We start from the raw sequence: 55,111 nt of genomic DNA, 5'->3' as shown, positions 1-55,111 counted from the left end.
GGCCCGCGAACAGGTAGCGGTTGCGGTAGCGCTGGTCGAAGATCAGCCAAGCGGGCAGGTTTTCCGCTGGACCGTCGCCCTGTCCGTATTCTCCGCCGTACATGCGATGTACGGCATCGACATAGGGCAATGATTCATTCATGAACCGTTGGCCGCGGTCGTTGACGATGAGGCTGCCGGGCAGATTCCGTTCAGCCAGGCAGAACCACGGTTGACGAGGTAACGGGATCGCTGGTCCCCACCAGGAGTCGTTCATGAATCCGGTCGCCGCGCCCACAGTGGCACCGGCAGCGATACCGTCGCCGGTGTTGGCGGCGGCGCCGACGGTCCACTCCGAGCCGATGGGTGCGCGCTGATGTAGTTGGCGGAGAGCAGAATTGCGTTCGAAGCCGCCACACGCCAAGATCACCCCGGCTCGCGCGGTGATGCGGTGTTCACGGCCGCCACGGCGCACGATCGCACCGGTGACTCGGTCATCGGTGCGGATCAACTCGAGAAGTGGGGTGTCGAGCAGCAGCGGGACCCCGGCGTCGAGCATCCCTGTCCGCAACATGGCGCTCAACGCCTGGCCGCGAGCGAGTAGGTGACGGCCTCGGACGCGAGCGGTGAGCCAGCGGGCGGCGATTCGGATCGCGTGCCAGGGCGCACGGGGATTGCGCAACCCGAGATGGATCTGACGGAAGTCGGCCTGGGTGAGCACGAAATTGCGGGGGGCCTTGGAGTAATCGGGTTCGAGGGTGGCCAACTCCGCACCAAGCCCTCGGGCGTCGAAGGGGGAAGGTTCGATGGAACGCCCGTGGCTGCGACCACCTTCGGCCTCGGGGTAGTAGTCGCTGTAACCAGGCACCCACCGCATCCGCAGCGGGCTGTGGGCAGTGAGGAAGTCGAATACCTGCGGCCCGTGGTCGATATAGGTGTCGATCTTGTCCTTGTCGACTGCTGGGCCGATGATGTCGGTCAGATAGGTGCGCGCGGCCTCGAGGTCGTCATCAGGCGCTTCCTGGCGCAGCACGGTATTGCCCGGAATCCAGACGCCACCTCCGGACCTGGCGGTGGATCCGCCCCAATGGGTGGCCTTTTCGACGACGAGTACCGAAAGCCCGTGGTGGGCAGCGGTGATCGCGGCGGTCATCCCGGCGGCGCCGGAGCCGACCACCAGTACGTCGACGGTGTCGGTATCGCTGTGTTCTGGGTGCATGACCGGTGGATTCCTATCTGTGAAATACATTGGGAGCCAAGGAGATCAAGCCTCGGCGCTACGCCATCGAGGGCCATGAACTGCGGCCAGCGCGGATTCCATACACATCGGCAGCGACGTCGCCGGGTCTTGTGCGTCGCGTAGCCATTGCAGGAGACCGAACTCCGCGGCCGCGAGCATCAGATGCACCAACAGTCCCGGCGTGGGATCGGCCTCGGGATCGCGTGACATCCGGTTGGCGACGAGTTCGACCAACCGGACCCGATGATCGGGCGGGATCAACGTGACCCGCTCCAGCAGGTGCGGTGCTGTCGTGAACGCCGCTCGCCACTGCTCGAGCTCCTCGACCGCCATGGACGTCGAACGCGCCAGGATCGCCCCAGCCAACGCGATATCGGCCGGCTCGTCTCCGGGCCGGGCCTCTAACAGGCCGGCGATACCGGCACCTCCTTCCCGCACCGGTTCGAGCAGCAGATCCTCCTTGCTCCGCACATGCCGGAAATACGTACTCGGCGAAACCCCCGCCTCTGTCGCGATCTGCTCGGTGGTCACCGCCTCGAACCCCGACCGTGCGAACAACCCGTAGGCCGCCCGCTGAATGTCGTCGCGAACCCGACGACGTTGCCGATCGCGCAATGACACCGCCCACCACCCTTCGAGAACCGTGCGACGAACTATCCACCGCATCACTGGTGAAAGTATCACTCGACATGACAGTCACTGTCAATATGGTTCTTAGTGTCAATAAGTTGGTCACGAATACGCCCTAGCGAGCGTCGGGTTCGAGTGACCGGCCCATGGCCGCGTTCTCCCACTGGGCGGAAACACCAGGTCGATGCCCGTCGGCGGCTGCCTACGGTCGGCGGATGGAAGCCACGAAGGTCTACGTGATCGACACCGTAGTGACGAAGCCGGGCCGCGCCAGAGAATTCGTCGACGCCTATCTGCGCGACTACGCGCCGGGCGCGCGAGAACGCGGCATGGTGCTGGAGCGGATCGTGGTGAGTCCGCCGGTGTGGTTCCCGGACGAGTCGAACACGGTCATCGCGAGTTGGGTGCTCGAGGGTGCTCAGGGCTGGTGGGCGATGACCTGGCAGGGGCGTCCCGACGAGTCGGTGCGGCAGTGGTGGGCCACGGCGGCGGACCTGATCGTCGAACGGACTCGCGCCACCGGTGCGCTCGCCGCCGATGTCGACAGGCTCGGCGATGTTTGAGGTGACGCGGCTGGTGCATCTCTCGCCCGACGTCGACCCCTGCGCACGTGACCGGTTGATGACCGGGCTGCGTGGAATCGCCGCTCCGGTGGCGCGCCGCGTGTTGGTCCAACCCACGTTGCCGGGAGTCCGCAACGGCGGTGATGTGCTGGTGCACCTGCGCTTCGACGAGTCCGCCGACTGGACGGGGACCACTGCCGAGGTGGACGCGTTGCTGAGCGAGACCCCGGTGGCCCACGTCGACGGCGTCGAATATCAGGGCGGCACAACGGGTATCGCCGAACCGGACGCCACCGGATCGGTGTACCGGGTCCTGCTGCTACGCGTCGCGCCGGGCACACCGCGCGCGACGATCGAGCGCTTCGAAGCGGACCTACTGCGGATGCCCCGCTACCTAGCGAGCATCCGGTCCTGGCAGTTGAGCCGGGTCGCGCGCGGTACCGGATCCTCGCCGTGGACGCATGTCTGGGAACAGGAGTTCACCGACCTGGACGGCCTCACCGGCCCCTATCTGATGCATCCCGTCCACTGGGCGTACGTCGACCGATGGTTCGATCCCGAATGCCCCGAAGTGATTGTCCGCGACCGTATCTGCCACAGCTTCTGCGTGAACAGTCCGGCCTGACCCCTCGCGCCGGTCGCCGCCCGCATCCGGGCCGGCGACTCGGCGAGGTGGTGGCTCAGGCTGTGCGCGGACCACGCTGATCCGCGTACGGACGCGCCGCCGGGCCCACCCCGAGCGGGCGGGGATGCTGCTGCAATGTCGGATGAACTCGCACCCGGCCGTCGTCGACATGGCGCCAGATATTGAGCGCGGTCGTGCGCACCGGCGCGCTGAGACGGTGATCGAACAGCATCCGATCCAGCGGCCCGCACACCGACACCGCCGCCACGGCGGCCTCGCCGAGATCGCCGATGGGCGCCGCGATACAGCCGAAGCCCGGCAGCGATTCCTCGCGTTCGACGGCGATTCCGTGCGCGCGCACCTTGTCCAGTTCGGTGTCGAGCTGGGCCTTGGTGGTGATCGAGTAGCGTGTGCGCGCGCCGGCCTGGCCTGCGAGGGCGTCGGCGACGCGGCGCTCGTCGGAGTAGGCCAGGATCGCTTTGCCGACCGCGGTGCAGGCGGCGGGACGCCTGCCGCCGACGCGGGTGGGTACCACCGCCGACAGCTCGCCGCCGACTTTGTCGAGGTAGACGACGTCAGGACCGTCCAGCACGGCCAGGTGTACGACGAACCCGGTGACCCGGTGCAGCTCGTGCAGGAACGGCATCGCCGCGCGGTGCAGCCGGTCCTGATGCACCGCCAGCGAGCCGAGCTCCATCAGCCGGATGCCGAGCTCGTAGTCGCGCCCTTCACGACGTAGCCAGCGCAGCTGCACCAGCCGATCGAGCATGCGATGCGCCGAGGATCGAGGTAGGCCGGTGCGCCGGACGATCTGGGCGAGGGTGAGCCTGCCCGGGCCGTCGAAGGCGTCGAGCAGCAGGGACGCGCGATCGAGGATCGCGCTCGGGGTGGTGGCCTCGGCCTGGATGACCATGAGCTCTCCATTCGGATCTACGAGCTGATGCCCACTCGCATATTTCGATTAGGCATATACCTATTCATACCATCCGTTGTGGTCGTTGTCACATGATTGGGCAGGTCCATATCAAGACGACGGCCCCCGGTCCGAGCGATGAGCTCGGGCCGGGGGCCGTCGTGGGGCGGGCGCGGGGTCTACATGGCCGCGAGCGGCTCGCTTCCGGACCAGTCGTGGCCCCAGTAGCTGTCGGCGGTGATCTCCTCAGCGCTGTAGGAGTTCTCGTCGACCCGCATGCCTTCGGTGCCGAACTCGATGTCCCAGCCGCCGGGCGCGCGGACGTAGAACGAGACCATCTTGTCGTTGGTGTGCCTGCCCAGCGTGGACGACACCGAGAAGCCGTCCTTGGTCACCCGGTCCAGCGCCTGGCCGACGGCGTCGAGGCTGTCGACCTCCACCATGATGTGCACCAGGCCGGGCGCGCCGCCGTGCGGAGCCGGGCACAGCGCCAGGCTGTGATGACGTTCGTTGACCCCGAGGAACCGCACCCGCATCGGGCCGTACTCCGGCGGCGCCGGGATCCGGAAGGCGCCGCGCGGCAGGAACCCGAGCACGTCGGTGTAGAAGCCGAACGCGCCGTTGGGGTCCATGGTCGGCAGCACGACATGGCCGAGGCCCTGTGCGCCGGTGACGAACTTCGCGCCGAACGGCGTCACCACCGGACTGTGGTCGAGCACCGCGCCGTGGAACACCTCGAGGGTGGCGCCGGTCGGGTCCTGGAAGGTGATGACCTCCTCGACCCGGCGCGCGTCGGCCTCCTCGACCGACAGCGGTTTCACCGCGATCCCCGCCGCCGTCACGGCTTCCTGCACGCGGAGCAGGGCCGCGTGGTCGCGGACTTCCCAGCCGATGGTCACGATGGCGTCGCTGTCGCCGGGCACGATCGTGATCCGCGCCGCGCGCTCGTCCATGCGCAGATACAGCGCGTTCTCGTCGGGCCCGCTGCCCTGCGCGAAGCCGAGCACCTCGAACGCGAACTTGCGCCAGCGTTCCATGTCGGCGGTCTGGATCTTGACGTAGCCGAGGCCTTTGATGTCTGTCATTTCCGTTGTCCTTCTCGGTATTCGGGTCAGATCATCGAGCGCAGGTTGTCCGCGGGCTCGAGACCGAGGGAGCTGACGGCCGAGGCGTGATACACCGTGCTCGGCACGTGGATGGCGTGGGCGAGGCCGACGTGCGCGTCGCGCCAGTAGCGCTGCAGCGGCTTGTCGATCCGCATGGCGTTGCCGCCGGAGCGGGCGAAGATCTGGTCCACGGCGGTGACCGCGCGCCAGGCCGCGCGGACCTGGGTGCGCCGGACCGCGGCCCGCTCGGCGAAGCCGATCTCCTTGCCGGCGTCGACGGCGTCGAAGATCTTGTCGGCGTTCGCGAGGAGTTCCTGGCGCGCGGCGTTGATGTCGGCGGCGGCCTCGCCGATGGCGAACAGCACGTACGGATCGTCCTTGACCGCGGTGCCCTGTGCGCCGACCCGGTCGCGCTGGTAGTCCAGGTGCGCGGCCAGCGCGCCCTCGGCGATGCCGACCACCGCGGAGCTGATGCCCAGCGGGAACATCGTCGACCACGGCATCTTGTACAGCGTCTCGGTGACCCCGTACTCCTTCTGCGCGGTGCCGTCGATGACGTGGTCGCCGTTCATCACCCGGTAGTCGGGCACGAACGCGTCCTTGACGATGATGTCCTTGGAACCGGTGCCCTTGAGGCCCACCACATTCCAGGAGTCCTCGACGATCCGGTAGTCCTGGCGCGGCAGGATCATGTGCAGCATCGTCGGCGGCATGGCCATCTTGCCCTCGGCGTCACCGAGCATGGCGCCGAGGAAGATCCAGTCGCAGTGATCGGTGCCGGAGCTGAACTGCCAGCGGCCGTTGAAGATGTAGCCGCCGTCGACCGGACGGGCGATGCCGGTCGGCGCGTAGGGCGAGGCCATCCAGGTGTCGTGGTCGTCGGCCCACACCTCGTCCTGCACCTTCGGGTCGGCGAAGGCCAGCTGCCACGGGTGCACGCCGACGATGCCGGCGATCCAGCCACTGGCCGGGTCGAGCGCGGCGGTAGCCATCACCGTCTCGGCGAACTCGCGCGGGTGCGCCTCGTAACCGCTGTACTTCTTGGGCTGGAGCAGGCGGATCGGGCCCGCCGTCTTCAGCAGCTGGGCCGTGGCATCGGGCAGCTGCCCGAGACGCTCCGCCTCCGGTGCCTGCTCGCGCAGCTGGTCCGCGATGGCGGCGATATTGTCGAGAACTCTGGTCATCTCCGATGATGCTTTCTGTTCGTGGTGGGGTGAGGGATCAGGACATGGTGTCGATGACGGCGCCGCGGGCGATGTTGTCGGCGACCTCGGCTTCCCAGCTCGTCACCGCGCGGTCGGTATCGATCTCGAACTCGAACCGCTTGGTCATGTCCTCGGTGACGTCGTCGACGTCGACATAGAACTGCTTGTACCAACGGCGCAGCTGATACACCGGGCCGTCTTCCTCCGACAGCAGCGGATTGTCGATGGGTGCCTTGTTCTTCCAGATCTCGACGTCCTGCTCGAAGCCGTACTCGACGCCCTGCGCGAACTGCGCCGCCATCGCGTCGGCGTCCTCGTCGGACATGCCCTCCGGCTTCTTCACCATCGCGCCGTACTGCAGCACGAACGAGTTCTCGTCGACCGGGTAGTGGCAGTTGACGAGCACGGTCTCGATGGTCATGCCCTGCGCCTCGCTCCACAGCCAGTCGAGCATGTAGGACGGACCGAAATACGACGCGTCCGAGCGCAGGGTGGAATTCGGATCGTCGTAGCTGGTGCCGACCGTGATATCCATGCGCGGGGTCGAGCGCATGTACTGGGTGGCGACGTGACCCTCGAAGACGTTCTTGAAATAGCGCGGGAACGAGTAGTGCACGTAGAAGAAGTGCGCCATGTCGACGACGTTGTCGACGATCTCGCGACAGTGCGAGCCCTCGATCAGAATCGAATTCCAGGTCAGGTCGGTCCATTCCGGTGTGCCGTAGCCCTCGATCTCGGGAATGGTCACCTCGTCGGTGGGCTTGCTGCCCTGTGGGTCGTGCCAGACGTAGAGCTGGCCGTTGCGTTCGAGCGTCGGCCAGGTGCGCGTCTTGGCCAGCGGCGGGACCCGGCGCGCGTACGGAATGGCCGTGCACTTGCCGTTGCCGCCCCAGCGCCAGTCGTGGAACGGGCAGGCGATCGAGTCGCCCTTGATGGTGCCGTGGGCCAGGTTCCCGCCCATGTGGCGGCAGTAGCCGTCGAGTACGTGCAGCGCGCCGTCGGATTCGGACTGGAACACCACGAGCATGGTGCCGAAGGCCTTCACCTCGTGCGGGTTGCCGTCGCGGAACGACGAGAGCAGGCCGAGGCAGTGCCAGCCGCGCGCGAAGCGGGTGGGCGCGGCAGCAGCCTCGATCTGTCGGTAGTCGGCGGCGTCGGGTGTTCGGCCGTTCGGCGGGTTCTCCGGCATCGAAACCTCCATGTTCGGACGGAGTGGGGATGAGCTGCGCCGATGGTCGCGCTGTGCGCGGGGGTTCGGGCCGTCGCGTTCCCGGTCAGCGGACATGTTTTCGGCGCGGTCGACCCGGCGTCCCGATGAGTGGGAGCGGAACCGATCACAACGCGCGCGGCGGCCCTACCGTGACGGCATGCTCCTGGAAACCGATGCCATCCGGCTGTTCGCCGAGGCGGCGCGCTCGCACAACCCGGCCTACCGGCTCGCCGATCGGCCGGTGGTGCCGCCGACTTTCCTGCCCGCCGACGGATTCGCCTCCGGCGTGGGGGAGCGGGTCGAGACCGATCATCGGTTCTTCGGTCCGCCGCCCCGCGCGGGTGACCAGCTGACCGCGATTCGCGCGGGAGCCACCACCGACCAGCCCGCCGCCGTCGCCACGGAGTCGCTGACCCGTTACTTCGACCGCACCGGCGGTCTGGTCGCCGAATCCTGGGCGGCGGCGGAAACCTTTGCGGGCGAGCAGGTTTCACCACAGGCCGCGGCTCTGTTGGCGACCTATGCCACCGACTGGCTCGGGGCCGAGGCGATCCGCCGATTCCGCACCAGGTCGGTGCGACCTCTGCCGCCCGGTGACGTCATGTCCTGTTCAGGGCGCGTCACGCAGAGCTATGTGCAGGACGGCGAATCGCGCGTCGATGTCGCTCTGGCCGGCGCCGATGCCGCGGGCAATGTCGTCGTGCGGGCGTGGGCGACGTTCGCGGTGACCGATGACGCGACTCCGGACCCGGCCGGGCGGCCCGCAAACGGGTAGTCGACTACTCGTGAGGATGTCTCCGGCGGCGGCGACGATGGTGTTCGAACTACCGATACACCACGTCCGCCTGCTGGAAGGGGCACCCGATGACCGCCAACGTGGCTACCGCGTCGACGAACGGTAGCGCGAGCGACACGCTGCGCACCGGATACGACCCGGACTTTCTCGGGCCCAGGGTCGAGGTCCCGGAACTGGATGCCGCGGTCCGCGCCGACGCGGTTCGCCTGGACGGCTCCGACGTCATCGACTACACGCACTTCTCGTTGGCGTTGAGCACGCCGCGACGGTTCGCGTTCTGGGTGGCCTGGAACATCGACGGCGCCGCGATGCGGAAACTGCCCCGCACCGGCATCGACTTCGTCAAAGATCCGCGTATCCCGGCCGAGGTGCAGGTGGGAAACGAACTGTACCAACGGAATCGGCTCGATCGTGGACACCTGGCGCGGCGCGCGGATCTGCTGTGGGGCACCGAGACCGAAGCCGAGCAGGCCAATATCGACTCGTTCTTCTACACCAACATCACCCCGCAGATGGACGACTTCAACCAGAGCAGCCGCGCCGGTGTATGGGGGCAGCTCGAAGACGCGGTCTTCGCCGACGTCGAGATCGACGACCTCAGGGTGAGCGTCTTCGGCGGACCCGCCTTCCGCGCCGACGACCAAGTGCATCGTGGCGTGGCGTTGCCGCGGGAGTACTGGAAGGTGATCTGCTTCGTGGCGGGAAACCGGCTGCGGTGCAAGGTGTTTCTCCTGACCCAGCACCTCGACGAACTCGAAGCGCTCGCGCTCGACGAGTTCCGTGTCTTCCAGGTAGCGGTGCCCGAGATCGAACAACGAGCACGCTGCCGATTCCCCGCGGCCCTGCACATCGCCGACACGTTCGTGACCCAGGAGTCGGTCGACGGCCGTCGTCCGCTCGAGTCGACGGCCGACATCAGCTGGTAATTCGTACCGGACGCCGAGGACGGCAGGGTCAGGACGTCGCGGCCCGCTGCGCCGCGACGCGCGCCCACACCTGCGGATCGGTGCGCGGGCCGCCCGGAGTGGCTGCGCCGTATCGTTGGATCTGGGCGTCGATGTCCAGTGGCGCGGTCAGCGAGGTGCCCGGCGCGAGTGCGGCCTCGACGTGTTCGTCGGGGACCAGCCAACACACCTCGAACTCGATGCCGTCGGGGTCGCGGGCGTAGAGCGCTTTGGTCGACCCATGGTCACTGGCCCCCGTCAGCGCGTGCGCCGCCGCCAGGCGGTCCCGGACGGCTACGAGCTCGGACAAAGTGTCCACTTCCCACGCGACGTGATAGAGCCCGACCGAGCCCGTGGGCCCGGCCGCGGGTGTCCTGGCCTGGAAGAGCCCGAGGTCGTGGTCGTTGGCCGAGCCGGGGGAGCGCAGAAACGCGCCGCCGGGAAATCCTTCGGGGAGCCGCTCGAATCCGAGCACGTCCTCGTAGAACGCGATACTGCGCGGCAGATCCGCGACGAACAGCACGATGTGGTTGATTCCCCGCATCTCCGGTGGCCTCCTCGATCGAAAGTTCTCGCCTCTTGACAGTCCCACGCCGGTGGCGACGACACCACCGGATGACCGGTAAGCGGGAGACTTCCTGACCGCCGTCGCCGCCCCGCTGCGGTGGAGCGCCGCTCAGTCGGGTGTGGAGCCGGGCAGGTGCGGATCCATCCATCGCAGCATCCGGTCGACCGAATCCGCGCAGTCGCCCTCCGATCCGGACTCGGCCCACTCGATCAGCGCGGCGAAGGTGGCGGACTGATAAGCGGTCGCGATGGCCCGGCAGACGGCGGCGGGGGAGCCGGGCAGTCGGTCGGCCAGGTAGCCCGACAGCGTATCGATCCACGGCCGGTAGATCCGGGGAGCGGTCGCAGCCAGCTCGGGTTCCGAGGAGATCAGCCGCAGCCAGCCCGCGGCCAGCTCCTGGATCTGCGGATCGCGGGATACCGATTCGACGATCGCGGTCCGGACGACCACCGCGGGCGGTTCCTCGGGGGCGGCGGCGCCGAGTGCGGATTGCAAACGCTCCGTCGCGGGCGCGACGCCGATCCAGGCGATCTCGGATCGGGACGAGAAGTGCCGCAACAGGGTACGGGTGCTGATCCCCGTGGCCTCGGCGAGATCGTTCCAGCTGGTGGTGGCGAAACCGCGCTCGGCCCACAGACGCAGCGCGCCGGCCGACACGGCCCTGGTGTCCAGCACGGAGGGACGGCCGGGGCGGCGGGGCGCTGGCTGGGTCATCACGAAAGCCAAACAGTTTTGGCGAAGTGTGTCAATATCGGTGAGACTTCACCGAAAAACAGGAGAAACAGTATGGATTTCGTCAACTTGTCCGCGATCGTCACCGGTGGTGCGTCGGGTCTCGGCTTGGCGACCGTGCAGGAACTGCACGCCAAGGGCGCCAAGGTCGTCATCATCGACCTCCCCTCGTCCAACGGTGCGGCCATCGCCAAGGAACTGGGCGAGGGCGCGGCTTTCGCGGCCGCGGACGTGACCGATGAATCGGCGGTAGGCGCGGCCCTCGACGTCGCCGAATCGCTCGCGCCGCTGCGGATCGCCGTGAACTGCGCGGGCATCGGCAACGCGATCAAGACGGTCGGCAAGAAGGGCGCGTTCCCGCTCGCCGATTTCACCAAGGTGATCAACGTCAACCTCGTCGGCACGTTCAACGTGATCCGGCTGGCCGCCGAACGCATGGCGTGCACCGACCCGGTCGGTGAGGAGCGGGGCGTCATCATCAACACCGCCTCCGTCGCCGCCTACGACGGCCAGATCGGCCAGGCCGCCTACTCCGCGTCCAAGGGCGGCATCGTCGGCCTGACCCTGCCGATCGCGCGTGACCTGGCGAGCTACAAGATCCGCGTCGTCACGATCGCGCCCGGACTGTTCCGCACTCCGCTGTTCGAGACATTGCCGGAGGAGGCGCTGCAGTCCCTCGGCGCGCAGGTGCCGCACCCCTCGCGCCTGGGGCAGCCCACCGAGTTCGCCGCGCTGGCTCGCCACATCGTGGAGAACCCGATGCTCAACGGCGAGACCATCCGCCTCGACGGTGCCATCCGGATGGCGCCGCGCTGAGTCGATCTGTGCGACAACGGCATCCGGCCGGGCAGTGCGCCCGGACGGATGCCGTTGTCACTCGGCCGCCCCGGTGATATTGCGGGCCATCCCGCCGAAGATGATCGCGTGAAAGGGACTGAGGGACTTCCAATAGAGGTGCCCGGCCAGTCCGTGTGGTTCGAACAGGGCACGCTGACGGTAATGCGCGCCGCCGCCGTCGGCCGGGGTGACCGACAGCTCGAGCCAGCCTCGTCCGGGCACGCGCATCTCCGCGCGCAAGCGCAGCAACCGTCCGCGGTCGAGGTGTTCGACCCGCCACCAGTCCAGCGCCTCGCCCACGTGCAGGCGATGTGGGTCGCGCCTGCCGCGGCGGAGGCCGACGCCGCCGGACAGGCGGTCGATCCACCCGCGCAGTGCCCAGGCCAGCGGGAAGGAGTACCACCCGTGTTCGCCGCCGACGGCTTCGACGACGGCCCACAGCGTGGCCGGGTCGGCGGTCGTGTCCCGCTCGCGCACATCGCTGTAGAGCGTGCCGCCGGACCAGTCCGGATCGGTGGGCAGCGGATCGGACGGGGCATCGGCCAGGCCGGCATCCGACCATCGGGTGGGCACGTCCCGATCGCGAATGCGGTGCAGTGCCAAGCTCACCGCGCCGAGATAGGACGTGAGCCCCTCCGGTGGGTCGGGGATGTGGTCGGCGATGCGGTGCTCCGCGCAGACCACGTCGTTGACGAGCGATTCCATCAGCGGCACGGCGAGTGCGCGCGGCACCGGGGTGACCAGGTTGACCCACTGCGCCGACAGCCACGGCGTGAGTACCGGCACCGGCAGGATCACCCGCCGGGGCAGCCCCGCCGCCACGGCGTAGCCACGCATCATGCCCTCATAGGTGAGCACATCGGGCCCGCCGATATCGAAGGCGTCGTTGACGGTATCGGGGAGGTCGGCGGCGCGCACCAGATAGTGCAGGACATCGCGCACCGCGATGGGCTGGATCCGGCTGCGCACCCAGCGCGGCGTCACCATGACCGGTAGCCGTTCGGTCAGATACCGCAGCATCTCGAAACTGGCCGAGCCCGAACCGATGATCACCGCCGCCCGCAGCACCACGGCGGGCGTCGGCGCGTCCAGCAGGATCTGTCCCACCTCCGCGCGTGAGGCGAGGTGGCGCGACAACTCCTGGCCGCTGGGCGTGATGCCGCCCAGATACACCGATCTGGTCAGGCCCGCCCGCGCGGATTCGGCCGCGACCAGGCGCGCCGCCTCACGATCCACGTTCTCGAAATCGGCGCGGCCCAGGGAATGGACGAGGTAGTAGAGCACTTCCTGTCCGTCCAGCGCGGCACGGACGTCCTCGGCCCGGGTGACGTCGCCGCGCACGACCTCGACCTGTTCCCGCCACGCCGCGTCGACGAGTTTGCCCGGGTCACGGGCCAGCACCCGGACCGTGTGCCCGGCATCGAGCAGTTCCGGAACGAGTCGGCCACCCAGATATCCGGTGGCGCCGAACACTACACAGCGCATAGCGGTTCACTCCTGTCCGACGAGTCACAGCACGGGGTTCGACAAGACATCGACGGCCTCCTCCAGAGAGCTGAGCCGCCGCCCGATCACGACGTCCGTCCAGCCGGGACCGGCGGACATTACCGGACCTTGCCCCGCGACCGCGTGAAGCGCGGCGGGTGCCGCGGTCGCGGGCGTCTGCGACCACAGCACGACGACGGCGGGACGCGTCCGCCGCGACAACGATTGGGCCAGCGCGTCATCTGGCACATTCGCACCGAGAAGCAGTGCGGCCCTGCCCTTCTCGGCGAGTGCGGCACGCAGAATCTCGAGCGGTAGCACATGGTGTTCGCCCGCGGTGCAGGCGAGGACGACCTCCGGCTCTCGACCCGCATCGGTCAAGGGCGGGACACAGCGATGCAGACTGGTCGTGATCGCCCACGACAGCAGGTGTTCGACGTCGATGTAGCCGCGGCCCTGCTGCTGACGAGTCACGATGTGCTCGAAGGCGGGTCGGCACAGCTGGTTCCAGGTGGGCACGACGCCGTGATGGGTGATGTGCGCCGCCAGCAGGTCCAGCAGCCGGGAGATGTCCATGTTCTCGGCGGCGATGATCACCGGATCGACCGCGCCGAGCTCCGGCTCGGGGGCGCGCACGGTGCGCGCGGCCTGCGCGGCGCTTCCCGGAGTGGCGCCGGCCCTGACCAATTCGACCATTTTGGTGGCCACGGCCAGGTCGGCACCGGTGTAATGGCGGTGCCGACCTGGCAGATGCCCGCGCGGGCCGAGGTCGTAGCGCTGATTCCAGCTGCGCAGGGTGGCGACCGGAACTCCCAATAGGCGCGCGACGGTGCCGACGGTCAGCTCCGTCGCCGCCTGAGGGCCGTCCGGCGTGGCCGTCATGGCCGGTGAGCGCCCCGTTCGAGCACCGGCCGGGTTCTCCCGCGACGCTCGTAGACAGCGCCGACCAGACACAGCAGTCCCCACGTCGAGGTCACCGCGAGAGTCTTGCCGAGTTCGGGACGGCCCCTCAGCGCGTGGGCGAACACGGCGGTATCGGCGGCGTCCGAGCCGATCCGCACGAAGGCGGCCACGGTGCGCGCACGGGCGCCGGTCGCCGTGACCGAGGCGAGCCCGGAGAGCACATCGCGCAGCGCGACAGAGCGGGCCAACGCGCGCAGTTCGGGTTCCTCGCCGGTGCCGAGCCCGCTGGGTCGCAGCAAGATCTCGGGACGGACGGTGACCGCGACGCCGTAGGCCGCGGTCGCGACGCCGAGGATCCGGGAGGGCGTGGTCGGGTTCATCGCGCCACCACCGCATCGAGCTCGGCCGACGAGCGCCGCCGGAGGATCAGTTGCAGCGCATCCAGGTACCCGGAGCGGAAGCCGGCTTCGGAGTAGGCGAGATACAACCGCCACATTCGCTGGAAGACCTCGTCGAAACCCAGTGCGGTGACCTGGGCGTCGGCGGCGGTGAACCGGTCCTGCCACAGTCGCAGGGTGTGCGCGTAGTGCTGTCCCATCGCGCTCCGATCCACCTGTTCCAGGTCGGTGTGGCGCGAGAGCAGTTGCGCCAGTAGTTCTTCCGAGGGGAGGAAGCCGCCGGGGAAGATGTACTTCTGCACCCAGGTGTGGGTCGCGCGGCTGGCCAGCATCCGATCGTGCGGCATGGTGATGACCTGCACCGCGACGTGACCACCCGGCGCGAGCAGTCGCTCGAGCACGGTCAGGTAGTCCGCCAGGTACTCGTAGCCGACGGCTTCGATCATCTCCACCGAGATCACCGCGTCGTAGCTGCCGTCGACATCGCGGTAGTCGCGCAGTTCGATCGTCACGCGGTCGGCGAGGTGGGCCGCGGCCACGCGCTGCTGGGCCAGCACGAGCTGTTGCGCCGAGAGCGTCACGGAGCGGACGGTCGCGCCGCGCTGCGCGGCTCGGATGGCGAGTTCGCCCCAGCCGGTACCGATTTCGAGCACGGAGGTGCCCGGTCCGACGTTCGCGGCGTCGAGCAGGCGGTCGATCTTGGCGTGCTGGGCGGCGGCGAGGTCGTCCCACTCCGGGGCGGGGTCGAGCCGGTCGAACAGCGCCGACGAGTACGTCATGGTCTCGTCGAGGAACAACGCGAAGAAGTCGTTGGACAGGTCGTAGTGGTGCGCGGCATTGCTGCGGGCACCGGCGGGCGTGGCCCTGGTCCGGCTGGGTTGTCCGGGCAGGAACAGGGGACGCAGTGCTTGCAGCGGCGCCGGGACCAAGGCGCTCAGATCCGAGGCCAGCACGGTGAGGACCGCCGTCGGGTCCGGTGCCGACCAGTCGCCCGTCATGTACGCCTCGCCGAATCCGATGAGGCCGGTCGCGCCGAGCCGGGTGGCGAACGCGTCCGGATCGTGCAGGACCATCCGCGGGGCCGTCGGGTCGTCGACGCCGCCGCCGAACATCGTGCCGTCGGGCAGTTCGACCCGCAGCGCGAGCCGTTGCGCGGCCCGGCGGAACAAGGCCGCCGCCACCAGCCGACCGGCGCCGGCGCGGACCCCGCGAGGCACCTCGGCCAGGTGCGGCCATCGGTCGACGAACGCGGTGACGGGCGGCGCACCGCAGGTGGAGATGGTGGTCATGGCAGAGCCTCCTGGGAGAGATGCGGTGTGCGTGGCACGATCGGCAGACCCCGATGCCACAGGCGTAGGCCCTGCCATCGGATGCGCGCGGCGATGCGCCAGGTTTCGATCGGGTGCGCGAGAACCGCGCTGGTCACAGTGCGGCGGGTCGCGGGGCGGACGAGGCCGCGGACGGTGGCGTCGAAGGTGGACCGGCCGTCTGGTCCCTCCAGCGATATCGCCAACCGCAGCCGGGTGTCGGGAACCGGGAGACGCAGCCGGTAGCGCCCGGTCACCGGGTTGAACGGCGAGACGTAGAACTCCTTGGCGACCGACGGATTCGGCTCCGGCGAGACGAGATAGCGATGGCGTTCACCGTAGGTGTTGTGCACTTCGGCGAGCACGCACCGCAGGGCGCCGGTGTCGTCGTGGCACCAGAACACGGTGAGCGGGTTGAAGACGTAGCCGAAGATCCGCGCGTTGGCGAGCATGAGTATCTGTCCGCCACGCAGATCGATGCCCTGCTGGGTGAGATGGTCGACGACGTTGTCGCGCAGCGTGGCCGATGGATCACCGAGATGGTCGCGGGCATGGAAGCCGGCGAACGGTCGCAACGGCCAGGGCAGGCTCGGCAGTTCATCGAGGTCCACGAGCCAGCTGTAGCTGCGATACGCGAACAGGTGCCGCACCGGTTCGCGACGCGAATGGCGGATCACCGTGCGTACCAGCCGGGCTCGGGTCATCGCACCTCCTGCTTGACCGCCGGGGCGTCGGCGGGACGCGGTTGCCACACACCGCCGATGCGTTCGGCCGCGCGCAACCCCGACAGCGCGCCGTCCTCATGGAATCCCCACCCGTGGTAGGCGCCTGCGAAGGCCACGGTCTGGTCGCCGATCTCGGACAGCCGCCGTCGGGCGGCCATCGAACGCGGCGTGTACTGCGGGTGTTCGTAGGTCATCGTGGCGACGACCGTGTCCGGCGCCACCCGGTCGGCGTCGCCGAGAGTCACCAGGAACCGGCGATCGACGGTGGCGGGCAGCCGGTGCAGCCGGGTCAGGTCGTAGCTCACGAGCACCCGGTCCGGCGAGGAATCACAGTGCGGCAGTCGGTAGTTCCACGACGCGCGGGCCGCGGTGCGGCGGGGCAGCACGGACTCGTCGGTGTGCAGCACGGTGTGGTTGGTCGAATAGGTCAGGGCGGCGAGGATGTCGGATTCCGCGGTCGTCGGCCGATCCAGCATCCGCAACGCCTGACCGGGGTGGGTGGCGATCACGGCGGCGTCGAAGTGGTCCACCCGATCGGCGTCGTCGCGGACCTCGACCGAGCCCGCGGCGCGGTGCACGGCCCGCACCGGCACCGCCGTGCGCACCTCCTGCACGCCCTCGGCGACCGCTCGCACATAGGTGGCCGAGCCGCCGGTGACGGTGCGCCAGGTGGGCGAGCCGAACACGGTGAGCATGCCGTGGTGATCGAGGAAGGTGAACAGATAGCGGGCGGGGTAGCGCAGCGCGAGATCCGGCGGGCACGACCAGACCGCCGCCACCAGGGGAACCAGGAAGTGCGCGGTGAAATAGTCGGAGAAGGCGCCGGCTCGCAGGAATTCGCCCACGGTGCGCAGGTCGTCGCCGTGGTCGATGTCCAGTTCGGCGCGGGCCAGGCGGTGGAAGCGCGTGATCTCGCCGAGCATTCGCAGATAGGAGCCGCGGGTCAGGGACCGCGGCTCCGGGAAGATCCCGCGCAGCCCCTTGGCGCCGGCGTATTCGAGTCCACAGCCGTCACAGCGGATCGACATCGACATGTCCGAGTCCTGCGTGCGTACGCCCAGCTCGCCGAACAAACGCTGCAGGGTCGGGTAGGTGCGGTCGTTGTGCACGATGAAGCCGGAATCCACGCCGAGCCACTCCCCGGTGCCGTCGGCGCGGGAATTCACCCGATGGGTGTGGGCATGGCCGCCGAGGCGAGCATCCGCTTCGTAGAGCACGACTTCACAGGTGCGGGCGAGCACCCAGGCCGCGGTGAGGCCGGCGACCCCACTGCCGATCACGGCCACCCGACGTCGATCACCGGTCATCGCTTTTCGCTTCCCCGGACCGCGACCGGTAGGTCCGGCGAATCCGCGATGTGTCGTTTCCTGCTGGGCGAGGTGGGGGTCATGACGTCCTCCGGAGTTCGGTCGGCCGGCGGACTGTCCGGCTCACACTTTCGACGCTACCATTGAAACGACGCACAAACGATGCATAGCATGTCAGTCGATCGATCAGGCAGGGGCTCACGATGACCACTCACCTTCCGAGCTTCATCGACTCCGCACTCGACCGCACCGTCGTCCCCGGTTACAGCCGGATCGGCTTCCAGGTGCGAAGCCGAGGGTGGCCGCCGTTCGCGCCGCAGGCACTGCGGGGCCGGACTGCCATGGTCACCGGTGCCAACTCCGGCATCGGCAAGGCGATCGCCCTCGGACTGGCCGAACTGGGCGCCGCGGTCATCTTGGTGGTGCGCAATACCGCGCGTGGGATCTCCGCGGCCGCGGAGATCGCCGAGGCTGTTCCCGGCGCTCTCGTCCAGGTGCGGCGATGCGATGTCGCCGACCTGGCGGACGTACGGGATTTCGCTGCCGATTTCGTCGGCCGGGCCGACCAGGTGGACATACTCGTCCACAACGCGGGAGTCATGCCAACCACCCGCACCGAGAGCCGACAGGGATACGAGCTGTGTGTGGCCACGCACGTCCTGGGACCGCTGCTGCTCACCGAAATGCTCTCACCGGCACTGCAGCGCGCAGGGGACGCGCAGGTGGTCCTGATGTCCTCGGGTGGCATGTACGCCCAGGCCGTTCATCCCGACGATCTGGAGTACCGCACCGGCGACTATCGCGGCGCCACCGCTTACGCCCGCTCGAAGCGGATGCAGGTCGCGCTCACGCCGATGCTGGCCGAACGTTATTTCGGAGCGGGCATCGCGGTGCACAGCATGCATCCCGGCTGGGTGAACACTCCGGGTGTCGCCACCTCACTGCCCAGGTTTCGGGCGCTGACCGGCCCCCTGTTGCGCACGCCCGCCCAGGGGGCCGACACCGCGATCTGGCTCGCCGCCACCGACGGCTTGCCGTCCGGACTGTTCTGGCACGACCGCATGCCGCGGCCCGAGCACTACTCGCGGCGCACCATGGAGTCGGCCGCCGACCGCGATCGCCTGTGGGAGTTCTGCGCGAGTGCGACCGGCGTGACCGCGGGCAAGCCCTGATCGTAGCTCGAGGTAACGATGCGACTTCGATGCGATAAAGGGATGGGTCATGGTCGCGGAGGCCGTGCGGAGTGAGGCTCGGTTCGGCAGATGAGCGGGCGCTGCCGCGACCTTTGGGATGGGTCGAAGACGGCGGAGGGTGCCTTGATGCAGAATGTGAAGGTGAACGATAGACCTGAGACGAAGTTTGGGGTGTTGGCTGCTGTGGGACCGATAGCTGTCGCGACACCTGTCCGCGGTTAGTTCGATGTCGGCAGGAAACCGGGGCAGGGTTCACGATGGGACCTGATGAAGACCGTTTCGATGCGGTGGAGCGGCTGCGTCGGAAATGGGAAGAAGCCAAGGCCGCCGAGGACGGTTCCGGTGCGGCCGCGGGCGCTGCATCGAATGTCGTCCGGCTGCCGAGACTGCCGCGACGAGGTCGGGAGAAGGTCGACGAAGCTCGACCTCGGCCGTGGCCCGCGGAGGAAGTCGACGATCCGGCGCCGACCCGACCGGTGACCCGAGCGGAATTGCAGGGCGAGACGGGTGCGTGGCTGTTCCATGGGGCGGCGCTGTCCGCGGCGCAGGCCGACGAGAACCCCGAACACGAAGGCAATGTCATAGATTTCGGCGCGTCGCGTCGGAAGCGTACGGGGGCCGATTCTCCGCCCGGGCGTGCTCGGCCGAGGGCGATGCCGCGCAGAATCGGGACCGGCGACAATCCCGGCGGCGAGGCCGACACCGCACCGACGGACCGACCCGAGCGGTAATCGCGCGGATCAGGCGATCCCCAGGACGCTCTCGGGTGCCGGGGCGAACGTCGACTCGAAATGACGGATGAGATCGTCCGGGGTGGCGGGGGAAGCGGCGTAGCCGAGGTAGCCGTCGGGGCGCACGACATAGGCCGCGCCGGCGGCGCAGTGGTATCGCCGGGCGAAGTCGCCGTCGCTGTCGCGGATGACCGGGAGGATCGTCGGGGCGATGGTGGCCCCCGGACCCGCGACGAGGTAGATGTCGAGGTGGTCGTCGGTCAGTTTCCGGAGCAGCCCGGCGTGGCGTTCCATCTCGGTGAGAGTGGCTGTGTCGCAGGTGTTGTCGACGTACCGGAGCAGCGTGTGCCCTGGTCCGGCGAGCAGCGGGAACAGGCGGAAAGGTGACGTCACGCCGTCTCTGGTCAGCCCGGTCGCGTCGGGAGCGCGGCTGCCCGCGAGGGGAGAACGCGCGCCAGTGGGGGATTCGGTGACAATGGGGCTGTCCCGGTAGTCGATCAGCAGCTGCGCCTCGCGCAGCAGAACCCGTTCAGGATCCGATTCGTCGGCGCCGATCCCGTCGCGGGCGTGCCGGACGGTGCGGCCGACCACCTCCTCGCCGACCGGCCTGCGCTCGGCGTCGTAGCTGGCCAGCAACGACGGCGCGGCCACCTCCGCGACCGCCAGCGCCAGCTTCCACGCGAGGTTGTGGGCGTCCTGGATGCCGGTGTTCATGCCCTGGGCGCCCGTGGGCGGGTGGATGTGGGCGGCATCGCCCGCGACGAAGACCCGTCCCCGGCCGTAGGCGTCGACGATGCGATGGCTGATCCGGAAGACCGAGGACCAGCGCAGATGCGAGGCGGTCGTCGGCTCGGGTGAGAGCCGGTCGAGCACCGCCTGGATATCGGCCAGGCTGGGGCCGGGCCCGGTGCCGAGTCCGTGCTCGATCTTGTCGCTGCCGACGGAGGTGTCGATCTCGAGTTCCGGGGGAACCCGCATCGACACGCGGTAGCGGTGGTGGCCGGGCAGCGGGATGCACACCAGCACGTCGTCGGTGACGCCGTTGGTCTGGTGCATCGACCGCACGTTGTAACCGTGCGGCTGTGACCAGTCCAGCTCGACATCGCCGAGCATGTACTGCTCATCGAAGGCCGCACCCTCGAACGTCAGACCCAGCGTCTTGCGGACGGTGCTGTGCGCGCCGTCGCAGCCGACCAGATACCGGGCCCGCACCGTGTGCTCGCCCTCGGGTCCGGCGAGCACGGCATCCACACCGTCCTCGTCCTGGGTGAACCCGACGAGCCGGACCCCGCGCTCCACGCGCGTGCCCAGCGACTCGAGGTGTCGGCGCAGGATCCGCTCTGTCTCGTACTGGGGCAATCCGAGAAACCCGAAAGGGATCTCGGGCGGCAGCGTCAGATCCATTCGGTCGGCCTCGGCGCCGTTGACGTACACGATCTGACCGCGCATCAGGATCCCGGCGTCGAGGACCTCCCGCAGGACGCCCATCGCCTCGAACAGTTCCAGCGTGCGGGGTTGGATGCCCACCGCTTTCGCGTACTGCGGCGGATCGGACTGCGCGTCGACGATCCGGCACCGCACACCGTGTCGGACCACCTCCACGGCGGCCGCCGACCCCACCGGACCTGCGCCGACGATCAGAACATCGGTATCGAACATGCGACATCACCTCGCGCTGGAAGCCCCCGCCTCATGTTGGTCCGCTGATCGTACGCCTGGCGCCGACCCGCGAAATGCCTTCGACGAACGGGTCGCGAGCCCTCCTCGGACGCAGCCGATATCGGCATGTGCTGCGACGATGCACCGAGTGCCATCCAGGGGGGTACTGGTTACTGTACTCGGTGGTATGTTCGCTCGCGCGGTGCCCGCGACGATGCGGGCCAGGGAAGGGCTCGAGCATGGAACATCCGATCGAACGCCGTCGGTTCTTGCGGGCGGCCGGAGTGGGCCTGCTCGCCGCGGCGCTGGGGGAGTCGCAGGTCGGCGCGGTCCCCACCGCGCCACCGGGAGTGCGCAGTCCCCTGCTGTTCCACTCCCCGGCACTCGAGCCGTTCGTCGACGAGATGCCGCGACTGCCCGTGGTGCGGGGCGACCGGCTCGAACTCGTCGCCGAGACCACGACCCACCGGTTCCACCGTGATCTGCCGCCGTCGCCGTCACTGGGCTACAACGGCATGAGCTATCTGGGCCCGACCGTCGAGCATCCGGCGGGCACCCCGCTGCGCCTGCGTTTCGCGAACAGGATGACCACGCACCCGCTCGCCGCCGATATGGATACCAGCCTGCACGGCGTCGCCGAGAGTTTCCGCACCGCACCGCCGTCGTCGCTGCATCTACACGGCGGGGTGACGCCGCCCGACAGCGACGGGCACCCCGAGCAACTCGTCTATCCCGGCGGCGACATCGACCACGACTTCCCGCTGGCGCAGGACACCGGCCACCTCTGGTATCACGACCACGCCATGGGCATCACCCGCGTGAACGTCTACGCCGGGCTGGCCGGAATGCTGTTGCTGCGCGACGAGTTCGACACCGGCGGACCCGACAACCCACTGGGCCTGCCCGCGGGCGAGTTCGAAGTGCCGCTGGTCCTGCAGGAGAAGCTGTTCACCGCGGACGGGCGCCAATCGGTCCGGTCGACACCGGTGGTGCCCGAAGGCGGCTGGGAGGGTGGAGCCGTCGGCGACATCGGCCTGGTCAACGGCAAGATCTGGCCGTATCTGCCGGTCGCGCGTTGCCTCTACCGCTTCCGCGTGCTCAACGCGGCGTCGTTCAGCGTATGGAATCTGTTCTTCGGCAACCGGATGCGCTTCTGGGTGATCGGCACCGATCACGGCTTGCTCGACGCGCCGGTCGCCACCCACGAGCTGCGGCTGGCGCCGGGTGAGCGGGTGGATCTGCTAGTGGACTTCGCCGAGCTGGCAGCGGGCGAGACCGTCGAACTGCGCAACGACGAGGCGCCGGTATCCCAGGCCGCGATCCTCGGCGAGGTCGCGATGTCGCGGTTCTGTCAGTTCCGGGTAGAGGATCGGCCCGGCTTCGCGGGCGGCGTCCCGGAACGGTTACGCGGCGGAGCCGGACTGCCGCCGCTGCTGCCGCCGATCGAAACACCGACGGTGATCCGCGATGTCACCGTCAGCCAGCCCTACGAGCTGCGCGTGCCGCCCGCGATCATGTCGCTGAACAATCTCACCTTCAGCAGTCCCGATATCGAGATGCCGCGCCAGGGCACCGTCGAACAGTGGAACATCATCAACATCACGCCCGATCCGCACCCGATCCACCTGCACCTGGTCACCTTTCGCATTCTCGGCCGGACTCCGCTGCGCACCGTCGACTATCAGCTGGCCCATCCGCAGCCGCCCGTCGGACAGAAATGGGTGCCGTCGGCTCGAGGATTCCTGGCGGGTCCGATGGTGGCGCCGCAGCCGTGGGAAGCGGGTAACAAGGACATCGTGCGCGTCGACGGCGGCACCGTCACCAGCATCATCGTGCGGTTCCCGACCGCGGCGGAACTGGGCTTCGACCCGGACGCGCCGTTCCCGCGCCGGGTCGCGACCGAACGCGTCGGCGCGGATACCCATACCGGTCACCGCGCGCCAGACCACGCCGGTCATCAGCACGACGAACTGCGCGGATACGTGTGGCACTGTCACCTGCTCGACCACGAGGACCACGACATGATGCTGAAGTACCGCATCGTGCCGTGACGGTTCCGTACTTTCAGGTACGGAAAGAGATTCGACATAGTATGGTCGACATCGATCGCAGTCAGCGAGCGGATGTCAGATCAGGAGGCCGACAGTGGTCGATGCCGTCGAACGTCAGGTCGAGCACACCCGCTCCGGGCCGCCGGTGAAGTGCCCCAACGCCTTTCGCTATTGGGAAGCGCGCGACACCCCGCTGGTGCGTGGGCTCGAGCGCGTCTTCACGACCGTCACCAGGCAGCGGCTGTTTCCCAGCGACGAGCAGGCGAGCGCTCTGTGCGAGGATCTGTTCACCGGTGACCCGGTAGCCGAACGGTTCGTCGCCGAGGTGATGCACGGTGCGATCGGGTCGAAAGCCGGGCGCGCGATGCTGGAGACGGCGCTGGCCGAGGGCATCGATGCGGTGCCGGACGCGCCGGAATCCATGCGCGCGTTGTTCGCCGAGTTCGAGACGGTGCCCGACTGGGTGGTGCCCGAACTGGTGGAGCAGGGCGCGGCGATCTGGCGGCGCTGGGGCACCATGCTTTTCAGCTTCGCCGGTGCCGAGACGCTCGAGATGTACACCGAGGCCGCGGTCGCGACGCCACTGTCGCTCGCGGGTGGCTACGCGGGCGACAGCGCCCTGCGCCGGTTCCTGGAGACCACCCGCTTCTGGATCGACGTCTCCGCCCCTGACGCGCTGCTCACCCCGGGTTCGGCGGGTCGGGCCACTGCGCTGAAGGTGCGGGTCATGCATGTCTCGGTGCGCGCGAAGGTCGCGGGCCACCCCGAATGGGACCTCGAACGCTGGGGGCTGCCGATCAGCCAGACCTATCAGATGCTCACCCTGCTCGCGGGCAGCGTGACGCCCGGCCTCGGCCTGTGGGCGCTGGGCTATCAGACGACGCCGTCGGAAATCCGTGCGCTGCTGCACTTCCAGAAGTACATGGGCCACCTGCTCGGCGTGCGGGTGCGCTGGTATCCGGAGACGGTCCTCGACGGACTGCGGGTACTGGCGATGACCATCGTTTCGCGGTCCTACGACGCCGGACAGCACGGGACGGAACTGATCGAGTCCTATCCGGCGGCCTTCGCGCCCCGTGACGGCCACCGTGGTCTGACCCGGTGGCGCGAGAAGTACAACTACCGGATCAATTCCGTGTACTCCGCGATGTACATGGCCCCCGGCACCCGCCGTCACTACACCATGCCACCCGCGTTCCCGTGGATCCTCATCCCGATCCTGCGCTTTCCGCTGATCACCGCGATGGAGATCGTGCGCCGGATCTGCCCGCCGTTCGCGCGGGCGCACGAAAAGCTGATGCTCGCCCATCGCGAGAACTGGTATCGAGCCCAGATGCAGGGCCGCACAGCGGCGTTCGACGCCAGCGGCGCCCTGCGCCGATGAACCCACCGAAAGCAGCCATGACTACCGCAGACATCGTCGAAGTGTGGAACGGGCCGGGACGTCGCGACGGCGAACTGACACCGGTCGAGCCGCGCCACAACGGGTTACATCCCTCGCCGAGCAAGCTCGCCTTCGAACACTGGTATTTCGACGCGCACCTCGACACCGGCCACGTGGTGATCGGCTTCCTGACCAAACGTCGACCCGAGGACCTGCCGTTGGCCCGTCCGTGGGTGGAGATGATGGTCTACGCCCCCGACGGCACCCGCCGCCAGGTGTCGCGGCGCTATCCGCACTCAGCGACCTCGTTCTCGCCCGACGCCTGCGATGTGCGTGTCGGCGCCAACACCGCGCGCACCGAGTTCCGCGACGACGGCCTGCCGGTCCATCACCTGCGGATGGCCGAGGACGGTCTCGTCTTCGACCTGCGGTTCCACAACGAGGTCCCCAGCTGGATGCCCGGCAAGGGTGAAACCCGTTTCGGCAGTAAGGATTCGTTCGGCTGGATGGTCGCCGCGCCGCGTGCCGCGGTCACCGGCTCGATCGAAATCGACGGCGTGCGACACGAGGTCACCGGACGTGGGTATCACGACCACAACTGGGGCGTCGGCGACATGAAGAAGATCATCGAGCGCTGGCACTGGGGCAGGCTGTACGTCGAGGACTACTCGCTGCTGTTCGCCTCGGTCCTCACCCAGCAGCGCCGAGGCGGACACGAGATCAGCCCACTGATGCTCGCCCACCACGCCGACATCGTGCTGTCCACCGGCGAGACCGTCATCACCGAGGGGCCCGCGCGCTTCGACGCCACGGCGGGGCGGAACTACCCCGAATGGGTCGCACTGCAGGTGCCGGGAAAACTCGAACTGCGCCTGGACGTCGAGCGGGTCATCCACGCCCACGACCTGCTCGACGATCTTCCGATCGTGCGTTCGCGCCTGGTCAAACCCCTGGTACACCGACTGGTCGGGCACCCGGGCTATTTCCGATTCGAGTCGAGCTTCGACCTGACCGTGCACACCGAGAGCGGACCGCAGCGACGTAGCGGCACCACGCTGCACGAACTGGTCGCGCTGACATGAGTTCCGTGCCGTGCTCACCCGGCGCGGAACTCATTGCGGCGCACTGCGGATCAGCGGGGCGACTCGGTGCTGGTGATGAATCGGAAGAACTCGCGGCGCTGATCCTCGGTCGGCACGGGTAGGTTCTGGTTGCCGTGCACGAAGCCGATCCCGGCGAAGCACATCAGCCCGGCGCGCATCTCCGCCTGTTCCGCCGAGAATCCCAGGTCGACCAGGGTCTTCGACAGTGTGTGGAAGATCCGCTGATCCAGCGCCTTCACCGCCTCGGCCACCTTGGCGTTGGTGCGCGCCCAGTCGCGGACCGCGAGTTCCACCTGCCAGACCCGCTCTCCGGTGAGCAAGGCGCCCATCCGGGCCAAGCGTTCCTGCGTCGGCAGTTCGTCGAGGTCGGTGAACCCGCGGGCCGCGTCGTTCTGATCGGCGCACCAGAACTGCGCGGTGGTCTCGAGCAATTGGTCGATACCGTCGAAATGCCAATAGAAGCTACCTTTGGTGACGCCGAGCTCATCGCAGACCTTGGCGATGGTGATGGCGGCGACGCCGTCGCGCAGCAGCACCCCCAGTGCCGCGTCGGTCCAGTCCTCGACGCCGAGCCTGCGCGCCGCCCCCCGCGCGGCCGCCGCTTTGCGTTTGGACACCGGCGCCGTCGGCCGGGTGTTGCCTGGCTCGTCGGTCATGGTCGTCTCCTCGCCGCTGGCACCATACTTCACCGTACAGTGCAACCTACCAAAAGGTATGGTCGATCCTGCCTACATCCGCATAGCGGGAGACAGAAACGGCCCGAAGCCTTGGGCTTCGGGCCGTGTACTGGGGTTGTGTCAGTTATCGCGATACACCGCGACGACCGGTGACCAAACCGACGAGGAACAACAGGATGACCGCGCCGGCGATGCAGGTGAAGAAGCTGAACCACAGTCCGCCGCCGTTGACGTCGACGCCGAACAGTTTGAGCAGGAACCCGCCGAGCAGTCCGCCGACGACACCGACGACGATGTTGAGTAGGATCCCCTGCTGGGCATCGGTTTTCATGATCTTGCTGGCGATCCATCCGGCGAGTCCGCCGATGATGATCCATCCGAGAATTCCGAGACCGAGCATGGTCTACTCCCATCATCTGTACGTGCCGGCGAGCACCCGGTGCGGGCCCTCGCTCTCCCCGGCGGCATACCCCGGCTTCGTGCGGTCAATCAGGCCGGCGTGAAATGGTGTGTGCCGTGCTATTTCTGGATGGTGCGGGCGAGGATGCCGAGGGTGGCTCGCAGCGCCGCCTCGGGGATGATCGGGAAGATGGCCGCCTCGCGGTAGCGGGGCGCGATCTTGCTCCAGTCGTAGTACGAGGTAACGAGTGTGCCGTTGTCGTCGGCCTCGAGGCGATAGCCGTACAGGTGCTCGATCGGCGGCTTGATGGTGCCCGAGATCGTCCATTCGAGGTGGGTGTCCTGCTCGAATTCGGTGATGATCACCGTCACGTCGTATTTGCCCATCGGCAGGTCGTTGAGCGACTCACGGTCCATGTGCACGACGAACTCGTCGCCGGCGCCGGTGACAGGCTTTCCCTCCGCCGATTGCAGCATGCCCGAACTGTCGATCGCTACGTGCCCTTCGGGGGAGCACAGCAGCGTGAAGATTTCCGCGGGTGACGCGGTGATATGCCGCTGGACCTCGAACCGTTCTACCGTCATGTCCTCCACCCTCGCACACGGGGGTTCCCGAGGTGTTCACGTCACCGGCGACGATCTCCTCAAAAGGTGCGCGGCCAGGGTGGATCCGACTCCGTGCAGGACGATGCTGCCGAGAACCGTCATGACCATGACGGTCAACACCGGTTCGCCGTACTGCTCGGGCAGCAAGTTGAACGCGAGCAGCCCGAAGATGATCGAGGGGGTACCGCGCGGACCGATCCATCCCAGGAGTAGGACTTCTCGTCGGGGAACCTTCGATCCCAGGAGGGAAATCGCGACGGGCACCATGCGCGCCACCGTGAGTACGGCGACGCAGAACACGATCAATCGCCAGTCGACCTCGCCGGCGAGCGCGACGACGGCGGCGGCGCCGAAGGCGAACCACATCTGGGTGGTGAGCAGGAATCCGACGTCGTCGATCAGTTGATGGCCTTCGGCGAAATTCTCGGACTGACGGCGGAGGTGATGGAACAGGACTCCGCATAGGAACGGGGCGACGAATTCGTTGCCTCCCAGTTCGTGCACCACCGCGAACGTCAGCAGCGGGGCCGCGACGACGACCATCCGCTCGGACTGCGTGGTCATCAGTCCACGCCGTTCGGCCGCGTTGACGGTGGTTCCGAGGACGAAACCGATCGCGACGCCGACCATGATCGCCACGGCGACGGCCCATGCCGCCGAACCAAGGGCCCCGAGCACGGTTTCCGACGGCGCGGTGCCCACGGCGAGGGCCACGCCGAAGAACAGCACCGGCGCCAGGATCCCGTCTTTGTAGCCTGCTTCGATATTGAGCACATCGCGTACCCGCTCGGGCACCCGCTTGTCGCGCAGGATCGACGTGGCGGGCGAGAAATCGGTGGGCATGACCACGCAGGCGATCACCAGAAGCAGTGCCCATCCGGCGGTGGGGAACAGCCAGGAACCGAGCAGCATGGCCGCGGCGATGCTCAGCGGTAGCGCCACCACCATCATCCGGACAACGACACCGGGATGGCCGCCGAGCAGTCGGCCGCGCGCTTCGGAGGAGTCGATGAACAGCAAGACCGCGAGGATGATCTCGGCGACCTCCAGCGCGGCATGCGCGTCGAGGATTTCGGCAACGTGGTCGTACGACGCGAAACCGACGATGATCCCGGCGGCGACGACCACCATCGGCGCGGTGATGCGGTGCCGCTCGAACCACCCGGCCAGCATCGCCCACACCACGATCGCCGACGACACCGCGAGAATCACTCCGGTCACCAGGACAGCCTGCCAGAACAAAGGGCTTCCACAAGGGGCGACACCCGTCGTCGCCGGCGACTGTCGAGTTACCCCGATCACTTGCCTTCGCGGCCGGATCCCCACGATCACAGCCGCAGGATTCCTGTTTCCTGTTCTTCGTCCTGCACACCGGCTGACAGCCGGACTGTTCAGAGCTGCGATTGCACCTCGGCGGCGATGAGTTCGAGGTGGTCGAGGTCGGCGAGATCGAGGATCTGCAGATAGATCCGGCTCGCGCCGATCTCGCGGTAGCGGGCGATCTTGTCGACGACCTCGGCGGGCGAACCGGCCAGACCGTTCTCCTTCAACTCGTCGACCTCGCGGCCGATCGCGGCGGCCCGGCGCGCCACCTCGGCGTCGGTGCGCCCGACACAGGCGACCAGGGCATTGGAGTACACCAGTTCGTCGGTACGCCCGGCCGTGCGCACCGCGGCGCGCACCCGGTCGAACTGGGCGGCGCTGTCGGTGATCGAGGCGAACGGCATGTTGAACTCGGTGGCATAGCGGGCAGCCAGGCGCGGGGTGCGGACCTTGCCGTTGCCGCCGATGATCACGGGTACCGGATCCTGCACCGGCTTGGGCAGGGCGGGGGAATCGGTGAGCTGGTAGTGGACGCCGTCGAAGCTGAACGTCGCCCCCGGCTTGGTCTCCCACAGACCGGTGACGATGGCCAGCTGCTCCTCGAGCAGACCGAACCGGTTGTCCGGGAACGGAATGCCGTAGGCCGCGTGTTCGGCGGCGAACCAGCCGCTGCCGAGACCGAGTTCGACCCGTCCGCCCGACATCTGATCCACCTGGGCGATCTGGATGGCCAGCGGTCCCGGCAGTCGGAAGGTCGCGGCGGTGACCAGGGTGCCCAGCCGGATCCGCGAGGTGTCCCTGGCCAGCCCGGCCAGGGTGATCCACGCATCGGTCGGGCCGGGCAGGCCGGAGGCGTCGCCCATCGCGAGGTAGTGATCGGAACGGAAGAACGCGTCGAAGGCGAGCTCCTCGGCCGCGCGCGCCACCGACAGCAACGTGTCGTAGTCGGCGCCCTGCTGAGGCTCGGTGAAGATGCGGAGGTCCATGATCACCATCGTGCCCGATGCGTGCGGGGTCCGCCCGGGCACCGGGACGGGCCCGAAGATCCGCGCATCTCAGCTACGGAAATCGTCGAAGTCGAACCCGGGCGCGACCACGCAACTGACCAGTACTTCCGCGTCCGCGCAGGGTCGTGCGGCCTGCCAGTGGCCCGCGGGCACGAGCTGCTGGACGCGGTGCCGCTGTTCGATGTCCGGGCCGAGGATCACCCGCTCGGGTGTGCCCGGTGTGTCACCGTCGCCGCCGAGGGACAGCTCCAGCGGCCCGCCCCGGTGCCACAGCCAGAGCTCGTCGGAGCGCACCGCGTGCCAGATCGACTGTTCGTCCGGGGGCAGCAGGAACAGGATGCCGGTCGCGGCGACGCGCGGGCCCGGATAGCCCGCGGGCACGAAGGTGTGTGTGCTGCGCCAGGTTTCGCGGAACCAGCCACCTTCGGGATGCGGAAGCAGGTCCAGCGTCGCGGCGGTCGCGGGCCGGTACAGCAACTCCGTATGGCGACCCGCCGGACCGCGGCGAGCCCAGCGGATGTCACCGACGGCGGACCGGGGAACGGTGTCGCTGGTGGGGGAGACCCCGCGCGGGGTGAGCACGACAATGGGTGTGGTTGTCGGCACCAGGTCGGCGACCGCGAGCGCGGCCTCGTCGTCACCCGCCCAGCGGGTCTGCTCGTTGTCGACGTGCAGTCGGTCGCCCGCGCTCAGCCAGGCATCGAGCGTGGTGACGATTGCCGGGCCGGAATCGGTGGGCTTGCTGCCGGTGGAGGTCATAGGTGAGTCCCGTCGGATTACGTCAGGTGGACATGTCGGTCCTACCATCGGTCACGGCGACGAGCCGACGCGGTCCGGGACCTGCACGTCGCTTACGGTACGACGTGAGCCGCTGCTGTGGGCGCTCACACGAGATGCCCACAGCAGCAACATCACTCAGGCGTCGACGGAAACGGTGGCCGACCGCAGATCGGGAAGGCCGAGGTTGTCTCGCAGGGTCGTTCCGGTGTATTCCGTGCGAAGCGCCCCGGTCTTGGAGCAGTGGGATGTGTTCACGATCGGGCAGCGCTCGAACTGGTCGATCACCGTCTCGCGCAAGGTGTCGACGTAATCGGTGCCGAGATCGCGCAGACTGTGCATCGTGGCCCTGCTCGCGCTGACCGCTCGGGGCATCCTGGGAGTTCTGATCGTCGGCGGCTGGGCTGCGACACAGGTGCGATCCCTGTCCGCCCCCAGCCTCTCGACGTCCGTGCGACGTGCCAGCCAGGTAGTCGCCGGCGCCGCGGTGATCTTGGCGTTGTTAGGGCACCGCAGCCGGGCTGTGGCGTCGCGAGACCATAGTTGTCCTCGATACCACCGAACGCCTCTACGCACCTCCCGAATTCCTAAGGGAGACAAGGCTTCCATTCGTCGAGGGGCAGAGGTTCCATTATCGGTACGAGTGTTTCCGAACGCTGGAGACGCGCGGATCGCGTCGTCCTCGTGCCGGTCAAATGGTCACCAGAGAACGGCTACAGCCTCATTGTCGGATTCGACGACTCTTCGCGAATCACCTCCACCCGATACCAAGGACTCGCAAACGCCGACTACGCAAATTACGACAGATGGAAGTGTCCAGAGATCGGGCAATGACCTGGACATCGGCGTGTGCACGACTCTCACCCCAACTCACACCGCACACCGAGTCGCTGAATAGTCGGGCAGCCGCGACCACCTCATTTCACTGTATCGACACCACGACCGGTGATCGCGCCGGTGGTCTCCAGGATCGTCGTGGCGACCAGGTGTGGGTCATCGACCATCGGGACGTGACCGACGCCTGGCAGGCTCCGGTAGTGCGCGCCCGGTAGGCGTTGCCGGGCGACGGGCCCGTAGATCGCGGCAGGCAGAATCCGATCGTGTTCGGACCAGGCGAGCGTGATCGGGCAGGGGAGTGGGTCGAGCGGCGCGATTTGCTCGTCGGTGCTCAACAGGTCCGCGGTCACTGTGCACTCGAGCAGATCGCGAGCGATGTCGAGGGCGGCTGCGGGGGTGGCACGGTCGCCCCGAATTGCGATGTCGCGCAGTACTATCCGTCGGACCAGGGATGAACGCAGCCCCAGGGGCGCCAGGGGTCGTGCCAGCTTCGCGAGGGTCAGTCCGTTCGCGATCTTGGCGGTCGAATCGGAATGAGTCGTACTGCCCGAGTCCCAGAACCCGGCGGGGGACAAGGCGCAGACGGTGACAGCACGGCCGCGGCGCGCCAGTTCGATGGCCATCCAGCCGCCCAGGGAGTTGCCGGCGATGTGGACTTGGTCGAGGCCCCTGGCATCCAGGTCGCGTTCGACGTTGTCCACCAGATGGGCGCATCGCGCCGGGCGCAGCACCGCGGGCGCCCCGCCGCGATGGCCGAGCGCGGTGGGGCTGATGATCTCGTGATGTGGGGCCAGTAGCGGAACCACCTCGGTCCAGGCGCGTTCGGACATCGTGACGCCGTGCAGGAGTAGTAGTGGGGTGTTGCTGGGCATGGTCGTCCTTCGGATCGGTGAAGAGGCAGCGCTCGCGGTCAGCCGACGACCGCTGGGGTGAGGTCTCAGTATTCGGCGGTGGGCCAGGAGGCCGCGTCGGTGTTGCGTGACACCTGACGCAGCAGTGCCACGAGGGTCTGTTGCTCCTGCTCGTCGAGGCCCTCCAGCAGTCGACGGTCCCGTTCGACGCGGCTGGGCAGTTCGGCATCGACGAGTTCGCGTCCGGCCGCGGTCAGCTGGAGCAGCACCACCCGGCCGTCCCGCTCGAACGGTAGACGTTCGAGCAGTCCGATTTTCGCCAGCCGGTCAGCGTGCTTGGTAGTCGCGGCGCCGCTGGTCATGGTCCGCGAGGTCACTTCACTGGCGCGTAGTGGGCGCTCGGCGCGGGCGAGGACGCACAGAATCTCGAAGTCGCCGCGGGTGACGCCCCTCGGTGCGAGCGCCCGATCGAGCTGGTGCAGCGCCAGCGAGCTGATCCGGTTGATGCGCCCGAGCACCTCGATCGTCGAGGTGTCCATCTCGGGGTAGGTCCGGGCCCATTCGGCTCGGACGCCGTCGACGAAGTCGGGGGAGGTGTCGCCCATGCGCTCATCCTAGGCGACCGGGTTCACATTATTTTAGATATGTTTTACAAGTAAAATACATTTAGGATGGAGCCGTGCCTACCGCGACCCCCGACCTGCAGACCTCGACCGCGGCCACGTCTACCCGGCTGCGGCACTCCGGTGGCGCGCTGGCGCACTCGGTCGCCGTCTCCACGTGGCGGCGGGCACTCGAGGTGCGGGCTGCCGACGCGACCGTGGCGGTCTCGATGCGCGTCGGCGCCGCCGCCGCGCTGGTGTTCGTCGGCTGTGGTCTCCTCGATCTGCGCCAGTACGCCGGCTTCGCGGTACTCGGCGCGCTGGCGTCGGCCTTCGCTCGGCACGAGCCGATGGTTCGGGTCGTGGCCAAGGTGAGTCTCGTCGGCGGGCTGCTTGTCGCTTTCGTCGCGGGCGGAGGGTTGCTCGCGCTCGCGCACGTGCCGATCTGGGCTGAGGTCGCGCTGATGTCGGTCGGTGCCGCCGTCGCGGCGATATCGGTGTCGGCCTTCCGGATCACCGGCCCCGGCCCGGTGATTCTCGTGTTCGCGGCCACCGCGGCCGTGGGTTATGTGACCGCGATCGGCGATCTCGCCCGGGTGTGCCTGGCCGCGGCGATCGGTGCCGCGGTGGGACTGCTCGCGCAAGCGGCGCCGCTGCTGGTGCTGCCGCTCGGCCCGGCGCGACTGGCCGTGGCGCGGGCGCTCTCGGCCGCGGCCGCACTCGATCGCGACGGGTCTGTCGAACCCGCCCGCTTCGCGATCGCCCAGGCTCGGGAGAAGTTGGCGCTCAGCGGCGTTCGCGGAAATGACTCGGAGCACCACCGTGATCTGATCGCGCTGCTCGACGAGGTGGAAACCGCGGTCGACGAGTGGGCGGCGGGGGACCCGGCACGGCTGTTCGAGGTGGCTCGTCACGAGGCCGAACTGCGCAAGATCAAGCGTCGCAGCGCGATCTTCGGCAACGGCGCGACGGTCGAGGTGTCCGCGCTGCCGCGGCCGGAGGGCTTCGTGGCAACGGGTCTGTCCGGACTACGCTCGCGCATGGTTCTCGGCAACGCGGCGCGCATCGCCTTCGCCTCGGCCGGCGCGGGGTGGTTCGCCGCGGCGGCCGGTCTCGACCATCCGCTGTGGGCATCGATGGGTGCGATGGCCGCCATGCAGGGCGTCTCGTACGCGCTGACCGTGCAACGGGCGATCCAGCGTCTGCTCGGCAACGTCGGAGGCGCGATCATCGGGGCGCTGCTGATCGCGGCCGGTCTCGGGTACTGGCAGACGGTGGTCATGATCGTGGTTCTGCAGGTGACCGCCGAACTGATGGCCACCCGGAACTACGCACTCACCTCGCTCTCGGTGACACCGATGGCGTTGCTCATGGTCGGCCTCGGGGCACACCTCTCGCCCGAGATCGGCGTCAGCCGGATCGTGGACACACTGATCGGCGTCACGGCGGGTGTCGTCGTCGCGGCCGTGACCATCAGTCGCACGGATCGGCAGCACCTGCCGACATCTTTTACGTAAGCCTCGAGTGCGTGATTCATTCCACGACCGGGCGGAGGATTACCACGATGACCGTTTCAGCGAGTACCCAGGACCGAGCGAATCTCTTCGACGAACTCGACCACGCGAAGGACCAGGTACATACCAAGCCCCACAGGGGTGCGGTCCGCGCATGCCGCCGGGATGTGGGCACCGGTTGCCCACTGTCGTGGACCCGACCCGCGCGCGTTTTCCGCCGAAACTGGAACGGATCTTTGCTGAGCATGGGGCCGAGGGCGTCGTCGGACACCTCGAATGCGGCAGCCAGGCCGTCGGCGACGTAGCGGCGTCGGGTGGCTCGTCGGTGCCGCAATTCGGCTCACAGGAATTCAGACCGTGGGTTGCATAATGGCGTGGTGCATTCTGGTGATGGTCTGTTCGATCGACGCCTGTCCGACCGCGCGCGGGAAGTGATCCGCCAAGGTGCCGAGATCGCACTGAACGCGCCGGAGGAGTGGGTCGACGAGCTCTATGACGCCACGCTGCTCAAGACCAGCCTTCGCGCCATCGCCGGGGATCCGTTGCTGGCCGAGGCGGTCCGGCGCGTCAACCGTGCAAACCTGCTGCACTGGGCATCGGCCAACGTGGCCGATCCGGGGATGCCGGTGCCGATCAACCTCGGCGCCGACCAGATCGCCATCGTGCGCGACCTGGTCCGCCGTGGGTTGAACGAGGCCGCTCTACAGGCCTATCGCGTCGGTCAAGACGTCGCCTGGCGACGGTGGATGTCCATCATCTTCATCCTGACGACCGACCCGTTCGAGCTACAGGAGGTCTTCGAGGTTTCCGCCGCGTCGATCGCCGGCTTCGTCGACGGCACCATCGAGGCGATCACCGAGGTCATCGGCGATGAGCGGGACGAGCTGGCCCGCGGCTCGTATGCCGAACGGCGGGAGACGATCTCGCTCATTCTCGAAGGCGAACCGATCAATGTCGAGCGTGCTTCGATCAGGCTCGGATACCGGCTCGATACGACCCATACCGCCGCCATCGCCTGGAGTGGCATTCCCGGCGCCGAACTGGAGGAACCGCATCGGGTGACCAGGGCGCTCGCGCAGGCCGCCGGTGCGGCGACGGCACTGAGTTTGCTCGCGAGCGCGGCCACCCTGTGGGTGTGGGTGCCGGGCCCCACTCCTCCCGATATCGCGATCCTGACCGATGCGATGGACCATATCCCCGGCGTGCGTATCGCCATCGGCTCGACCGGTCGAAACGTCGCGGGTTTCCGGACGAGTCACCTCGACGCCCAGGCCGCGCACCGAATCCTCGCCCGCCCACACAGCACGCGCCGTCTGGTCACCTTCGGCGAAGTGCAACTGACCTCGCTGATCACCGAAAACGGCGCTCAGGCGGACCGTTTCATCAAGTACACCCTCGGCGAGCTGGAACATGCCGACAGCGAACTACGCGAATCGGTACTCGTCTACATCAACGAGCAATGCAACGCCACCCGCGCCGCGGCCCGCCTGTTCACCCACCGGAACACGATTCTGCGCAGGCTCGCCCGCGCGGACGAGTTACTGCCTCGTCCCTTGGCGGACAACAGCGTGCACGTCGCGGTCGCGCTGGATGCGCTGTACTGGCGGCAGAGCACGCCACAGCCGATGTGAACCCGGTACGGATTACTGCGCCGCGCCTACCGGGGTGAGGCGGTGAGTGCCGCGCAGGCCCTTGAGGGTGGCGTCCCGAGGGGGCCCTATCGTGAGATCTGTCGTGCTGCCGATGGCTTCAAGTACCGGCTCGCTGACGAGGACTTCGCCGCCCTCGGCCTGTGCGGTGACGCGCGCGGCCATGGCGACGTTGCGGCCGAACAGATCGTCACCTCGGCGGACCGAGGAACCCATGTGGATGCCGATCCGGACTCTGAAATCGGTGTGGCCGCGCGATGATTCGGCGTCCTTGGTCAGCGCCGCCTGGATGGCGAGTCCGCAGGAGACTGCCCGCTCCGGCGCGGCGAAGGCGATCATGTACCCGTCGCCTTGGTTCTTGACCACATGGCCGGCCTGGTCCTGCACGCAGCGCTCGACGAGACGGTGGTGGCGATCGAGCAGCTTGACCCAGGCGCGGTCGCCGAGTTGTTCGTTGAGTGCGGTCGACTGCTCGATGTCGGAGAACATGATCACCACGTTGCCGTCCGGTGTCAGCCGTGCCAGGTCGGGGCGCTCGACCCGTGCCCAGCCGGCGAGGTCTTCGATGGAGGTCAGCACGGCGGCCCGAAAGCCTTTGGCGCGCACCAGGTCCGCGGCCTGCCAGGCCGTCCGTACCGCCTCGCGGCCGCCTACCATCAATCGCTGCGTGGTCGTCGACCGACGCGGGGATCTGCGCTTTCGCCGACTGCGGGCAAGCAGGATCGACAGGGTTATCAAGCCGGCGGCTTCACCGGCGGCGACGAGTGCGAGCACGGTGATCACGACTGTAGTCATCGGGCGAACCTCGGCGGAGTAGCGTAGCTGGTCGAACCCTGTAGCGGCTGCGCGCCCGAGCTGGTCACGGCCAAATAGTACACACGCGTTCACTCGAATTCGAAACGGTGTGCGCGACGATTGCCAGCGGTGCGGAGCATGAGGTGGGCGCCTGCGTGGCGTGGCCGGTCGGACTCCTTCTTTCCGTCGAACCCAAGGCTTGTGCAGCTGCTTTGCCCTCAGCGCGTGAACCCGGGTGCCGGTGGATCCCGCGACTACGAGGCGTGGCGGAGGTCGCGTCCGACGCGACGCGAACTGCGGCCATCGGGTCGGTTCGATACCATCTCGGTGTACAGGTGGTGTCCGTGATCGACGACCGGTGATGCATAGTGCACAACGCGGATTCGATTCGGGTGCGAATCGCCATTGGAACGCGGGGTGTCGAGACCGCACGATGGAGCGCAAACACCGGAAAGTAGGAAATGTGCCCATGCCCGACAGCGTCCTGTCGGCCCGGATCGTGACGGTGGGAGGTCGGCCCGCGGTCGACTGTCTTCCCCCCGTGTCAACGATTTCGGGCAAGATCATGAGCCGATTCGTCGTCGACAGCGCACTACCCGCGAGAGTGCCCTTGGCGGCCCTGCGTCGCGATGTCACAGCGATGGTGAAGGCATGTCTGGAGCTGACCGCGCGGCTGTTGAACGGCGCGGATGCTTCGAAACCGTTGGACGATGTGCGTTTCGGCGTCATGGAATGGGCGCAAGAAGGTGTCCCCATCGATGCGATGCTCGAGGCAGTGCACACCGGCACTCAGATGGTGTTCGACCATCTCGTCGCACAAGCCGGGTCCGCCGGGGATCACGTGGCCGTGGCCGACGTGGCGCACGCGTTCGCCGGGCTCTCCAGCCGATTGGCTACCGCGATTTCACAGGCGTACTCGGGGGAGACACGAGCGGCCGTGGACGACGACGTCGACGCTCTGGCCGCGGCCGTGATGGCCGGGAACGCGACACCGGCCATGGCCCGTGCCTGCGGGGTGCGGCTGGCCGAGAACTACGTCGTCTTCGCCGTGGCGTTCGTGCCACACCAGGAAGAGGCGGAGCCGCACCTGGATCGCCAGATCATCTCCCAGCGAACAGTTCGCCGAGTCAGAGCCGAGGTGTCGCGCCATGGCGGTGACCACGCGTTGATGCAGATGGGAGCCGGCACCGCGACCGTGCTGATTCCGCAGGACCAGTTCGACCCCGCAGCGGCAGAACAGTTCGTCGAGCACCTCGTCACGGCGGCGCGGACGCGGGTACGTGCCACCTTCGTGTCGGTGGGAATCGGTGGCATTCGCGAAGCGGTCGAGCGCGTGCACGCGGTACTCGACATCATGCGTCGACTGCGCCGAGACGGGCTCGAGCACTTCGAGGGTCTGTCGCTGGAGTATCAGCTGTCCAGGCCGGGCGCGGCGGGGCGGCACCTTGCCGCGACGTTGGACCCACTCGACAAGTATCCGGTGCTGCTGGAGACGTTGAAGGCTTACCTCACGACCGGCTCCACGCGCCTGCGCACGGCGCATGTACTGCACGTACACCCCAACACCGTCGACTATCGGCTGAACAAGATCGCCGAGATCACCGGGTTGGACCCGCTGCACTCCGATGGGATCTGGCGCCTGCGTTCTGCCCTCGTGGCTCGCATGATCGGTGTCGGCGAGCCGGAGCCGGTCGAGCGCGGCGACCCCGATCAGGCCGCGCCCGCCGCGCAGGCTTGCTGATCACCCGCGGGTCGGTGCGCTCGGCATAGGCCAGTCCTGCGGTATTCCCAGGATGGCGCCCACATCGCGGATCGCCGCCATCACCGCGTGGATCCCGTCGAATCCCTGCGCGAAGGCTTCGGTGCGCTCATCGATACGGAACGGGCACAGGTAGGTCTGGGGGCGATCGGGATCTTGGCGGGGCCGTCCGATCGTGATCACCACCGGTCCGGCAGCCGTGTTGACGGCCCGTGCCCCCAGCTGCGAACCGAACTCTCTGGCCTTCGCCGCAGATCCTGCGGACTCGCCGATACGTAGGAGAGGAGCCTCAGGTTCTCTCGACGGGTCCGCGTCGGTCGGTCGGACTGCCGAGCCGACTCGGGCTGCCGCGTTCGGAATATCGATCAGTGCGGCGTAGATGGCGGCCAACCTGTCCGGGCCGTGGGCTCTGCGCGCTCGGGCACCTTCGACGTGGTAGGTGCACTGCCAGCGTTGCGTCGTGTGGTCCTGGTGGGGATCGGCGATCTCTACGCGCAGCTCCCGTTCGCCGGTTTTGAGGACACTGGCTATCGCTACCTCGTCGAGTGCACTGGTCACAAGATCCTCCTGATGGTCGTCGCTGTTGCGGTCGCGTGCGATGCCCACCGGAACGGGTTGGTCAACGCTCACAACGCCGACGGAGTTCGCTGTGCCCTGGTACATGGATGGGTGCGAGTCCTCAACCGGCCTCTTCGGACAGTTATCTATCTCACACAAGTGGCATGCTCGCTGGTACGGCTCACAAATGCGCCACTAGTAGCCGCTAATTAGCCATATAACTTCCTCGGTAGCCAACCGTTTTCTGCGAATATTCGGTAGGTTGACCACCGGCACAGAACAAGTTCGACAGGGGGGTCGATGGACGAGTACATGAGCAATACCCCGCGATCGCTCGACGGCGAAGGCGATGATCAGATAGGACGGATTGTCGAACGCGGCTCGGATTTAGATGTCGAGTCATATGACAGTGAGACCGCTCATCTGCGCGACGTAGTGGATCAATTGGAATACGCGGTACAGGTCTGTTCGCAGGAGCGCATTCCGCTTCCCTTCGTATTGAACGAAGTCGAAAAGGCGCTCGGTGTGGTTCTCGACGATCTCTCCGCCGACTGGCACACCGACCTCCGTCTTCATCTCGTCGATTATGTGACCGCGGCATTCGCGAAGGACCACCTACAACCACCGCTTACCTGACGACGACCTCGGCAGTCGTACCCACATGGCCGGTTCTCGGTCTCAGGCGACACCGTATCCGTCTTCCAGATACGCCGATGACCGCTGGTTACGGGCTCGAAGTGCGGCTGCCACGCGGCGAGACATGATGTCCGGCAACCGCTTTGCGATCTCGGCGTCGTCGCACCATGCCCAGCTTCGAAGTTCGTCGTCCTGAAGCGTTATCGCCGAGATCTGGTCGGCGGTCAGCACTGTGCCGTCGAAGATCATCATTACTCTGTCATCGGGATATAGGCCTGGCGGAACGCGATCCACCACCAACAGCCGCCCTGGCGAGACGTCGAGACCGAGTTCTTCGCGGACTTCACGGACAACGGCCGTATAGGGCGATTCGCCGGCCTCCACGACACCGCCCGGAATCTCCCAATAGTCCTTATAGGTCGGTTCGACGAGCAGTACCCGGTTCAACTCGTCGACGAACAACGCACCTGCGCCCATCCGTTTGCGTGGGAACCTCGCAATGTCTTCAATTCGTTCGGACTTCATGAGGCACAACACTATCCGCGCTCACTACGCAGGTTTGCTGTCGAACTCTCCGAAGGTCATAGGCAACGATTCGGGGAAGCGACGTAACCTCGGAGCCACGGTGACGATCGAAGCGAGAGTCCGCGCGAAGGGAGAAACAGATCATGGTCGTGGCAGATCAGCTTGCTGAGGTTGCCGAACGGTGTGGGGTGACGGTCGCTGTCGCCGAATCGTTGACCGCGGGCAACGTTGCCACGGCGTTGGGGGCCGCACCGGATTCCGCGGTGTGGTTTCGTGGCGGGGTCGTCGCCTATGCCGCAGAGGTCAAACGGCACGTACTCGGGGTTCCTGATGTGCCGGTGGTGTCCGAGACCGCGGCGAGAGCGATGGCCGAGGGAGTGCGATCGCTGATGGACGCGGACATCGCTGTCGCCACCACCGGTGTCGGCGGCCCTGATCCGCAGGACGGCGAGGCTGCCGGTTCGGTGTGGTTCTGTGTGGTTTCGCGCAGCGATGCGCGGGCGAGTCACCGGCAATACGACGGTGATCCGGCGGAAGTTGTCGCTCTATCGGTGCAGTACGCGATCGAGTTGCTGCTGTCGATGGCGAAAGCGGTTCACTCGCAAGACATTGACGGCGACTCGCCGTCGGGAGCTGGTACCGGGCCTGAGCTGCAGCCCTGAGACCGGCGGAAGCCTGTGGAACCCTTCGGATTTCGGTCCGTAATCCCGACGCCGAACCACACCCGCGCGAGTGTGGGTGTGGTTCGGGATGGGTCGGCTGTCAGCAGTCGCCGGTGCCCGCGTTTCCGGGAGCGCCGTTGACCAGGCCCGCGCCGCCGCTGCCCGCGGTGCCGCAAGCGCCGAGGGTGCCGTTGCCGGTCTGGGCCCCGCCGTTGCCGCCGTCTCCTCCGGCCCCGCCGGTACCGAGGATTCCGGTGCCGCCGGTGCCGCCGTGCGCGCCCGCGCCGCCGCTGTTGTTCGCGCCCGAGGCGTCGCCGCCGTTGCCTGCCTTGCCGCCCGCGCCGCCGGTATCGACGGCAAGAGCGTCGCCGCCGACGCCGCCGTTGCCGCCGGACGCCCCGTCGGTGCCCGTGGCGCCGGTCGCGCCCGCACCGCCGTTGCCGCCTTCGCCGCCTGCGTCACCGGATCCGCCGTCGGGACCACCGAGTCCGCCGTTTCCGCCGAGCCCGCCCGCACCCAGAACGCCGAGTCCACCACTACCGCCGTTGCCGCCCGCCCCGCCCACCCCGCCGCCGTAGCCGATGCCGCCGTTGCCGCCGTGACCACCCGGGCAGTTCTCGGTGCCTTGGCTGCCGTTGCCGCCACTGCCACCGGCAGGCTGCGAGGCGGTGCCGGGAGCGCCATCGGCGCCGTTCACGGTGTTGCAGGCGGCGAATGCGGGCGGTGCCACGGCGATCATGGCGCTGGTGGTCAGGACGAGACCGCCGAACAGTGCGGCGATACAGGTCCGTGCGCTGCGAGTTCTTGGCACAATAATGCTCCTCTATTGTCGAACGCTGCGGCCGATATAGCGAAATCGGCCATCGGGGGCGCGCGCATCATCGATCGGCCGATACGGTCGGAATCAAGGTGAATGCCCAGCGCGTCGCGGCGCATTCACGGGTGATCGCAGTGATCGGGCCGCCGCCAGCTGTAATCCGTTGCTGCCGAGATATTTACGAATGGCAGTTTCGGGAGGCGAATATATTCTCGCCTCTGCTGGAGAGCCGAATCGAGCCTACGCTTGTAGTGCGACGTTTACTACTACCCGCGGCACCTGGGCAATTCATGAATTCTGTTTTCGGACAAGAGGAGAAGAAAAAGACTGGTTCTTGCCTGGTGGGCTGGCTAGGGTCCGTGTGCATGAGTGGCGAAGTGATCATCGTGACCGGCCCACCCGCTGCGGGAAAGACGACTGTCGCCCGCCTTCTCGCCGATGCGGCGGGTGCTCCGACGGTGCATCTCGAGACCGACCTGTTCTACCGGTCGATCCGCACCGGATTCGTCCTGCCGTTCCTTCCGGAAGCGCACCGGCAGAACGAGGTGGTGATCGAGGCGATCGTCGTGACAGTCGCGGCCTACGCACGCGGCGGCTACGACGTCATCGTCGACGGGATTGTGGGGCCATGGTTCCTGCCGCAGTTTCGGGCGCTCGCCGACGACGGTGGGCCGGCCATTTCCTATGTGGTCCTGCGACCTGACTTGGCCACCACGGTGTCCCGCGCGAGGCAACGCGTAGGAGACGCGTTGAAGGATCTGGAAGCGATCAGCGGCTTGCACGGCGCGTTCTCCGACATCGGAGACCTCGAGCAGCACACGCTCGACACCGGGGGCCTGGATTCTGAGCAGACTGCCGACCGGGTGAGACGGGTTCTGGCCGACGGCACGCACCGGCTGGCCTGAAGCGAGATTGCTCGATCTGGAGTCGGCAACCACGCCGACATCCTCTTCGATCGACCGTCGCCCGCGCCGTCGCCCGCTTCGCGCAGTCCGATACCGATCGAGCCTGCTGTGACGGCGGCGCGGGAGGCAGCGCACTCGCTGCTTCGGTCGGCTGAGCCGAACTACGCCTGGATGACCTCGATCCCCACCATCGCGTTGAGTGAGTCGCAACTTGCCCAGGACTGGTTCTGCCCGTACTGCGCGGGGCCGTACTTCCAGTAGACGAACGGCACGGGCCACGCGACACAGGTGAGCTTCACTTGATGCCAGGTCGGCAGTTCGCAGTTGGCCATCCCGCCGGTGTTGAAGACGTTGTACACGTGGCAGTTGGCCTGCCACACCGGTACGTCGGCTTGGGCTACGCCGCCACCGACGAGCGCAGCGGCAGCAGTGGCGGTGACAACAACGGCGCCAGCAGCGAGTCTCTTCGCAGAAAGCATGTCGAACCTCCTGAAATCGATGTTGTCTGAAAGATCGCTAGTTGATCGGAAGTGTTACTCGACACATCCGCGATGGCGCCATGGTGTCCGTTGCAGAGACCTTTTCAACTGGTCATTCAATCGAATGGTCCGTCGATTTCCGACTCGGTCGAGGGAGCTGGAGGGATGTTTGCCACACGCTACTGCGAGCGCCGGGCCCAGTTCGTTTGCGAGGCCGTGCTCTCGGCCCCCGGTTCGGCGAGGGTCGCCGTACGCGTCAGGCGTGACTGCAGAATAATGGTTGCCATGTCCTCAATATTCGCTGAAGTGCCCCGCAAGCGGGTCGGCGTTGTGGTGTTCGACGGCGTCAAGATGCTGGATTTCGTCGGGCCTGCAGAGGTGTTCGTCGAAGCGAATCAAGCCGTGCCGCGCTACGAAGTAGTCCTGATCTCGGCGGATGGTCGCGATGTGCAGACCTCGATCGGGGCGCGCGTTCAGGTCGGCTGCGCCGCGGCCGATGCCGATCGGTTCGATACGGTCGTCATACCGGGCAGTGAACTGCCGCCCGAGAAGTTCGTGACATCCGAGTTGTTGGCAGCGACGCGGCACCTGATCGGGAAGACCCGGCGCGTGGCATCGATCTGTAGCGGGGCGTATGTGCTGGCAGAGCTCGGACTACTCGACGGCAGGCGCGCGACGACCCACTGGAAGTTCGCGGGCGACTTGGCGAGACGGTTCCCCGCGATCGCGGTCGAACCGGATGCGATTTTCGTCCGCGACGGCAACCTGTACAGCTCGGCGGGCGTGGCGGCTGGTATGGATCTCGCGCTCGCGCTGCTCGAGGAGGACCACGGAGCCGATCTAGCCCGCCAGGTGGCGCAGTCGCTGGTGGTGTACATGCAGCGGGCGGGCGGGCAATCGCAATTCTCGGCGTCACTGAGCGGCCCGACCCCGCGCAGCCCATTGCTGCGCGGCGTTGTCGATCTGATCTGCGCGGATCCCGCATTTCCGCATACCGTGCAGAGTCTGGCGGCCCATGCCAGGGTCAGCGTTCGGCACCTGACCCGGCTGTTCCGTACCGAACTCGAACGCTCACCCGCCGAATACGTCGCGTTCATCCGATTCGGCATGGCCAGGGACATACTGCATACCGGCTGCAGCGTGACAGAGGCGGCGATGGCCGCGGGGTACGGCAGCAGTGAAGCGTTGCGGCGCGCGTTCGTCGCACGGCTGGGCATATCGCCCAGCAAATATCAGCAACGGTTCCGATCCACCAGCTCCACCGACCTGGTCGAGGTCGCGGATACGCGGGCCGTGTCCTGATCGGAGGCTTTTGCGGCCTGTTGAGGGGGGCGCGTGACGGGTTGACCGGTGAAGACTGATTGGGGTACAGCAACCGCTTCGACGGGATCGCTCGCCCCTTCACGTAGCCCAGTATTGGAGCCCCATCCGATGTCATCGCCGACCATTGTTCTCGTGCACGGCGCCTTCGCCGATGCGTCCAGCTGGTCCCCGGTCACCGAGCGGCTACTCGCCGTCGGTCATCGGGTGCTGGCGCCGCCGATCTTCAACCGGAGCTTGTCCGCCGACGCGACCTACATCAAGTCCTTCGTCGAGCAGATCGAGGGACCGGTACTGCTCGTCGGGCACTCCTACGGCGGTGCGGTCATCACTGTCGCCGGTGTCGCCGATAATGTCGTCGGTCTGGTCTATGTCTCCGGATACGCACTAGATGAAGGCGAGAGTCTCGGCCAATTGCAGGGCGGTTTTCCGGATTCCGATCTGGCGGCCAATTTGGTTTACGCGCCCTACCCGACCGATGGTGATACACCGGGAACGGATGTGTCGGTCGACATCGACGCGTTCGGCGCGGTATTCGCCGCCGGCCTCGATACCGTGAAGGCGCAGGTGCTCGCGGTCTCCCAGCGCCCGCTCTCGGCCATCGCGTTCGGCGAAGCCGCTACCGCCGCTGCGTGGAAGACGAAGCCCGGCTGGGGAATCGTGTCCAGCGCCGACCGCACGATCAATCCGGCGGTCGAACGCTTCGGATACAAGCGGGCCGGCGTGCGTTCGGTAATCGAGATCGACGCACCGCACCTGGTGATGCAGACCCACCCCGAGCAGGTCACGAAAGTGATCACCGACGCTGTCGCCGAATTGAGCTGACCAGCACCACCGTTCACCACTACGAGAGAAGGGCGTCATCATGTCAGGCAATCCGTTGGGTATCTCGCTCGAGCAGGCAGCACAGGAGTTCGTCGATGCGACGTCGCAACCGCCGTTCCTGTACCAACTGACCCCGGAAGAGGGGCGCAAGGCGGTGGATTCGGTTCAGGATTCGCCGATCTCCAAGCCCGAGATCGACGAGGAGTGGATCACCGTCGAGGGCGGCCCGACCGGCTCGGTGCGGGTGCGGATCGTCAAGCCTCGTGGCTCGACCGAGACGTTGCCCGTCATCGTCTACACCCATGGCGCGGGCTGGGTGTTCGGTGACGCGCACACCCACGACCGGCTGGTGCGCGACCTCGCCGTCGGCGTGCACGCGGCCGTCGTGTTTCCCGAATACGACCGCTCTCCCGAGGTGCGGTATCCGGTGGCCAACGAACAGTCCTACGCCGTCGCGACATGGGTCGCCGCTCATGGCGGCGACAAGGGGCTCGACCGGTCACGCATCGCGATCGCGGGCGATTCGGTCGGCGGCAATATGGCCATCGCGCTGACCCTGATGGCCAAGGAGCGTGGCGACGTCTCCTTCGTGCAGCAGGTGCTGTTCTATCCGGTCACCGACGCCAATTTCGACACCGACTCCTACCAGGAGTTCGCGGAAGGCTATTTCCTCACCCGTGAGGGGATGAAGTGGTTCTGGGACCAGTACACCACCAGCGCGGAGGACCGAGCCCAGATCACCGCGTCGCCGTTGCGGGCGAGCACCGAACAGTTGGCCGGACTGCCGCCCGCGCTCGTGATCACCGGCGAAGCCGATGTCCTGCGCGATGAGGGCGAGGCCTTCGCCGCAAAGCTGCGCACGGCAGGCGTAGCGGTGACTCAGGTGCGCTACGGGGCGATCATCCACGATTTCGTGATGGTCAACTCTATGCACGACACTCACGCCGCAAAAGCGGCCGTGGCCCAGGCGATCGCGACCCTGCGTGCCGCGTTCGACATCGCCTAGCCGTCCTCGCAACGGACTCTGCCGAGTCGATCCCGGGTCGCGGTGACATTTGGTCGTATCATCACCGAACTGCTGTAGCGCGGCTCCGGTTCGGCAGTGATTGCGTGTGCCGGTGAATCGTTGGTCGAATCACAGGGGAACAAATGAATTCCACGCGTGGGCACGACCGACATCGGACGACTGAGGATCCCCCGTCGCGCGACACAGCCGCCGACCGCCACCAGGAAAGTCCGGTCGCGCGACGGGGCTGGGAGCCCGCGGAACCTGCGTTTCGGCGTCGGGGGCTGACCTTCGGTGGAGCAGTGGGAGCGTTGGTGCTGGTGTGGTTGTCGCTGACGCCGTCGTTGCTGCCCAGGGGGCCGCTGTTCCAAGGAATCGTCACCGGCGCCGCGGCGGTGTTCGGATACGGTCTCGGCGTCGCCGTCGCCGCGCTGCTGCGGTGGATGCTGCACCGGCAGCCGAGGCCGACGCGTCCGGCGTTGTGGTGGGGGCTGGGAGTCGTCGCCTGCCTCGGTTCCATCGCCGCCCTGGTCTGGTTCGCCGATTGGCAACGCGACCTGCGTTCGCTCATGGGAGTGAGCGGGCTTTCCTGGCATGCCTATCCGATCATCGTGGTGATCGCCGTCGTGACGTTCGCGGTGTTGATCGCGGTGGCGAGGGGGTGCTGGGCGTTGTCGCGATGGGTCGGTGGGCTCCTGGGGCGGGTGATGCCCACTCGCGTCGCCGCGGTGCTCGGCGGTGTGGTGGTCGCCGTGGTGGCTGTCCTCGCGGTCAACGGGGTGGTGGCCGACGTCGCGATGTCGCTGCTCAACGAAACGTTCAAGGCCGTCAACGAGAAGAGTGCGCCGGATACGGAAGAACCTGTTGTCGCGGAGCGTTCCGGCGGGCCCGGCTCGCTGGTGGCGTGGGACTCGCTGGGCAGGCAAGGGCAGATCTTCGTGTCCAACGGGCCGACCGCGCTCGAATTGACCGCATTCAGTGGAAGGCCGGCGCGTACGCCGATCCGTGTCTACACCGGACTGGAATCCGCCGAGACCCTCAGTGCCGAAGCAGATCTCGCGGTTGCCGAATTACGACGTGCCGGTGGATTCGAACGCTCGGTCATCGGAATAGGGACCACCACCGGAACCGGGTGGATCAACGAGTCGACTGCCTCGGCCTTGGAATATGTGGCAGGCGGTGACAGTGCGTTGGTGAGTATGCAGTATTCCTATCTGCCGAGTTGGCTGTCCTTTGTCGTCGACCAGGAACGTGCGCGCCAAGCCGGCCGCGCATTGTTCGAGGCTGTTCACGCCGAGTGGGACACGCTGCCGGTCGATCGTCGGCCGAAGCTGGTGGTCTTCGGCGAAAGCCTCGGATCCTTCGGTGGTGAAGCGGCGTTCTCCGGTATTCAGGACAAGGCGGCCCGCACCGACGGGGTCTTGTTCGTCGGCCCCACCGCCACCAACCCGGTGTGGCGCGACGCCACCGCGCGCCGCGACCCGGGTTCGCCGCAATGGCTGCCGATCTACCGCGACGGGAATACCGTGCGATTCGTCGCCGACGCACCCGATCTCGCCCGTCCCGAACCGGCGTGGGGCTCGCCCAGAGTGGTCTACCTCCAGCACGCCTCTGACCCGATCACCTGGTGGACACCGCAACTGCTGTTCCAGAAACCGGACTGGCTCGACGAGGAACGTGGTCGCGATGTCCTGCCCAGCACCCGCTGGATCCCCGTCGTGACGTTCCTGCAGGTCTCGGCGGATATGGCTGTCTCGGTCGACGTGCCCGACGGACACGGTCATACCTTCCAGGCTGTGATCGCCGATGCCTGGGCCGCGATCCTGGCACCCCCCGACTGGACCGCGACCGACACCGAGCGATTACGAGTGATCCTGCGAGGCACCGAGTGAACACCATCCGATACCGAAGAGGAGAAGGATTGCGATGAACAAATCCGCCGACAAGCCGTCCCTGCTGCGTCGCGTCTCACCGACGCAATGGGTCGCGATCGGAATGAGCATCCTTGCCATCATCTTCGTCTTCGAGAACAGAGGAAAGGTATCTGTCGAGTTCCTGTTGATCACGATCAGTTCGCCGATGTGGCTGATCCTGTTGACGATGTTCATCGTCGGCTGGGTCGCCGGAGTTCTCACCACCCGTCGCGCCCGTCAATGAGTTCTCGCGGTGCCGCTGTTGTCGGCGGTCCGGGCGCGTTCAGTCGGTCGACTCGAGCTGCTGCTTGAGGTTGCGCAGGGTGCGGTGGATGTTCTTGCGCTGGAACTGCACGAAGGTGTCGCCGCCGGTGGCGATCCGGTCGAAGACTTGAACCACCGCGTTCGGCCAGGTCTTGCGATCGTCGTGCCAGGTCTCGGTGACCCAGGTACCACCGTCGGCCGCCTCGAATCGGTACTCCCAGGTCGCGATACCCCCGCGAAGCCATGGCCGTCGCACGCCGATCGCCTCGACCCGAAACGCGAACACCTTCCCGGGCTCTGCCGCGATCACCACGCAACGGGTCACCCAGCGAGCGAAGCCCCGCTTGTTGAACCCTTCGAATTCCATTCCCACATAGGTGGACTCACGCGCCTGGGTGACCCGTGCTCCGCGGTTCTCCGGACTCCACCGACCCATCAGGGTCGGATCGCTGACTTGCTGATAAACAGACACCGGGTCGGCAGCGATGTCGATGCTGTCGAAGACGGTCGTGGTGCGACTCATGGACTCGAACCTATCCGACCGAGGAGAGAGCCGGTCCGGCCTGGCCGTGCGAGGATCGCGACGTAGCATTCCGCGCCCGACTCCGGGTGCGCCGGCGGAAACCCCGGATCACCGGGTGAGGACGTATCCGTCGTCTGGTCGGTGGTCGCGGGAGCGACGCAGATCGGCGAGGGCGAAAGTGCGTTGCACCCAGCGGTCCGCACCGTCGTAGCGAGGTGTGAAGGCAGTGCGGCCGTGGACAGTGACCCGGTTGTCGATAATGGCCATGTCGCCGGGGGTGAGCACCGTGGTGCGGGCGACAGAGTCACAGGCTCGGCCGAATTCGGCCAGCGCTGCCTCGGCGCGCGGTGTCAGCGCGGTCGTGGCGATCGTGGCCATCCGGATGTCGGGGTCGTCGACCGCGCCCGAGAGCAGCGGCTGCGGCGACCGCACGGCGTTGTCGGAGGGGAACGACGGTGGCGGTGCGGTGATGAATTCGGGTGTGAACAGCGTGTCCCGGGCCGCCGCGCTGAGTAGCGGCAGCGCTCGACGAAGGCAGGCGGTTCGCAGACCGGCGATCCGTTCGTGGTCGCCGCGCAGGCACAGCAAGAGCACGTAATCGGGCTCGTGCAGGTGGAAGGCATTTTCGTTGTGGAAGGTCAGCAATGCCGAACCGGCGTTTCCGGAGAAGGATTCCTTGCCCGGCACCGGGACGACGTCCTGCACGAGAGCGCCGGTCTTCTCGGCCAGATACGCGGCCGGGTCACCGAGCCCGCAGGCGATCATGGTGAGCACGGCAGCGGAGACGACCGCCGCTCGCTGCACCGAATCCGCTGTCGAGGGTGTGTCGGGCAGCATCGTTTCGTCGACCGGCAGGCCGTGGATCACCAGCGATCCCAGCGGTCCCGAGTATCGGCGGAATTGTCGAACGCCGCGACGCAGCCTCAGCGGCAACGCATCCCCGGAGTATCGGGCGCGCGCGACCCAGGCCGGGTCGTCCACCCGGTCCTGTTCTCTGGTGCACAGTGCGCGAGCCAGTCGATCGATCTCGGCTGTGTCAGTGGGAGTCAGCTCCAGGTCTGCGATGTCGACGGTGCCCGCGATTTCGTGCATCGACGCCCTTTCCGGTTCGGCCCCTCCGGCTGTTCAGCCATGTCGCAGAGCCGACACGGCGTTGGCGATGTAGTGGTCGCCGAACCGGATCAGCGGTGCGTACTCGGCGGCCCGCCGATGGCGCATCAACCGGAGCTCGCCGACGGCGTTGTCCGGACCGGTGGGCAATTGCGCGATGGAACGGCGCAGGCGCACCATCGAGTAGGCGAGTGTGACGTGACGTTCGCTGTCGACGAGGTCGGCCTCGAGGAGGGCGTCGCGGGCAGCGGCGAGCTCTGGATCGCGGGCAGAGAGTTCATCGTAGGAGTCCGGAACCACGGTGAGTAGGTCCTTCATCGCGCTGCGGAAGGTTTTGTAGCCGCGATGCTGCCTGCCGCTCAATGGGGTCGACACCTCCGGCGGCTGCATGCTCGGGCGAACGGCGGCCATGTAGTACTCCACGGGGATCGTGCTGGCGTGGATCATCGCGGCCGGGAAGCCGCGCACGTAAGTGGTCGCGTGTTCGAGCCGGTCCAACGCGGCGTCGGTCGCGCCGTGGCGGAGATGATGCGCGGCATCGGTCACCGCGACGGCCGCGCAGATGTTGAACAGGACGTGGACCTGATGCCCGACGAGCCACCGCGCCGTCCACTCGCTTTCCACCGAGATGTGTGCCACCGCAGCGGGAACGGAGAATCGGTCGGTCGGCCCGTCGGCCTGTGCGGCGCCGGTGAGGTCGAGCACGGCCTGCCGCATGCCCGCGACCTCCACCGCCAAGTCCGCACCGGACAGTGGGGCCCTGCACAGGTCCGCCACCCCACGATGGATGACCAGGGCGCCGTGCAGTGCCGCTTGCTGATCGGAAAGCTCCACCTCGCGGACCCGGAAGAACGACTGACTCACCGACTCCGCGGGTAGATCCTCACCGACTATCGGTGGGGCCTGCGAGGTCAGCGTGTCGACCAGCTCGCCGACAGCGGCCACCCCTTGCTGCAACGCCGACGTGCGCTCGACCGGACCGGCATGGGTCGGCACCTCCGCCAGTGCCGCTGCCGTCCGTGCCGCTGCCGTCTGAACCTCGGCGCTCAGGCTCGCGGTGGTTCCCCCGTCCCGCACTGTCCGGAACACGGCTACTGGCGGGCGCTGGATGACAACCGAGGTATCCATGTTTCGAGAATATCCGCGGTCGAACCCCTTCGGAACGCATTCGAGAAAGTGAATCCTGTTGTCTACCTAGCAATTTCGAGAACCAGGACGAGGTGTCTCCGGTGAGCTCGGTGATTACTTCATGGCGGTGTGAGCTTGGTGACCGTGCCGAGGAAACTGGTGACGTACAACGCGTTCGGGTCCCATCCGGGTCCGGATCCGAACCGTGCCGACGAGGACAAAGGCAGGCCGGCCGTGATCGCGCAGGTCTGGCCGGTGTCCACATCGACCTGCGCAATACTGCCCGCCACGTTCAGTGCCACGTAGACCTTGCCGTCCGGGCCGACGGTCAGATCATCGGCCGAGTTCAGTGGTCCGGCGCCCGGAATCACCGCCTGTCGCGGTGGGCTGTCGGGGGCGGCGTAGTCGACGGCGGCGACCACCGAGGTGGGGTCGAACGTCGTCGAGACGATGAGCCGGTGGCGTTGTCGGTCGAACGCGAGGCCGTTGGTGGAGCTCAGCGACGGTGCGTACGGTGTCGCGATGTTGTCGGGGCCGACGCGGGTCAGGGTGCCCGCGCCGATGTCCCTGCTGACGACGAAGTCGCCGTTCGGCAACTGTGCCAACCCGTTCGGCATCGTCAGGCCGGTGGCCACCGTCGTCACGGTGCCGTTGGCGAGGTGCAGCGCCCCGATAGTGCCGTCGGCGCGGCCGGTGAGTGCGGCGGTGGCGGTGTTGCCCGTCGTGAAATAGGCGGTGTCACCGACGGTCAGGATGGCGCCGGGGCCGTCGATACCGTCGACAGCGACAGATCTCGCGCCGTCAGCGCCGAGGCGTTGCAGGGACCCGACCGATCCGGTGGCGGATTGCTCGGCCAGCAGCAGGTTCCCGCGACCGTCGAACCCGAGGTTCTCGAGTACCCCGTAGCCCGCCGCGACGGTGTGGCGAGTCCATTGCGGACACGAAACCGGTTCGGCGGAAGCGGTATTCGCGACGGGAAGGACGGCGGCTGTCGCCGTGACCGCCATCGCGGCGAGTGCGCGAGACGCGGTGTGGGAGAAGGTCATCGGTTCCTCGGGGTCGAGCCGGTGGCCCGGGTAGCTCTGCCACCGACGAAGGCGGCGTTGTCGACAAGATCGGCCCCAGCCTATTGGGGTTACCGCGGGAATCGCACGGAAACGGTTCTGGTCCCGTAAGTAGGCAGCAGCGATGCCCGCCCATTCGACGACGGTGCCGATCATGCTCTCGACGCGACCTCACCCGAACAAGAGGTGCGCGCGACGGGACGCCCGGCTAGCAGCCGTTTCCGCTGCGGGGCGTCCCCCCGTGAAGAGTTCCCTACTGCCCTGCTTCGCAGTCGATCCATTCCATGTAGCCGCTGCCCGTGACCGGACGCTCACCTTGCCAGGTTCCCCGGTAGGTATAGGCGCCGACGTAGCCGCGGCCGTGCCCGTAGCGGAGCGGACTGTCGACGTCGGCGTCGAAAGTCAGGATCTCCGCACCGGCCGCGTCGCGCACCCGCCAGCGAAGTTGCCGGGGGACCCGCATCGTGCGACCGAGCGGGTCGACCAGTGGGTGTTCCTGATACGACAGAACCGTCATGGCGACATCGTCGTACACGCGCGTTGTTCCGTCGAGGCACCGCACGTACGCGAGCAAGCAGGCGACCGCGCCGGCGGCGCGTACTTCGGTCAGTAGCACCTGGGTCGAGCTGTCGAGGTTGATGATCTGATAGGTGAAGAAGTCGACGGGGAGCTTGCGTCGGGTCGAGAGTGCCTGTGCCGTCAGCGCTTGCGGTGACATGCAACGGGCGTATTCGAACGTGCACAACGTCTGATCGATGGCAACGGTGGCGCCGGTGTTGTCGGTCAGGGTTCCGGTGGCGGTCGCGAGCAGGCTGAGGTGGTCGTAGAGCGGAGTGCGAACGAACCATGAAACCTGTTCCGTCGCTCGGATATCGAGGCTCACCTCGAAATTATCGTAGTGACCGCGGACGTGGAAGTGGGGAAAGGCGCCGGTGATGCTGAGGTCGCGGCCCCAGTCGAGGCGGGAGCCGTCATCGGCGAAAGAGCAAGCACGGCCGGTGTCGTAGGCGCGGTAGTGGTGCTGTCCGTCGGCGGCGGTGGACGACAGGACGGTGGCCGTGTCGCGGGCATCATCGGCGGCGAGGTAGTCGTTGTCGAAGGCCAGCGCACCGGTCGCGCCGATCAAGGTCATCGTGTTCAGGTAGCGGTGGGGGCCGGGTAGCTCGGGGAGGAACACCCCGTAGTGCGTCCATGCCCACCGCCGGGACCCGGCGTGCGGTTTCATCATCTCCGGGGTTTCGAAAGGCATGGTCGACCTCGGAATGCGCGAGTCGATACGTGGCAGGACGGCGTCGAGGATCGGGCGTGCGAGGCGATCGAGTACGCGCGATCGACGGTCGGCGGCGGGAGGCTGCGAAAGTGCCGTGGAGTGTTCCATGAGCGCCATTGCTCCTTTGCTGGACCGCCGGGCTCGTGCCTTTCGGTCCGGGTCACAGGTATGTGTTACTTATGGTCACGGGTACAATTGACTGATTGGTAAATTACGCGCGGGAGGCCGAGCCGTCAAGAGTCCCGCCATCGTTCCGGCCGCGCCGATCGGCCTGCTCGTGGCTGTTTGCCCTGGGTAAAGGCGGGTAGACGTATCTCATGAATCAGTCGTTGGTCGCGGTGTGTAGTACCAGATCATGAGCGGTGATATCGACGGGGTCATCGTGGTGGTTCCGGCCCGTAACGAGGAGCGGCTGCTTCCTCGATGTCTCGCGGCTCTGGAACGCGCCGTGCGCCGAGTCGATGTGCCGGTTCGGGTGCAGCTCGTGCTCGACGCCTGCACCGATGGCTCGGCACAGGTCGCCTCGACAGCCGAGGTGCTGACGGTCAGCGAGCGCAATGTCGGGGCCGCGCGACGGCGAGGATTCGAGCACGCGGGCGCGGCGTGCGACGGCCGCACCTGGTTTGCGACCACCGACGCCGACTCCGAGGTCGAAGAATCCTGGTTGTCGGCCCAGCTCGATTACGCGCGAAGGGGTTTCGAGGTGGTGGCGGGCGTGGTGGCGGTGCGGCACTGGGACGCGCACTCGGCGCAGACCCGACGGATCTACGAGCACGAATACCGCGTACACGGACCGGACGGTCACGGTCATCTCCACGGCGCCGCGCTCGGCTTCCGGGCCGACGCGTACTGGGGAGTCGGGGGTTTCCGCGCGCTGCGCACCGGTGAGGACGTGGACCTGGCCGTTCGGCTGCAAGCCGCCGGGGCCAGGATCGCCTGGGCAGAGGACGTGTGCGTCACCACCTCCGCCCGGCGAAGAGGTCGCGCGCCACACGGATTCGCCGAGCATCTGCGCAGGCTGGGACGTGACGAGCCGCAGGAGGTCTCGTGACGTCCGTGGACGGTTCCGTCGTCGGCCCACGCGCGACAGGCGAGCCGCGGATCGCGGCGGCGATGAAGTCGCTCGCGAGCTCGGGACGGCTGGATCTGCCGTTGCCGGGCTCGGGACGAACTCTCGAGCGATGGCGTGCCCTGGCCGAAATCGCCTATGAGGACACGGTTCTCGGCCGACTGGCCGAGGCGCACGCCGATGCCGTGGCGATCATGGCCGAGCTCGGCGGTGGTGGCGTGGACGCGGACTGTCCCGCCGCGCCGTCCGGCGAGATCTGGGGCGTGTGGGCCGCGGAACCGCCTTCCCCTGTCCTGCGAGCACGCACGATGTCCGACGGCTGGGTGCTGGACGGACGCAAGCTGTGGTGCTCAGGTGCGAGCATGTGCACGCACGCACTGGTCACGGCCGTCGCGGACGGGCAGCGAGCGCTGTTCGCGGTGCCACTCGACCGTGCTGTCGCCCGGCCGGTGCCCGAGACCTGGCGTGCGGTCGGAATGAGTGAATCCGACTCCGGTGCGGTCGATTTCGACAACGCCGCAGCCAGGATGGTCGGTGCGCCCGGCGAGTATCTGAGCCGTCCCGGATTCTGGCACGGCGCGATCGGCGTCGCCGCCTGCTGGTACGGCAGCGCGTGCGCGGTCGCCGAAGCGCTGCATCGGCACGCG

The 55,111-nt window shown here is 67.4% G+C and carries 57 protein-coding genes (1 of these 57 cut by a window edge); 23 read left to right on the top strand and 34 right to left on the bottom strand.

Features of this window, described 5'->3' with window-relative positions; genetic code table 11:
* Together kstD and NS1_RS29260 are read right to left on the bottom strand one after the other, a co-directional pair.
* Window positions 1-1,198: the 5' portion of a 3-oxosteroid 1-dehydrogenase gene (gene kstD / locus NS1_RS29265; protein ID WP_062989618.1), read on the bottom strand. It extends 521 nt beyond the left edge of the window; the window shows 1,198 of its 1,719 coding nt (coding positions 1-1,198); its start codon is at window positions 1,196-1,198; its stop codon lies off the left edge, out of view.
* A gap of 45 nt (window positions 1,199-1,243) precedes the next feature.
* Window positions 1,244-1,840 (bottom strand): TetR/AcrR family transcriptional regulator, encoded by a 597-nt coding sequence (locus NS1_RS29260; protein WP_255284741.1) that lies wholly within the window; start codon window positions 1,838-1,840, stop codon window positions 1,244-1,246.
* 224 nt (window positions 1,841-2,064) lie between these two features.
* On the opposite strand from NS1_RS29260, the gene NS1_RS29255 reads away from it, so the two are divergent.
* Both NS1_RS29255 and NS1_RS29250 read left to right on the top strand, forming a co-directional pair.
* Window positions 2,065-2,412 (top strand): hypothetical protein, encoded by a 348-nt coding sequence (locus NS1_RS29255; RefSeq protein ID WP_062989614.1) that lies wholly within the window; start codon window positions 2,065-2,067, stop codon window positions 2,410-2,412.
* On the top strand, window positions 2,405-3,037 hold the full coding sequence (locus NS1_RS29250; RefSeq protein ID WP_062989731.1) for a Dabb family protein: 633 nt from the start codon (window positions 2,405-2,407) through the stop codon (window positions 3,035-3,037). The genes NS1_RS29255 and NS1_RS29250 overlap by 8 nt, the downstream gene beginning before the upstream one ends.
* A 55-nt stretch (window positions 3,038-3,092) precedes the next feature.
* Here NS1_RS29250 and NS1_RS29245 read toward each other — a convergent pair whose 3' ends face one another.
* The 4 genes from NS1_RS29245 to NS1_RS29230 all read right to left on the bottom strand — a co-directional run bounded on the left by NS1_RS29245 (window position 3,093) and on the right by NS1_RS29230 (window position 7,450).
* Window positions 3,093-3,950 (bottom strand): IclR family transcriptional regulator, encoded by an 858-nt coding sequence (locus NS1_RS29245; RefSeq protein ID WP_056809622.1) that lies wholly within the window; start codon window positions 3,948-3,950, stop codon window positions 3,093-3,095.
* A gap of 179 nt (window positions 3,951-4,129) precedes the next feature.
* Window positions 4,130-5,035 carry a biphenyl-2,3-diol 1,2-dioxygenase gene (gene bphC / locus NS1_RS29240; RefSeq protein ID WP_062989612.1) on the bottom strand — a complete coding sequence of 302 codons (906 nt, stop codon included), beginning with the start codon at window positions 5,033-5,035 and terminating at the stop codon, window positions 4,130-4,132.
* A gap of 26 nt (window positions 5,036-5,061) precedes the next feature.
* On the bottom strand, window positions 5,062-6,240 hold the full coding sequence (locus NS1_RS29235) for an acyl-CoA dehydrogenase family protein (protein WP_062989610.1): 1,179 nt from the start codon (window positions 6,238-6,240) through the stop codon (window positions 5,062-5,064).
* Between the two features lie 37 nt (window positions 6,241-6,277).
* Entirely contained in the window at window positions 6,278-7,450 is a 1,173-nt protein-coding gene (locus NS1_RS29230) for a 3-ketosteroid-9-alpha-monooxygenase, oxygenase component (RefSeq protein WP_255284740.1), read from the bottom strand.
* Between the two features lie 178 nt (window positions 7,451-7,628).
* Here NS1_RS29230 and NS1_RS41220 point away from each other — a divergent pair, with 178 nt between their 5' ends.
* A complete protein-coding gene (locus tag NS1_RS41220) occupies window positions 7,629-8,246 on the top strand; it encodes a hotdog family protein (RefSeq protein WP_062989606.1) in 618 nt (205 codons plus the stop codon).
* 89 nt (window positions 8,247-8,335) lie between these two features.
* On the top strand, window positions 8,336-9,193 hold the full coding sequence (locus NS1_RS29220; protein ID WP_062989604.1) for a DNA/RNA non-specific endonuclease: 858 nt from the start codon (window positions 8,336-8,338) through the stop codon (window positions 9,191-9,193).
* Between the two features lie 28 nt (window positions 9,194-9,221).
* Here NS1_RS29220 and NS1_RS29215 read toward each other — a convergent pair whose 3' ends face one another.
* A complete protein-coding gene (locus tag NS1_RS29215; RefSeq protein ID WP_062989602.1) occupies window positions 9,222-9,755 on the bottom strand; it encodes a VOC family protein in 534 nt (177 codons plus the stop codon).
* A gap of 132 nt (window positions 9,756-9,887) precedes the next feature.
* A complete protein-coding gene (locus tag NS1_RS29210; protein ID WP_062989600.1) occupies window positions 9,888-10,493 on the bottom strand; it encodes a TetR/AcrR family transcriptional regulator in 606 nt (201 codons plus the stop codon).
* Window positions 10,494-10,565: 72 nt separating this feature from the next.
* Here NS1_RS29210 and NS1_RS29205 point away from each other — a divergent pair, with 72 nt between their 5' ends.
* Window positions 10,566-11,327 (top strand): 3-hydroxyacyl-CoA dehydrogenase, encoded by a 762-nt coding sequence (locus tag NS1_RS29205; RefSeq protein WP_062989598.1) that lies wholly within the window; start codon window positions 10,566-10,568, stop codon window positions 11,325-11,327.
* Between the two features lie 57 nt (window positions 11,328-11,384).
* Here the strand turns inward: NS1_RS29205 and NS1_RS29200 are convergent, their stop codons facing one another.
* The 6 genes from NS1_RS29200 to NS1_RS29175 are packed head-to-tail and all read right to left on the bottom strand — an operon-like array spanning window position 11,385 to window position 17,473.
* Entirely contained in the window at window positions 11,385-12,833 is a 1,449-nt protein-coding gene (locus tag NS1_RS29200; RefSeq protein ID WP_062989596.1) for an SDR family oxidoreductase, read from the bottom strand.
* Window positions 12,834-12,857: 24 nt separating this feature from the next.
* Window positions 12,858-13,715 carry a MerR family transcriptional regulator gene (locus NS1_RS29195; RefSeq protein WP_062989594.1) on the bottom strand — a complete coding sequence of 286 codons (858 nt, stop codon included), beginning with the start codon at window positions 13,713-13,715 and terminating at the stop codon, window positions 12,858-12,860.
* Entirely contained in the window at window positions 13,712-14,116 is a 405-nt protein-coding gene (locus NS1_RS29190) for a hypothetical protein (protein WP_062989592.1), read from the bottom strand. Before NS1_RS29190 ends, NS1_RS29195 begins: the two co-directional genes overlap by 4 nt.
* On the bottom strand, window positions 14,113-15,423 hold the full coding sequence (locus NS1_RS29185; protein WP_062989590.1) for a class I SAM-dependent methyltransferase: 1,311 nt from the start codon (window positions 15,421-15,423) through the stop codon (window positions 14,113-14,115). The genes NS1_RS29190 and NS1_RS29185 overlap by 4 nt, the downstream gene beginning before the upstream one ends.
* The gene (locus tag NS1_RS29180) at window positions 15,420-16,145 is read right to left on the bottom strand and encodes a DUF1365 domain-containing protein (RefSeq protein ID WP_062989588.1); all 726 of its coding nucleotides are present in this window, start codon (window positions 16,143-16,145) and stop codon (window positions 15,420-15,422) included. The genes NS1_RS29185 and NS1_RS29180 overlap by 4 nt, the downstream gene beginning before the upstream one ends.
* Window positions 16,142-17,473: an NAD(P)/FAD-dependent oxidoreductase gene (locus NS1_RS29175; RefSeq protein ID WP_062989586.1), complete on the bottom strand. Its 1,332-nt coding sequence runs from the start codon at window positions 17,471-17,473 to the stop codon at window positions 16,142-16,144. Before NS1_RS29175 ends, NS1_RS29180 begins: the two co-directional genes overlap by 4 nt.
* Before the next feature lie 203 nt (window positions 17,474-17,676).
* On the opposite strand from NS1_RS29175, the gene NS1_RS29170 reads away from it, so the two are divergent.
* Both NS1_RS29170 and NS1_RS29165 read left to right on the top strand, forming a co-directional pair.
* Complete coding sequence (locus NS1_RS29170) at window positions 17,677-18,645, top strand: SDR family NAD(P)-dependent oxidoreductase (RefSeq protein ID WP_062989584.1); 969 nt, start codon at window positions 17,677-17,679, stop codon at window positions 18,643-18,645.
* Window positions 18,646-18,923: 278 nt separating this feature from the next.
* Window positions 18,924-19,397, top strand: a complete 474-nt coding sequence (locus NS1_RS29165; protein ID WP_062989582.1) for a hypothetical protein — start codon at window positions 18,924-18,926, stop codon at window positions 19,395-19,397.
* Between the two features lie 9 nt (window positions 19,398-19,406).
* Here the strand turns inward: NS1_RS29165 and NS1_RS29160 are convergent, their stop codons facing one another.
* Window positions 19,407-21,056 carry an FAD-dependent monooxygenase gene (locus NS1_RS29160; RefSeq protein WP_062989580.1) on the bottom strand — a complete coding sequence of 550 codons (1,650 nt, stop codon included), beginning with the start codon at window positions 21,054-21,056 and terminating at the stop codon, window positions 19,407-19,409.
* Window positions 21,057-21,295: 239 nt separating this feature from the next.
* Between NS1_RS29160 and NS1_RS29155 the strand changes: the two genes are divergently transcribed.
* The 3 genes from NS1_RS29155 (at window position 21,296) to NS1_RS29145 (ending at window position 25,573) form a co-directional block, all read left to right on the top strand.
* The gene (locus NS1_RS29155; protein ID WP_062989578.1) at window positions 21,296-23,107 is read left to right on the top strand and encodes a multicopper oxidase family protein; all 1,812 of its coding nucleotides are present in this window, start codon (window positions 21,296-21,298) and stop codon (window positions 23,105-23,107) included.
* Window positions 23,108-23,201: 94 nt separating this feature from the next.
* Window positions 23,202-24,491, top strand: coding sequence for an oxygenase MpaB family protein (locus NS1_RS29150; protein ID WP_255284739.1), 1,290 nt, complete (start codon window positions 23,202-23,204; stop codon window positions 24,489-24,491).
* A 17-nt stretch (window positions 24,492-24,508) separates the two neighbouring features.
* Window positions 24,509-25,573, top strand: a complete 1,065-nt coding sequence (locus tag NS1_RS29145) for a lipocalin-like domain-containing protein (protein ID WP_084504603.1) — start codon at window positions 24,509-24,511, stop codon at window positions 25,571-25,573.
* Window positions 25,574-25,623: 50 nt separating this feature from the next.
* On the opposite strand, the gene NS1_RS29140 is transcribed toward NS1_RS29145, so the two are convergent.
* The 9 genes from NS1_RS29140 to NS1_RS29100 form a co-directional block, all read right to left on the bottom strand.
* The gene (locus NS1_RS29140) at window positions 25,624-26,250 is read right to left on the bottom strand and encodes a TetR/AcrR family transcriptional regulator (RefSeq protein ID WP_062989727.1); all 627 of its coding nucleotides are present in this window, start codon (window positions 26,248-26,250) and stop codon (window positions 25,624-25,626) included.
* Between the two features lie 145 nt (window positions 26,251-26,395).
* Entirely contained in the window at window positions 26,396-26,671 is a 276-nt protein-coding gene (locus NS1_RS29135) for a GlsB/YeaQ/YmgE family stress response membrane protein (RefSeq protein WP_056809579.1), read from the bottom strand.
* A 119-nt stretch (window positions 26,672-26,790) separates the two neighbouring features.
* The gene (locus tag NS1_RS29130) at window positions 26,791-27,255 is read right to left on the bottom strand and encodes an SRPBCC family protein (protein WP_062989574.1); all 465 of its coding nucleotides are present in this window, start codon (window positions 27,253-27,255) and stop codon (window positions 26,791-26,793) included.
* A 36-nt stretch (window positions 27,256-27,291) separates the two neighbouring features.
* Window positions 27,292-28,497, bottom strand: coding sequence for a cation:proton antiporter (locus NS1_RS29125; RefSeq protein WP_157125445.1), 1,206 nt, complete (start codon window positions 28,495-28,497; stop codon window positions 27,292-27,294).
* 170 nt (window positions 28,498-28,667) lie between these two features.
* Complete coding sequence (locus tag NS1_RS29120) at window positions 28,668-29,585, bottom strand: LLM class F420-dependent oxidoreductase (protein WP_062989723.1); 918 nt, start codon at window positions 29,583-29,585, stop codon at window positions 28,668-28,670.
* 69 nt (window positions 29,586-29,654) lie between these two features.
* A complete protein-coding gene (locus tag NS1_RS41920) occupies window positions 29,655-30,083 on the bottom strand; it encodes a cupin domain-containing protein (RefSeq protein WP_255284745.1) in 429 nt (142 codons plus the stop codon).
* Window positions 30,084-30,521: 438 nt separating this feature from the next.
* Window positions 30,522-30,758 carry a hypothetical protein gene (locus tag NS1_RS29110; RefSeq protein WP_062989570.1) on the bottom strand — a complete coding sequence of 79 codons (237 nt, stop codon included), beginning with the start codon at window positions 30,756-30,758 and terminating at the stop codon, window positions 30,522-30,524.
* Window positions 30,759-31,300: 542 nt separating this feature from the next.
* Window positions 31,301-32,092 carry an alpha/beta fold hydrolase gene (locus tag NS1_RS29105; protein WP_062989568.1) on the bottom strand — a complete coding sequence of 264 codons (792 nt, stop codon included), beginning with the start codon at window positions 32,090-32,092 and terminating at the stop codon, window positions 31,301-31,303.
* A 65-nt stretch (window positions 32,093-32,157) separates the two neighbouring features.
* Window positions 32,158-32,676 carry a MarR family winged helix-turn-helix transcriptional regulator gene (locus NS1_RS29100; RefSeq protein WP_062989566.1) on the bottom strand — a complete coding sequence of 173 codons (519 nt, stop codon included), beginning with the start codon at window positions 32,674-32,676 and terminating at the stop codon, window positions 32,158-32,160.
* 74 nt (window positions 32,677-32,750) lie between these two features.
* Between NS1_RS29100 and NS1_RS29095 the strand changes: the two genes are divergently transcribed.
* The gene (locus NS1_RS29095) at window positions 32,751-34,190 is read left to right on the top strand and encodes an FUSC family protein (RefSeq protein WP_255284738.1); all 1,440 of its coding nucleotides are present in this window, start codon (window positions 32,751-32,753) and stop codon (window positions 34,188-34,190) included.
* A 374-nt stretch (window positions 34,191-34,564) separates the two neighbouring features.
* Entirely contained in the window at window positions 34,565-35,818 is a 1,254-nt protein-coding gene (locus NS1_RS29090) for a PucR family transcriptional regulator (RefSeq protein WP_062989719.1), read from the top strand.
* Window positions 35,819-35,830: 12 nt separating this feature from the next.
* On the opposite strand, the gene NS1_RS29085 is transcribed toward NS1_RS29090, so the two are convergent.
* Window positions 35,831-36,631: an adenylate/guanylate cyclase domain-containing protein gene (locus NS1_RS29085; protein WP_062989564.1), complete on the bottom strand. Its 801-nt coding sequence runs from the start codon at window positions 36,629-36,631 to the stop codon at window positions 35,831-35,833.
* Window positions 36,632-37,100: 469 nt separating this feature from the next.
* Between NS1_RS29085 and NS1_RS29080 the strand changes: the two genes are divergently transcribed.
* Window positions 37,101-38,372 (top strand): PucR family transcriptional regulator, encoded by a 1,272-nt coding sequence (locus NS1_RS29080; RefSeq protein ID WP_062989562.1) that lies wholly within the window; start codon window positions 37,101-37,103, stop codon window positions 38,370-38,372.
* Here NS1_RS29080 and NS1_RS29075 read toward each other — a convergent pair whose 3' ends face one another.
* Complete coding sequence (locus tag NS1_RS29075; protein WP_157125444.1) at window positions 38,373-38,948, bottom strand: DUF6968 family protein; 576 nt, start codon at window positions 38,946-38,948, stop codon at window positions 38,373-38,375.
* A gap of 300 nt (window positions 38,949-39,248) precedes the next feature.
* Between NS1_RS29075 and NS1_RS29070 the strand changes: the two genes are divergently transcribed.
* Window positions 39,249-39,584, top strand: a complete 336-nt coding sequence (locus NS1_RS29070; RefSeq protein WP_062989558.1) for a hypothetical protein — start codon at window positions 39,249-39,251, stop codon at window positions 39,582-39,584.
* A gap of 42 nt (window positions 39,585-39,626) precedes the next feature.
* Here the strand turns inward: NS1_RS29070 and NS1_RS29065 are convergent, their stop codons facing one another.
* Entirely contained in the window at window positions 39,627-40,109 is a 483-nt protein-coding gene (locus NS1_RS29065; RefSeq protein ID WP_218019987.1) for an NUDIX domain-containing protein, read from the bottom strand.
* Window positions 40,110-40,252: 143 nt separating this feature from the next.
* Here NS1_RS29065 and NS1_RS29060 point away from each other — a divergent pair, with 143 nt between their 5' ends.
* Window positions 40,253-40,771 (top strand): CinA family protein, encoded by a 519-nt coding sequence (locus NS1_RS29060; protein WP_062989554.1) that lies wholly within the window; start codon window positions 40,253-40,255, stop codon window positions 40,769-40,771.
* Between the two features lie 100 nt (window positions 40,772-40,871).
* On the opposite strand, the gene NS1_RS42200 is transcribed toward NS1_RS29060, so the two are convergent.
* Window positions 40,872-41,582, bottom strand: a complete 711-nt coding sequence (locus NS1_RS42200) for a hypothetical protein (RefSeq protein ID WP_062989552.1) — start codon at window positions 41,580-41,582, stop codon at window positions 40,872-40,874.
* Window positions 41,583-41,953: 371 nt separating this feature from the next.
* Here NS1_RS42200 and NS1_RS29050 point away from each other — a divergent pair, with 371 nt between their 5' ends.
* Complete coding sequence (locus NS1_RS29050; RefSeq protein WP_062989550.1) at window positions 41,954-42,493, top strand: AAA family ATPase; 540 nt, start codon at window positions 41,954-41,956, stop codon at window positions 42,491-42,493.
* Between the two features lie 161 nt (window positions 42,494-42,654).
* Here the strand turns inward: NS1_RS29050 and NS1_RS29045 are convergent, their stop codons facing one another.
* Entirely contained in the window at window positions 42,655-42,972 is a 318-nt protein-coding gene (locus NS1_RS29045; protein WP_056809542.1) for a hypothetical protein, read from the bottom strand.
* Between the two features lie 285 nt (window positions 42,973-43,257).
* Between NS1_RS29045 and NS1_RS29040 the strand changes: the two genes are divergently transcribed.
* The 5 genes from NS1_RS29040 to NS1_RS29020 all read left to right on the top strand — a co-directional run bounded on the left by NS1_RS29040 (window position 43,258) and on the right by NS1_RS29020 (window position 48,280).
* Window positions 43,258-44,274 carry a GlxA family transcriptional regulator gene (locus tag NS1_RS29040; protein ID WP_062989717.1) on the top strand — a complete coding sequence of 339 codons (1,017 nt, stop codon included), beginning with the start codon at window positions 43,258-43,260 and terminating at the stop codon, window positions 44,272-44,274.
* 129 nt (window positions 44,275-44,403) lie between these two features.
* On the top strand, window positions 44,404-45,117 hold the full coding sequence (locus tag NS1_RS29035; RefSeq protein ID WP_062989715.1) for an alpha/beta fold hydrolase: 714 nt from the start codon (window positions 44,404-44,406) through the stop codon (window positions 45,115-45,117).
* A 40-nt stretch (window positions 45,118-45,157) separates the two neighbouring features.
* Entirely contained in the window at window positions 45,158-46,123 is a 966-nt protein-coding gene (locus NS1_RS29030) for an alpha/beta hydrolase (protein WP_062989548.1), read from the top strand.
* A gap of 143 nt (window positions 46,124-46,266) precedes the next feature.
* Window positions 46,267-48,015: an alpha/beta hydrolase gene (locus NS1_RS29025; protein WP_084504599.1), complete on the top strand. Its 1,749-nt coding sequence runs from the start codon at window positions 46,267-46,269 to the stop codon at window positions 48,013-48,015.
* Between the two features lie 34 nt (window positions 48,016-48,049).
* Window positions 48,050-48,280 (top strand): DUF1049 domain-containing protein, encoded by a 231-nt coding sequence (locus NS1_RS29020; RefSeq protein WP_056809538.1) that lies wholly within the window; start codon window positions 48,050-48,052, stop codon window positions 48,278-48,280.
* A 39-nt stretch (window positions 48,281-48,319) separates the two neighbouring features.
* Here the strand turns inward: NS1_RS29020 and NS1_RS29015 are convergent, their stop codons facing one another.
* From NS1_RS29015 to NS1_RS28995, 5 genes are all read right to left on the bottom strand, one after another.
* Window positions 48,320-48,823 (bottom strand): SRPBCC family protein, encoded by a 504-nt coding sequence (locus NS1_RS29015; protein ID WP_062989544.1) that lies wholly within the window; start codon window positions 48,821-48,823, stop codon window positions 48,320-48,322.
* A 108-nt stretch (window positions 48,824-48,931) separates the two neighbouring features.
* Complete coding sequence (locus tag NS1_RS29010; protein ID WP_062989542.1) at window positions 48,932-49,915, bottom strand: TauD/TfdA family dioxygenase; 984 nt, start codon at window positions 49,913-49,915, stop codon at window positions 48,932-48,934.
* A gap of 33 nt (window positions 49,916-49,948) precedes the next feature.
* On the bottom strand, window positions 49,949-51,061 hold the full coding sequence (locus tag NS1_RS29005) for a 3-methyl-L-tyrosine peroxygenase-related protein (protein WP_062989540.1): 1,113 nt from the start codon (window positions 51,059-51,061) through the stop codon (window positions 49,949-49,951).
* A gap of 119 nt (window positions 51,062-51,180) precedes the next feature.
* Window positions 51,181-52,107, bottom strand: coding sequence for an SMP-30/gluconolactonase/LRE family protein (locus NS1_RS29000; RefSeq protein WP_062989538.1), 927 nt, complete (start codon window positions 52,105-52,107; stop codon window positions 51,181-51,183).
* Window positions 52,108-52,378: 271 nt separating this feature from the next.
* Window positions 52,379-53,503 (bottom strand): DUF6670 family protein, encoded by a 1,125-nt coding sequence (locus tag NS1_RS28995; RefSeq protein ID WP_062989713.1) that lies wholly within the window; start codon window positions 53,501-53,503, stop codon window positions 52,379-52,381.
* 247 nt (window positions 53,504-53,750) lie between these two features.
* Here NS1_RS28995 and NS1_RS28990 point away from each other — a divergent pair, with 247 nt between their 5' ends.
* Both NS1_RS28990 and NS1_RS28985 read left to right on the top strand, forming a co-directional pair.
* On the top strand, window positions 53,751-54,446 hold the full coding sequence (locus tag NS1_RS28990; RefSeq protein ID WP_062989536.1) for a glycosyltransferase family 2 protein: 696 nt from the start codon (window positions 53,751-53,753) through the stop codon (window positions 54,444-54,446).
* Between the two features lie 62 nt (window positions 54,447-54,508).
* Window positions 54,509-55,111: acyl-CoA dehydrogenase family protein (locus NS1_RS28985; protein ID WP_373864374.1), on the top strand; the 603-nt coding region annotated here is incomplete at its 3' end.

Source organism: Nocardia salmonicida NBRC 13393 (assembly GCF_001613085.1).
In the GTDB taxonomy this organism is placed as follows: Bacteria; Actinomycetota; Actinomycetes; order Mycobacteriales; family Mycobacteriaceae; genus Nocardia; species Nocardia salmonicida.
This window is presented reverse-complemented; position numbering and strand designations above follow the sequence as displayed.

Bases quoted from the DNA above. Each gene is read 5' to 3' on its own strand.
- NS1_RS29255 (WP_062989614.1), top strand. From the start codon at position 2,065: ATGGAAGCCACGAAGGTCTACGTGATCGACACCGTAGTGACGAAGCCG.
- NS1_RS29250 (WP_062989731.1), top strand. From the start codon at position 2,405: ATGTTTGAGGTGACGCGGCTGGTGCATCTCTCGCCCGACGTCGACCCC.
- NS1_RS29245 (WP_056809622.1), bottom strand. From the start codon at position 3,950: ATGGTCATCCAGGCCGAGGCCACCACCCCGAGCGCGATCCTCGATCGC.
- bphC (WP_062989612.1), bottom strand. From the start codon at position 5,035: ATGACAGACATCAAAGGCCTCGGCTACGTCAAGATCCAGACCGCCGAC.
- NS1_RS29235 (WP_062989610.1), bottom strand. From the start codon at position 6,240: ATGACCAGAGTTCTCGACAATATCGCCGCCATCGCGGACCAGCTGCGC.
- NS1_RS29230 (WP_255284740.1), bottom strand. From the start codon at position 7,450: ATGCCGGAGAACCCGCCGAACGGCCGAACACCCGACGCCGCCGACTAC.
- NS1_RS41220 (WP_062989606.1), top strand. From the start codon at position 7,629: ATGCTCCTGGAAACCGATGCCATCCGGCTGTTCGCCGAGGCGGCGCGC.
- NS1_RS29220 (WP_062989604.1), top strand. From the start codon at position 8,336: ATGACCGCCAACGTGGCTACCGCGTCGACGAACGGTAGCGCGAGCGAC.
- NS1_RS29215 (WP_062989602.1), bottom strand. From the start codon at position 9,755: ATGCGGGGAATCAACCACATCGTGCTGTTCGTCGCGGATCTGCCGCGC.
- NS1_RS29210 (WP_062989600.1), bottom strand. From the start codon at position 10,493: ATGACCCAGCCAGCGCCCCGCCGCCCCGGCCGTCCCTCCGTGCTGGAC.
- NS1_RS29205 (WP_062989598.1), top strand. From the start codon at position 10,566: ATGGATTTCGTCAACTTGTCCGCGATCGTCACCGGTGGTGCGTCGGGT.
- NS1_RS29200 (WP_062989596.1), bottom strand. From the start codon at position 12,833: ATGCGCTGTGTAGTGTTCGGCGCCACCGGATATCTGGGTGGCCGACTC.
- NS1_RS29195 (WP_062989594.1), bottom strand. From the start codon at position 13,715: ATGACGGCCACGCCGGACGGCCCTCAGGCGGCGACGGAGCTGACCGTC.
- NS1_RS29190 (WP_062989592.1), bottom strand. From the start codon at position 14,116: ATGAACCCGACCACGCCCTCCCGGATCCTCGGCGTCGCGACCGCGGCC.
- NS1_RS29185 (WP_062989590.1), bottom strand. From the start codon at position 15,423: ATGACCACCATCTCCACCTGCGGTGCGCCGCCCGTCACCGCGTTCGTC.
- NS1_RS29180 (WP_062989588.1), bottom strand. From the start codon at position 16,145: ATGACCCGAGCCCGGCTGGTACGCACGGTGATCCGCCATTCGCGTCGC.
- NS1_RS29175 (WP_062989586.1), bottom strand. From the start codon at position 17,473: ATGACCGGTGATCGACGTCGGGTGGCCGTGATCGGCAGTGGGGTCGCC.
- NS1_RS29170 (WP_062989584.1), top strand. From the start codon at position 17,677: ATGACCACTCACCTTCCGAGCTTCATCGACTCCGCACTCGACCGCACC.
- NS1_RS29165 (WP_062989582.1), top strand. From the start codon at position 18,924: ATGGGACCTGATGAAGACCGTTTCGATGCGGTGGAGCGGCTGCGTCGG.
- NS1_RS29160 (WP_062989580.1), bottom strand. From the start codon at position 21,056: ATGTTCGATACCGATGTTCTGATCGTCGGCGCAGGTCCGGTGGGGTCG.
- NS1_RS29155 (WP_062989578.1), top strand. From the start codon at position 21,296: ATGGAACATCCGATCGAACGCCGTCGGTTCTTGCGGGCGGCCGGAGTG.
- NS1_RS29145 (WP_084504603.1), top strand. From the start codon at position 24,509: ATGACTACCGCAGACATCGTCGAAGTGTGGAACGGGCCGGGACGTCGC.
- NS1_RS29140 (WP_062989727.1), bottom strand. From the start codon at position 26,250: ATGACCGACGAGCCAGGCAACACCCGGCCGACGGCGCCGGTGTCCAAA.
- NS1_RS29135 (WP_056809579.1), bottom strand. From the start codon at position 26,671: ATGCTCGGTCTCGGAATTCTCGGATGGATCATCATCGGCGGACTCGCC.
- NS1_RS29130 (WP_062989574.1), bottom strand. From the start codon at position 27,255: ATGACGGTAGAACGGTTCGAGGTCCAGCGGCATATCACCGCGTCACCC.
- NS1_RS29120 (WP_062989723.1), bottom strand. From the start codon at position 29,585: ATGGACCTCCGCATCTTCACCGAGCCTCAGCAGGGCGCCGACTACGAC.
- NS1_RS29110 (WP_062989570.1), bottom strand. From the start codon at position 30,758: ATGCCCCGAGCGGTCAGCGCGAGCAGGGCCACGATGCACAGTCTGCGC.
- NS1_RS29105 (WP_062989568.1), bottom strand. From the start codon at position 32,092: ATGCCCAGCAACACCCCACTACTACTCCTGCACGGCGTCACGATGTCC.
- NS1_RS29100 (WP_062989566.1), bottom strand. From the start codon at position 32,676: ATGGGCGACACCTCCCCCGACTTCGTCGACGGCGTCCGAGCCGAATGG.
- NS1_RS29085 (WP_062989564.1), bottom strand. From the start codon at position 36,631: ATGACTACAGTCGTGATCACCGTGCTCGCACTCGTCGCCGCCGGTGAA.
- NS1_RS29080 (WP_062989562.1), top strand. From the start codon at position 37,101: ATGCCCGACAGCGTCCTGTCGGCCCGGATCGTGACGGTGGGAGGTCGG.
- NS1_RS29070 (WP_062989558.1), top strand. From the start codon at position 39,249: ATGGACGAGTACATGAGCAATACCCCGCGATCGCTCGACGGCGAAGGC.
- NS1_RS29065 (WP_218019987.1), bottom strand. From the start codon at position 40,109: ATGAAGTCCGAACGAATTGAAGACATTGCGAGGTTCCCACGCAAACGG.
- NS1_RS29060 (WP_062989554.1), top strand. From the start codon at position 40,253: ATGGTCGTGGCAGATCAGCTTGCTGAGGTTGCCGAACGGTGTGGGGTG.
- NS1_RS29050 (WP_062989550.1), top strand. From the start codon at position 41,954: ATGAGTGGCGAAGTGATCATCGTGACCGGCCCACCCGCTGCGGGAAAG.
- NS1_RS29045 (WP_056809542.1), bottom strand. From the start codon at position 42,972: ATGCTTTCTGCGAAGAGACTCGCTGCTGGCGCCGTTGTTGTCACCGCC.
- NS1_RS29040 (WP_062989717.1), top strand. From the start codon at position 43,258: ATGTCCTCAATATTCGCTGAAGTGCCCCGCAAGCGGGTCGGCGTTGTG.
- NS1_RS29035 (WP_062989715.1), top strand. From the start codon at position 44,404: ATGTCATCGCCGACCATTGTTCTCGTGCACGGCGCCTTCGCCGATGCG.
- NS1_RS29030 (WP_062989548.1), top strand. From the start codon at position 45,158: ATGTCAGGCAATCCGTTGGGTATCTCGCTCGAGCAGGCAGCACAGGAG.
- NS1_RS29025 (WP_084504599.1), top strand. From the start codon at position 46,267: ATGAATTCCACGCGTGGGCACGACCGACATCGGACGACTGAGGATCCC.
- NS1_RS29020 (WP_056809538.1), top strand. From the start codon at position 48,050: ATGAACAAATCCGCCGACAAGCCGTCCCTGCTGCGTCGCGTCTCACCG.
- NS1_RS29015 (WP_062989544.1), bottom strand. From the start codon at position 48,823: ATGAGTCGCACCACGACCGTCTTCGACAGCATCGACATCGCTGCCGAC.
- NS1_RS29010 (WP_062989542.1), bottom strand. From the start codon at position 49,915: ATGCACGAAATCGCGGGCACCGTCGACATCGCAGACCTGGAGCTGACT.
- NS1_RS29005 (WP_062989540.1), bottom strand. From the start codon at position 51,061: ATGGATACCTCGGTTGTCATCCAGCGCCCGCCAGTAGCCGTGTTCCGG.
- NS1_RS29000 (WP_062989538.1), bottom strand. From the start codon at position 52,107: ATGACCTTCTCCCACACCGCGTCTCGCGCACTCGCCGCGATGGCGGTC.
- NS1_RS28995 (WP_062989713.1), bottom strand. From the start codon at position 53,503: ATGGAACACTCCACGGCACTTTCGCAGCCTCCCGCCGCCGACCGTCGA.
- NS1_RS28990 (WP_062989536.1), top strand. From the start codon at position 53,751: ATGAGCGGTGATATCGACGGGGTCATCGTGGTGGTTCCGGCCCGTAAC.